Genomic DNA, 57671 nt, shown 5'->3' on the forward strand with positions numbered 1-57671 from the left:
TAGGGTATGTTAGTTCCCGGAATTAATTGATTGATATCTGCGTGTCTTTTTGCGGCGAATTTTATTGCTTTTTGATATAGCGTTTGTATGTCAGTCATAATAGTTGTTGAGAGATTTTAATTTTGGCTTGTACTAATGTTTAAAAATACAGAGAATATTTTCTCTTACACGAAAATACAAAAAAAATCCCGCTTCAATTGAAACGGAATTCCTTAAAATATAGCCAAACTTCAGCAATTCTCTTTTTATTTAAGTCTGTAATTTTGATAATATTTTTAAGGAATGAAGCTGTAATGCAAAACAGATATTCAGAAATAAAATCATAGACCTTACAATTTTTTTTTAATCAATCTGCATGCCGCTTTCGGCGTCAAATTGTTTTTTTTCGTCTTCAGACATTCTGTTTCGTAATACTTTTATAGTGTAACCGCCATACAGTTTTCCGTTGTCAATATACATCCAGTCGCTAATGTTTTTAGAATCAACATTTACTTTATCGCCAATTTTATATTCGGTAATATATTCAGGTTCATTGTCTAAAACTCCGGAATATTTTCCATCTTTAAACTCTACATCACTTAACCAAATATGCTCAGCATCAGTTTCATTTTGGAATTTAACTTTAAGTGATTTTACTTCAATTTCAGGATTAAGTAATGCAGCATTAAAATCAGTCAGGGTTTGATTGGCTTTTTCGATTGCCGCATTCATTTCGTTATCAGTACTTTTAACATCATAAATATCAGGCTGATTTTCTCTTTCGACTTTGTCAGAATTTTTACAGCTTATAAAACAAAATATAATTAAGGTAATCAGGATTTTACTTTTCATTTTGATATGGAATTAAGTTTTACTTTTTTCAGAATAGGAACAAATTTTAAGGCAAATATTGTTTAACCCTTAAACTTATTCCTGACAATAATATCTTTAAGTCTCGCCTTTAAATCTTCGCCGGTATCAAAAACCATTTGTTCATTGTTTGGGAAAGGCACGGCGCGTTTATTAAAATACGTCATATAATTATCCTCACAAGCACTTTTGTCGCCTTTGTAAGTTGAATAAATATTTTCGAAAATAAATTCACTTGTTACCGGAAACGATTGCAGTAATTGACTTGTTTTTGCATCAACGTAATCCACTTTTGCAGTAACCTGACATGATTTAAATTGTCTGAATTCATAAATGTTGGCACGAAGCGTTCTGTAATTGTCCACTTTTATTTCCTTGCCCAAAGTATCTTTTACAGGTCTTCCGCGACTGTCCAAAAGTGTTTTTACACCATCTTTAACCTGTCTTTCTTTGATGAATTCCTTTTCCTTAATTTGTTCCGGCGAAATAATAATTTGTCTGAAATTGATAATCAGACTATAATCATACGTAACATTTTTTTGTCTTACACTATGATAAACCGTCCATTTATCGTTTAATCCGTAGGTTTTAAAATCCAGTAAATCATCCTGAAGTTGTTTCGGGATCACCATATTGGTTTCATTTTTAGCATAAACATCCACAAAATCAGTTCCTTTAAACTGCGCATCGTCCATCAGTTTTTTGGTGTTTTTATATCCGGGATTGATACTTTCCAGATAGAAAAAATCATCGTATGCTTTTCTGAAATCCAGCTTATTTTTCGATTTTAAAAGTGCCGAAGCATTTTCATATAAGTATTTTGAAAGTGCATTTTTACTGCTCACAATCTGATCTGAATAATTATCAAATGCAAACGAAGCATTTTTGCCCAGTTTCAATAAAGGCAACGGTAATAAAGGTCTGATTTTTTCCTGACGGTTATTAAGCTGCAAATAAGTATTATAAATACGTTCAGAGTTAGCAGCGTTTGCTTCCTTTATCATCAAATCAAGATCGCGTAAATCCCTGTCTTTCGCTTTTGCAAATGCCTTTTCCAGCAAATACACATAATCTTGTTTTCCTTTAGAGTCTTTTTTAGTTTTCAGTGCATCAACAGCGCGATCTATGGCTCCGTCATAATTTCCGTCGCTTAACAACGACTGCGTAGTTTTTACACCACATGACGAAAAGGCTAAAAATAATATAGAAACCAATAAAGTAATTTTTTGCATAACTATTGCTTTTAAAGCTGTAAATATATCTGTTTTTATAGGAATTCAGATAACGTACAATTTAAATTTCCGGAGCAGTAATTTTTATATTTAAAAGAATCATTTGTCCCGCTTTCGCCTTTATCTTCATCGCATTAGGAGGATATCGACTCTTTATTTATATTCCTTTCCATTAAAAATTAATTTTGAAGTTTCTTTTTTGATAGTTTCCTTAGCGATGCAATCGTCTTTTGTAGGGACGTTTACAGTTTTAACAATTTTAGTTTTCACTATAATAGTACTAAAGTTGTGAATTTGCGTTTTATCCATATCAAAAGTCGAATTAGCATCTTCAAATTCTCCGGCACAATTAGTATCCCATTCTCCGCTGGATTTTGAAATTGTGTAATCCTTAAGCACTTTTTTTAGAGAATTTTTATCAATAATATACAATGACAAATTAGTTTCGCTGTAAGGATTTGGTCTGCTGCTTCCGGAATAATTCACCCTGATTCCAAACGCTCTCGTGGTTTTATTTAAAAGATATAATCCCGTATCAATTGAAATACTGGAAAGCACTACAGCATCAGATGTCCAGGCATTTGGTTCAATACCCTTATAAATGATTTTACCGCTCGCATTATCAATCACAATAATATAAGCATCTAAAACAAAATAATAATTGCCATATTCATCTTTTTCATTAACGTCATATTTCGGAATCACCAAAACGCTTTTCGATTTATCGTAAGGCAATATTTTCTCCGTAAAAAGTTCCTTATTTATTTGGCTTTCCTTAAACTTAAGTTGTTTTAAAACCGAGTTTAAATGATTCGCATTTTGGGCAAACGAAAGTTGAAAGCATAATAAAAATAGCAAAGCAAAAAGGCATTTTTTCATAAGATTATTGTTTTTTTAACTTTACTATTTTGTTATAATTTTCAGTTTAAGATATTTTGAAAACCTCTCCGCCATTTTTTATGTAAGTAATTGTTTTGCTTAAGCTTTCTAATTCCTCATCATCTTCGCTAATTTCCTTTATAAGTTCATCACGTTCCATATTTTGCTCTATAACTCCGTTTTCATCTTCAACAGCATTCGTCGAAAAAATATCTGTAGCAGTAATTATACCTTCTGCTATAATGCAATGACCGTAATCGAGGATTGTTTTGGTCACAATATTACCGCCAACATTTAAAACATAATCACAAAGAGAATCTCCTAAAATTACATTTGTAGCGTTTAAATCTCCTGTGAAAGACATGCTTGACAAAGTGATTAAATTTTTGCAATTCACATTCCCTAAAACAATCAGCAGCGACGAATCGACTTTGTCACAATCTTCAATTACATCAGCAACATTAAGATCGCCATTTACAAGCACGATATCATTTCCTACTATTAGGTTTTCTAGATTAGTTTCTCCGGAATATAAAACAATTTTACCCGCTACATCGTAAAAAGCTTTTAATTCGGGAATAATTTCATCATTCAAAACAGATTCTTTTTGGTTGATTAATGTGATCGCTTCTTTTAAACTAATTTCTTTAAAATTCTCCATTTACAATTTTACTTTTAAGATTTTTGAAGTTTCAAAGCCATTTTAATTACAATTTTTGGCTTTTAAATTTTATTAAAAATATAAAAAAATACTTATAAACGTTACAGACTTCGTTCTTTTTAAAGAACATAAAATAACCTTTTGATAATCAGAATTTTAAATTTTAGGAGCAGTAATTTATGTTTTCAAAGAACCATTTGTCCCGCTTTCACCTTTATCTCTCCATTCCATTACGAGGATATCGGCTCTATCGGGGCTGGATTAGTAATTTCGTTTTTATTAGTAGTTAAGGCAGAACGCATTACGGTCGATAACGACTATAATTGATCTCGTAAAAATTAAAAATCAAATTGATCTTGAAGTCATAAAGGGTTGACTTTTTCAGATAAGGCAAAAAAAAAATGTGCAATAGAAATTGCGCATTTTATAGATAAAAATCATCTTATCAGGAATATTATTTCCCTTTGATTATATTTTGTAAATAATCGACCTTTTCTCTTTCCACCTGAACTAAACGTTCATAAAGCTCAATAACTTTATCAAGCGCATTGAATGTACATTGACTATTAATTCCCTGAGCACCGGAATTAGCACTATTATCATAAAAATTATTAAAGAAATTAAAAACTGATTCTTCCCTAAAGTTTTCAATAACTTCAACAGTAACTCCCAGAATTTTTGCAATTTCTACAAGCCTTTTAAAATCAACTTCCTCGCTTCCTTCAATGCTGGAAATAGTTTGTTGACTTATGCCAATAGCTTCTGCAAGAGCTTGTTGTTTCATTCCGAAAAGTTCTCTTATTCGGCTAATATTTCTGCCAATGTGTTTAGTTTTAGTTGCTGTACTCATAATTCAAGGGCATTTAAAATTCTTTAAAAAAATAGTTATTGATAAAAAACACTTTTTTTTGTTGCGATACTATGTTTGGTTTTTATAGCTATAAGTGTATGTATTTTAGTGAAATTCGGCAAATTTTCATATATTCTAAACTTATGTAAATATAATAATTGTAAGTTTAAAATGATTTATTTTGATATTGAATAAAAAATAAATAAAGAAAAATATTACAATTAAGATTATTATATGTTTATTTGCGACAAATAGTATCGTAATTATCTATAAAAGAAAAATGAAAAAAGAATTGTTGATTATCGGAAGTGGTTTTGCAGGTTTTTGGAGTGCTTTAAGTGCTATTCGTCAAAGTCGTGAATTAAAAAAAGAAGAGGAATTACAAGTAACTGTAGTAAATAGGGATGAGTATTTAACGATTCGTCCGCGATTATACGAAGTTTCGTTAGAAGGCTTAAGAGTTGAACTAAATAAATATTTCAAACCATTACATATTAAACTTATCATTGGCAAAGCCGAAATCATAAACACGGAGCAAAATCAGGTAACGGTTGCAACCGAACACGGAACAAGATTGTTGTCCTACGATTATTTGATTTTATCATCAGGAAGTGTTTTAAAAGCCATAAATATTCCGGGAATTGAAAAAACTTTTAATGTAGATACTTTTAATGGCGCTCAAAAACTAGAAGATCATTTAGTACAATTAGCAAAGAAAAACTTTAGTGGCGATGGCGCTTCGACTTTTGTAATTGCAGGAAGCGGATTAACCGGACTTGAAGTGGCGACGGTAATTAGGGAAAAAGCAAATAAAATTTTAGCGGATCACCATCAAAAACCAATTGATTTTAAGGTTGTACTAATAGAAAAAGCCGAAAAAGTTGGGAATTATTATTCGGAAAAAGCACAGGATTATGTCATAGAAACCTTGAAAACAAAAGACATAACTGTAATCGCAGGCGTTACTTTAGACGGAGTTTCGCATAATGGCGCAAGGTTAAGTGATGGTCAATTTATAGCATCACAAACAGTAGTTTCAACAGTAGGATTAGTGGCGAGTTCGCTTTCGTCATTTTTTAAAGGTGAAAAAGACAAACAAGGACGTTTGCATGTAAATGAATATCTCCAGCTCGAGGAACATCATAATGTTTTGGCAGCCGGCGATGTGGCAAATGTTCCCGTTGATTCCCAGGGAAATAGTTCGGTAATGGCGTGTCAGTTCTCCATGTTTTTGGGGAAATGGGCGGGACATAACGCTGTAAACGGTTTATTTGGTCAAGCTTTAAAACCATACAATTACACAGATTATGTGACTTGTGTTGATCTTGGTCAGCAAGACGGAATGTTAACGACTGGTTGGGAACGTACTTTGCTTTCAAGCGGAATTGAGGGAAAAACAATAAAAATGGAAGTAACTACAAAACTAATTTATCCGGCAGAAGACGTTCAAACCGCACTTGAAGATTCCTATCCCGAAGTCCCAAATGTGAGCCAAAGTGCCGTTTAAAATCAGTTTGTTATTTATGGAATTCACAACATCATTGTTATGCCAACTTTAGGAAAAAATGTAGAATATGCGATACATTCTTTGGTTTATTTGATTGATAACCCAAAAGATAGTACGATTACGGTACGCGATTTGGCAAAGTTTCAAAATATATCCGAAACGTATCTGGCAAAGGCTTTTACCAAACTTAAAAAGGCAGGAATTGTGCGATCGAATATTGGTGTAAAAGGAGGTTATAAATTGGCAAAAACCGCCAATGAAATAACTTTTTTAGATATTGTACTTGCTGTTGAAGGTGAGATTTCGTTTTTTGAATGCAACAATATCCGGGACAATTGTATCCTGATGGATAAGGAAAATCTCCCGTGGAAAAAAGGCAATTATTGTGCAATTCACCTCGCGATGATCGAAACCGAAAATAAAATAAAACATTCATTGCAGGAAAAAAACCTACAATGGGTTTATGATACCATGAATAAACAATATGGGAAGGAAATGATTGATAATTCACGAAATTGGTTTGAAAGAAATGTTGTGAATACAAAATAGAATTTGCAATCCTGTTAATCTTCTTGCCAAACGGAAATGTGCTTGTTTATTATCAACAAAAAAATGCGCAAATGTCTGGAGACTTTTGCGCATTTTTTATAAGAAATTGTATTTCGTAAAATATTACTTTGCTTTTATTATATTTTCTAAATATTCTATTTTTTCTTTTTCAAGCTTAACTAAACGCTCGTAAAGTTCAACAACTTTATCAATAGGATTGAAGGTACAATAGTTATTAGGACCATTTATCTGATTATGATTTGAACTATGATCATAAAAGTTATTAAAATAACTAAAAACAGTTTGTTCTGAAAAAGTTTCAATTGCTTCTGGTGTAACTCCAAGAACTTTTGCTATTTCTCGCAGTTTTTTAGTTTCAACATCTTCACTTCCTTCAATATTAGAAACAGATTGCGGGCTTATTCCAATAGCTTCGGCAAGCGCTTCTTGTTTTATTCCTCGAAGTTCTCTGATTCGGCTTATGTTTCTGCCAATGTGTTTGGGTTTGGTTGCTGTGCTCATAATTCAAAGGTATTTAAAAAACCTCTTTCAAAATAAGGATCGGTAAAACACATGTTCTTTTTGGTACGATACTATTTTAAGTGGTTTTAAAAAGGTACAATACGCTTATTTCTGACACTATGGAATTATAAATTTCAATTAAATCTTAGAATTAATTTTCCATTTTATCTGATATACAATTTCCCAAAACAAAATAGAAAATACTGCATTTGCCATTATTGCAGTTTTAATACCATAAGGATCTAGGTTTGAAAACAAATGCAAATCGCCAAACTTCATTGCTAAAAACAACGCCAAAGCTGCAATTGCAATAGAACAAACTATATTTAATAAAACGTTCCATTTTAGTGCGAAAAAAGCATAGATAATATTTAATACAGCAAAACCGCAACCTAAAGTTTTAAAAGGATCGGTTGCTAATTTTTCCGCCAGTGTAAGTAAAAGCGAAGTCGAAGAAAGATATAGAAAAAATAGTATGGAATAAAAAAGGATTCGGATTTGAGGTTTCATTAGATTATTTTTTTGCAAAGTTACTTAAAAGAATGAAACGGAATTTTAGAATTGTTCTTTTGATTATTGTTGTTGCTCCAAAGTTTGAAATGAAAAAGGATAGTTTCTCTTATTGCAAAATTGCTTCTATTTTAGTTTCCGATTTTTCTTTGATCGTGCTGTCCGGACGAAAACTCCAGATTACTAGAAATTTTCCTTTTGCAAGATATTCTTCCGGATGTTCATCTGTTGGCTGACCGTCTTTTCCCCACAACAAACCTTGCAGAAATCTGTCACCTTTAAAGGTATGTTCAAATTCAAAATACATGATTGATCCACGATCTGTTTTACTCTTAAAACTTTGAATAGCTTTGTTTTTTACCGTTCCAACAATTGTACTATAGGTTTCAATATCAGTATAAAAATTGCAGGCCTGAACAGAAACACAAATATTACCGTCGTTTAAAGCGTAGGTTTTTGGAATTTCTTTTGGTTTTAGCTTTAAATCAGCGATAGTTTGGCTGAATATATTTGTACTCAGTAATAAAAATAACAGCGATAGGGGAATCGTAATTTTCATGAAGTTTTGGTTTAGTGGGAATTGAATTTACCGGGCTAAAATAATATTTTTATTTGAGTTGAGTGAAATTGATTTTTAAGAAAGGGTAAGATTAATTTAAGCGCAATTTCATTAAGTTAAGCTTTTAGAAAATAAAATTATTGCAAATCAAATCCGTTTTCATCCGCGTTTTTACGAAGTAAATCGTTCTTATCCGCGTCGAAATTAGACGCTGATTTTACTGATTCGCTAAGCGAAAACGCTGATAAAAACAGATTTTGCTAATTACTTTCTTGATTAAGGTTGCGTCGTTCCTTGCATCACAAGATGCTGGTGATTACTTTGCGTTTCAAGGGATTAAAATTCCCAGCTACAATATTTTCCGAACCTCTGGTTCTCTTAAAAAGTTCCATAGGAACGCATTATTTTGCAGGACTTCAGTGATTTTATTTGCAGAATTTTGTAAGGTTGCTTCGTTCTATGCAATGACAAAGATTATGGTTACTTTGCGCTTCAAGGGATTAAAATCCCTAGCTACAATATATCCCGAACCTCCGGTTCTCTTAAAAAGTTCCGTAGGAACGCATTATTTTGTAGGGCTGGACTTCAGTCCAGTCTAGGTTCAAAAAGAGGCATAGTAATTTAGCAAACGGGGCTTCGACTCCGCTCAGCCAGACAAACGTTTCATAATCTAAAACAAAAAATCCCGCCTCAATTAAGAAACGGGATTAGTAATATTCTCTTTTTTTATTTTAAACTGTTGCAGCAACTTCTTGTGGCAACGGAATTTGATTTTTAAGCAAATCTTCAAATGTTTCGTGTTGGCGAATTAAGATTCCTTTTCCGTCTTTCCATAAAACTTCGGCTGGTTTGTATCTTGAATTGTAGTTGGATGCCATTGAGAAACAATATGCTCCGGCGTTTCTGAAAGCAAGAATATCCCCTTCGGTAATTTCCGAAATTCTTCGGTTATTGGCGAAAGTATCTGTTTCACAAATATATCCTACAACAGAGTAAAAACGCTCTTTTCCTTTTGGGTTTGAGATGTTTTCGATATAATGTTGTGAACCGTAAAACATCGGGCGGATTAAGTGGTTGAAACCACTATCAACTCCTGCGAAAACTGTTGAGGTTGTTTGTTTTACTACGTTTACTTTTGCTAAGAAGAAACCTGCTTCGCTCACAAGGAATTTTCCAGGTTCGAAAATCAATGTCAAATCTCTGCCGTATTCTGCACAGAAAGAGTTGAATCTTTTTGATAATTTTTTACCTAATTCTTCAATATCAGTTTCGATATCGTCTTTTTTGTAAGGAACTTTAAATCCACTTCCGAAATCTAAAAACTCAAGATCTTTGAAGTGTTTTGCGGTATCAAACAAGATTTCGGCAGCATACAAGAATACTTCGATATCAAGGATATCAGATCCTGTGTGCATATGAATTCCTACGATGCTCATTTTTGTATTCTCGACAATTCGCAATATATGCGGAATTTGATGTACCGAAATTCCAAATTTACTATCGATATGTCCAACAGAAATATTTGCATTTCCTCCCGCCATTACGTGTGGATTGATACGAATACATACCGGTATTTGTGGATATTTTGTTCCGAATTGCTCCAGAATAGATAAGTTATCAATATTGATTTGTACACCCATTGCGGCAACTTCTTCGATTTCTTCAAGAGAAACTCCGTTTGGTGTAAAAAAGATTTTTTCAGGTTCATAGCCAGCATGAAGTCCCAATAAAACTTCTTGAATTGATACAGTATCTAAACCAGATCCCATGTTCTTTAATAACTGAAGAATCGCAACGTTTGACAATGCCTTCATGGCGTAATTAACTCTTAAGTTTTCTACCTTAGAGAAAGCTTTAGTTAACCTGTTGTACTGAGATTGGATTTTTTCGGCATCATAAACATATAATGGACTTCCAAATTGGTCTGCTAACTGCAGTAAATCTTTTGCTTGCATTTTTAAACTATTTTAAGCAAAGTTATTACACTTTTGAGTAACGACAAATTTTTTGTAGAAAAATAACAAATTGTAACAAAATGTTTGTTTTTAAACAAAAAGCAACTTATTTCGAATTTTTGTAAAACGTTTAGCCCACAGATTCTACGGATGAAACGGATGAGCACAGATTTTTAATTAAAGATAAAAAAAATCCGGTAAATCTGTTTTAATCTGTCAAATCCGTGGGCTAAATTTTTGCAAAAAAAAGCCGCTAAACTCCCAAGCATAAAAACTCAGAACCTTAGCGACTTAGTACCTTAGAAACTTAAAAACCTACAAACTCGGTAAATCTCCGTTTCCTTTGGTTGGCAAGTTGGTAGAACCCATTAAGAACAAATCGACTTCTCTTGCCGCTTCACGACCTTCAGAAATTGCCCAAACAATCAAAGATTGTCCACGGCGCATATCACCGGCGGTGAAAATATGAGGAACATTCGTTTGATAATTTTTTGCTTTATAATTGCTTCTCATATCAACTTCAAGACCTAATTGCTCGCTTAACGTTTTTTCCGGACCTGTAAATCCTAAAGCTAATAAAGCCAAATCGCACGGCCATATTTTCTCAGAACCTTCTTTTTCGATTAATTCAGGACGTTGACCCGGAGTCATTTTCCATTGTACTTCAACAGTTTTTAATCCTGTTAGTTCTCCTTTACTGTTAGATATAAATTCTTTAGTATTGATTAACCAGTTTCTGTCGCAGCCTTCTTCGTGAGAAGACGAAGTTTTTAACTGCAATGGCCAGAAAGGCCAAGGAGTTGATTCGCTTCTTCCAACCGGAGGTTTTGGTAAAATCTCAAAATTAGTAACCGATTTTGCTCCGTGACGGTTTGAAGTTCCAACACAGTCAGAACCTGTATCACCACCACCAATTACAATTACATCTTTTCCAGTTGCTTTAACCTGATCCGGAATTGATTCTCCGTATAAAACTTTAGTTTGTTGCGTAAGGAAATCCATTGCCTGAACAACGCCTTTGCTTTCGATTCCTTTCGTTGGCAAACTTCTTCTTTCTGTTGCTCCACCGCATAATACGATTGAATCGAAAGAATTTAATTCGGCTATGCTAAAGTTTACACCAACATTTACATTAGTTTTAAAAGTGATTCCTTCTGCTTCAAGGATTAATACACGTCTGTCGATAATTCCTTTTTCTAATTTGAAATTCGGAATTCCGTAACGTAATAAACCTCCAATAGCATTGTCTCTTTCAAAAACAGTAACCGTGTGACCGGCTCTGTTTAATTGTTGCGCAGCTGCTAAACCTGCAGGACCGGAACCAATAACGGCAACTGTTTTTCCTGTTCTTGATAATGGCGGTTGTGGTTTGATCCAGCCTTCGTCAAAACCTCTTTCGATAATATTTTTCTCGATGTTTTCGATTGCAACCGGTTCTTTTATGATTCCCAATACACATGATTTCTCACATGGAGCAGGGCATAAGCGACCTGTAAATTCCGGAAAGTTATTAGTAGATTGTAAAATCGCTAAGGCACTTTGCCATTCTTCCTGATGCACCATATCGTTGAAGTCAGGAATTAAATTTCCTAACGGACAAGCGCTGTGGCAAAAAGGAATCCCACAATCCATACATCTTGACCCTTGTTCTTTTTTCTTTTCTTCAGATAACGGAATAGTAAATTCGTTGTAGTTGGAAACACGTTCTGCTACTGCAAGATTACTTTCGTCGGCTCTGCTATATTCTTTAAATCCGCCTATTTTACCCATGACTTAAAATTTATCCTCCCCTCAGTCCCCTCCAAAGGAGGGGAAGCTAAATGGGAATGAAATTATTTATTTTTTTAATATTTTAGTTGTTAGCAAGTTCTTCCACAAGCTCTCCCTTTGGGAGTTGGAGGGATTTCTCTTCTGCAATTCGTTGTAATGCTTTTTTGTAATCTGTTGGCATTACTTTTACGAAATGGTTTTGTTCATTTTCCCAGTCTGCTAAAATTCTTTTTGCTAATGGACTGTTGGTGTACAAAGAGTGATTTTTGATTAGTTTTCTCAATTTAGTCACATCTTCCAATTCGATAGGATCAAAAGCAACCATTTCCATGTTGCATAATGTCGCATCAAATTGTTGCTTCGGGTCATAAACATATGCAACACCACCGCTCATACCAGCTGCGAAGTTTCTTCCTGTTTTTCCTAAAACAACCACTGTACCACCAGTCATGTATTCGCATCCGTGATCTCCAATTCCTTCAACAACCGCAGTTGCTCCGGAATTTCTCACACAAAAACGTTCACCGGCCATTCCATTAATATAAGCCTCTCCGGTAATAGCTCCGTAGAGGGCAACGTTACCAATAATGATATTTTCTTCAGGTTTGAAAGTTGCGGTAGGAGGGACTTTGATAATCAATTTTCCTCCGGATAAACCTTTTCCTAAATAATCATTACAGTTTCCGTGAATTTTAAACGACAATCCGTTTGTTGCAAAAGCACCAAAACTTTGTCCGGCAGAACCTTCAAAATCAACTAAAATAGTGTCTTCGGGTAAACCTTGTGCGCCATATATTTTTGAGATTTCATTACTCAAAATAGCACCTACAGAACGGTCTGTATTTTTAATTTTAAACGTAACTCTTGTTTTTTCTTTTCTGTAAATTGACGGAATCGCTTCTTTGATAATTTCAAAATCCAATACGTTTTCTAAGTTGTGATCTTGTTCAGTTGTATTGTGATTAGGAACCGTTTTCGCTTTTTCCGGTTTGTATAAAATCGATGATAAATCTAAACCATTTGCTTTGTAATGTTTGATGGCTTTGTTCACATTTAATTTTTGTGACTGACCCACCATTTCTTTTAAGGTTCTAAAACCTAATTGCGCCATAATTCCTCTTAATTCTTCGGCAATAAAATACATGAAGTTGATGACGTGCTCCGGAGTTCCTTTGAAATTTTTTCTCAATTCAGGATCCTGAGTTGCAATACCAACCGGACAAGTATTTAAGTGACAAGCTCTCATCATGATACAACCGGAAGCCACAAGTGGAGCAGTAGCAAAACCAAATTCTTCAGCTCCTAATAATGCAGCAATTGCTACGTCACGACCTGTTTTTAATTGTCCGTCACATTCCAGAACCACACGGCTTCTTAAATCATTTAAGATCAAAGTTTGTTGTGCTTCGGCTAAGCCAAGTTCCCACGGAATACCTGTGTGTTGCAAGGAAGTTAATGGTGCAGCACCGGTTCCTCCGTCATAACCTGAAATAAGGATCACATCAGCTTTTGCTTTGGCAACACCGGCAGCGATGGTTCCAACTCCAACTTCTGAAACTAATTTTACGTTTACACGCGCTTCACGATTGGCATTTTTTAAGTCAAAAATCAACTGCGATAAATCCTCAATGGAGTAAATATCGTGGTGTGGCGGAGGAGAAATCAAACCTACATAAGGCGTAGAGTTTCTGGTTTCGGCAATCCACGGCACAACTTTTTCGCCTGGTAACTGACCGCCTTCTCCAGGTTTTGCACCTTGCGCCATTTTGATCTGGATTTCTTTGGCGTTTGTTAAATAGTTGATCGAAACCCCAAAACGTCCTGACGCTACTTGTTTGATGGCACTGTTTCTCGAATCTCCGTTGATTTCTTTCTGGAAACGTTTAGGATCTTCTCCACCTTCTCCGGAATTACTTTTTCCGCCAATTCGGTTCATTGCAATCGCAAGATTCTCGTGCGCTTCTCTACTGATAGATCCGTAAGACATCGCACCCGTTTTGAATTTTTTTACAATCTCAGTCCACGGTTCTACTTCGTCAATAGAAATTGGGTCTAAATTGTTGAATTCGAATAAACCTCTAATAGTCATTAGGTTTGAGCTTTGCTCATTGACCATGTCCGAGTATTCTTTATAACTTTCAGGACTGTTCAAACGAACTGCCTGCTGTAATTTTGAAATAGTTGTCGGGTTAAACATGTGTTTTTCTCCACCACGTCTCCATCTGTAAATACCTCCAATTTCTAACGACAATAAACTTGCAATTTTAGAATTTGGAAATGCTTTTTGGAAACGTTTCTTAACCTCTTTTTCAACTTCCATTAAGCCAATTCCTTCAATTCTTGAAGGCGTAAATGGGAAGTATTTATTGGTGAAAGTTTTGTTTAAGCCTAAAATCTCGAAAATCTGAGCAGCTCGGTACGAATGTAATGTCGAGATACCAATTTTATTCATGATTTTAAGAATTCCTTTTGCGATTGCTTTGTTGTAATTTACAATTGCATAATCAGCTTTTATTCCTGTAATATGTCCTTGATTTACCTGATCGTGAATAATTTCGTTTACCATGTATGGATTGATCGCACTTGCGCCGTATCCAAACAATAAAGCAAAATGATGTGGTTCACGTGGTTCGGCAGATTCGATTATGATTCCGAATTTAGAACGAACCTGTAAAATGTTCAAAGAGTGGTGAATGTAAGAACACGCCAATAACATAGGAATTGGAGCTAATTCTTCACTTACGCCTCTGTCTGATAAAATAATGATATTACATCCTTCAGAAACGGCTTTAAAAGTTGCCTGAACACATTTTTCAAGCGCACGCTCTAAACCGTTAACTCCTTTTTCTATTTTATATAATGTAGAAATCGTAGCCGATTTAAAATCAGGGTGATCAATATTTCTGATTTTATCTAAATCCTCATTTGAAATAACCGGATTTTGGATTTTTAATTTTTTACATTGTTTAGATTCAATTTCAAAAATATTGAAATCTCCGCCAATCGCTAAACTGATATCAGTAATAATTTCTTCACGAATACCATCCAAAGGAGGATTGGTAACCTGAGCAAATAATTGCTTGAAATAGTTGTACAATAATTGAGGTTGCTCTGATAAAACGGCTAATGGCGTATCGTTACCCATGGAGCTAATAGCTTCAGCGCCCTGAGCTCCCATTGGGTTAATGATTGTTTTTAAATCCTCAATTGTATAACCAAATAATTTTTGTCTTGTCACAAAATCAAGTTTCTCAACAGGAGTTGGATTATTGGTATATGGAATTTTAGATAATGGCAGCAAGTTAGCGTCAATCCATTCCTTGTACGGACGTTTTGTTACAATTGCTTTTTTAATTTCATCATCTTCAATAATACGGCCTTCGTTCATATCCACAAGGAACATTTTTCCCGGCTCAAGACGACCGTGTTGTATTACATCTTCCGGTTCAATATCAAGTACACCAATTTCTGATGACATGATTACGAATCCGCTTTTTGTTAAGGTATAACGAGAAGGACGCAATCCGTTACGGTCTAAAAGCGCACCAATTACGTTACCATCTGTAAACGGAATCGAAGCCGGACCATCCCAAGGTTCCATGATACAAGCGTTAAACTCGTAGAATGCTTTCTTTTCCTCGCTCATCGTCTGGTGTTTTTCCCAAGCTTCAGGAACCACCATCATCATCGCTTCAGGCAATGAACGACCTGTCATTAATAAAAGTTCCACCACCATATCCATAGAAGCAGAATCTGATTTTCCTTCCAGGATAATTGGGAATAATTTTTTTATATCATTTCCGAAAACTTTACTTTCCATTAATTCTTCACGAGCACGCATACGGCTCACGTTTCCGCGAAGTGTATTGATTTCACCATTATGACACATGTATCTAAACGGCTGCGCTAACTCCCATGAGGGGAAAGTATTGGTTGAGAAACGCTGGTGCACTAACGCCAGACGAGTCACTAAATCGGGATCTTTTAAGTCAACATAATAACGGCTGATGTCTTCCGGCATCAATAGACCTTTATATATTATGGTAGTTGTCGATAAACTAGAGAAATAAAACATGTGACTTTCAGAGGTTTTAGATCCTCTTACCGCATGTTCAGCAATTTTTCTAGCTGCAAAAAGTTTTGCATTAAATTCTTGTTCAGTTAAATCCTGACCGTTCTTGCTAACAAAAACCTGTTTAACTGTTGGTTCTTTTTCTGCGGCAATCTGCCCTAAATTTTCGGCTTCAACAGGTACATCTCTCCAACCTAAGATCTTTAAATTCTGATCTTTAATTGTTGATTCGAAAGCGTTGATACAAAAAGAAACCTGGTTTTTGCTTTTTGGTAAAAAAACCATTCCTACTGCATACTCACGCGTTTCAGGGATTTCAAAATCACATACTTTTTTAAAAAAAGCATGCGGGATGTCAAATAAAATTCCAGCTCCGTCTCCAGTTCTTCCATCAGAACTAACGGCACCACGATGTTCCAATTTTATTAAGATATCCAATGCTTTATGAATAATATCGTTTGATTTAATACCATTCAAATTACAAATAAATCCTGCACCACAATTGTCGTGTTCAAATTCAGGCAAATAAAGCCCTTGTTCTTTAACTTTCATTCTTGATATTTTTTCTACAAAAATAGAGATTTCGTTAAACATAATGTATTGAAATTGTAATTTGGCTTTCATTTTTGTTGTAATATTAGAAAAACAGTTCTTAAATGATAATAATTTCGTAGAAAGCATTGCAAAATGATGAAATCACAATATGTTTTGAATTATATTCGCGAAAGTCCTTTCTGAGCTATTGAAATCATTGGGGTTTTTGTTAAATTTCAAACGAAATAGTGTTTTTTAGTTAACAATTTGCATGCAATAGTTTAACGATTACTTTTCTCTGAAATATAATAATACAGGAATATCTGAAGGACTTGTTTTTTAATTGAAAAACATTTTACTATTAAGTTGAATTTTGCTATTTTTGTCGCACTTTTATTCTGAACTAAATTCAGAACCAGACAAATTCTATATTATGAACATACACGAATATCAAGGAAAAGAGATTTTAGCAAGTTACGGAGTACGCATTCAACGCGGAATTGTAGCTAATAGTGCAGATGAAGCTGTGGAAGCTGCAAAACAATTAACTGCCGAAACTGGTACAGGATGGCATGTGATAAAAGCACAGGTTCATGCAGGTGGACGTGGAAAAGGTGGTGGAGTTAAATTGGCTAAAAACTTAGAACAAGTTAAAGAAATTGCAGGACAAATTATCGGAATGCAATTGATTACACCTCAAACTTCTGCTGAAGGTAAAAAAGTAAGCACAATTTTAGTAGCAGAAGATGTTTACTATCCTGGTGAAAGTGAAACTTCTGAATTTTATGTTTCTGTTTTATTAAATAGAGCTACTGGTCGTAACATGATTATGTATTCTACTGAAGGTGGAATGGATATTGAAGAAGTTGCTGAGCACACTCCTCATTTAATTTTTACTGAAGAAGTTGATCCTTCTGTTGGATTACAAGGTTTTCAGGCAAGAAGAATTGCTTTTAACTTAGGTCTTTCCGGAAATGCTTTCAAAGAAATGGTTAAATTCATCGATTCATTATACAATGCTTACATTGGTTCTGATGCTTCTATGTTTGAAATCAACCCGGTTTTGAAAACATCTGATAACAAAATTATGGCTGTTGATGCTAAAGTAAATATCGATGATAATGCTTTATACAGACAACCAAAATATGCTGAGATGAGAGATATCCGTGAGGAGAACCCTATCGAAGTTGAAGCTAAAGAAGTAGGATTGAACTATGTAGATCTTGACGGTACTGTAGGATGTATGGTAAACGGAGCAGGTCTTGCAATGGCAACTATGGATTTAATTAAATACGCTGGTTTTGAGCCTGCTAACTTTTTAGACGTTGGTGGAACTGCTGATGCTAAACGTGTTGAAACTGCTTTTAGAATTATCTTAAAAGATCCTAACGTAAAAGCTATTTTAATCAATATTTTTGGTGGAATCGTTCGTTGTGACCGTGTGGCGCAAGGAGTTGTTGATGCTTACAAAAATATGGGTGATGCTATTAATGTGCCAATTATCGTTCGTTTGCAAGGAACAAATGCTGAAATTGCAAAAGAATTAATTGACAATTCAGGTATGCCAATTTTATCAGCTACTCAATTTCAAGAAGCTGCTGATCAGGTTAAAGCTGCACTTTCTTAATCAAATAAGAAATCAATTATATAGAAAATCCTTCCAGTCATTGGAAGGATTTTTTTGTAATAATAATTTTTAACCGCAAAGACCGCAAAGGTTTACGCAAAGTTCGCAAAGTTTTATTGATAAAGCTTTGCGAACTTTGCGTTTGATGTAGATTCTTATAATTAAAAAATCCTTGCGGTCTTTGCGGTTAAATTCTTCGCGGTTAGAAAATTACTTTAGCACAGTAGCCAACTCTACAATTTCAAATTCAGGATTATGTTCAACAAATTCTCGAATCATTGCCGTATGTCCTGCTCCCAATAAAACCATTATTTTGTCGTCTTTGCTTTCAGTTAATTTCTGAATAAGAGCATACATATAAAGATTTCTTCTGTACCATTCTGAAACTAAATAAGCACCTACAAAATCATCCGTTTTTCCGCCTTTAATAGCAGTTTCAAGATACCACTTAACATTATCATCATTTGATGCTTTTGTATTAATGTCTAAAAGTAATTCAGTCAAAGAATATTTCGCAATTTTTGCATTTTGATCCGTTTCATAATGTTTCATCGTTTCCTCATTTCTTTTGATTAAATCAAACTGACCTGCTGCTTTCATACCTTTTACCAGACTATCATAAGGAAAATCGGTATTGTTATAATCAATTGCATATAATTGTTTATGACCTAATTTTTTTGCTGATCTTAAGGCTACCTGAACTATTTCATCAGCATCTTTATGCAATAAACTATCCGTATTTTTATTGTAGAATTGATCCAGTTTGGTTTGTTTTTGATAATTCCATTCTATGAAAATTTTATCCGGACCAAATTTTTTAATTTTATTCGTAATGTTTTCTAACTCTTTCTGACTCTTGTCTGACATAACGTTGAATGTATTTACTTTAGCAACATCAAGTCCGGGATTTTCAAAGTGGAAGGTTCCCAGTAATAAAATTTGTTTCTTTTTTGATTGAGCAGAAGCAGTGTTGAATGCGAGTGTGAAAACTAATAATAAAGCGATTTTTTTCATGATGATTTGTTTTAAATTCATGACAAATGTATAATAGCTTTTCAGCTGAATTTTTAATTTTTGATGAACATCCAATTCTAAATCACCAACATCAGGAATTCACCAATAAAAAATTTCGTGTACTGTTTTTGATAGTTCATCCCTGAAAAACGATGTTTTGTATAAACATGCTTTTCATGTTACGTCATAGTTGTATTTTTGAATTAACAATCACATTATTATGAAGCTAAAAATTCCTTTTTATTATCATATCGCGCTTTTTCTGGGACTATTTATAATTTTTTATCTTTGGGATATTGGGGTAAATAATCGCAAAATGGACTTTGTTTTTAGTACGATGTATTTCTCGTTTAATGTGACGTTTGTTCTCACTATATTTATCGTCTATATTCTTAATTTTTATACTTTTTGCGATTGGTTTTTTAATAGAAAGAAAATTGTACTGTATGTATTAAGTATTCCGCTTTCGTTATTAATTTTTGCGGGAATTCGTTATTTTTTACAGGAAGTTATGGTTTTTGAAATTACAGGAATTCATAATTATTCCGAAAGGTCAAGGGAGGTTACGTACTATATCCGTGATAATTTTTTCTTCGGATTACCAGCGATTATTTTAAGTGTTCTAAGCTATTTATTTTGGCAATTTCAAGATGCTTACAAGCAAAATCAGCAATTGATTTTAGAGAATAAAAAAGCCGAATTGCAAATGCTGAAATCACAGGTAAGTCCTCACTTTTTGTTCAATACACTTAATTCGTTTTATAGCCAATTGATTTTGAAAGAGGATAAAATGGCTTCGGATATTTTAGTACTTTCAGATTTGCTTCGTTACGTGATTACAGAAACAGATAAAGAAGAAGTTTTATTGGTTAAAGAAATTCAGTTTTTAGAAAATTATATTCATTTACAAAAGAAAAGATTTGAAGATCAGCTTTATCTGGATTTTGAAATTGAAGGAGATTATTCGAATGAAAAAATTATTCCTTCGGCTTTAATTCATTTTATCGAAAATGTTTTCAAGCACGGAAAATTAAATAATGCTGCTGAAAAAGCTACTATTTCTATTAAAATACAAGATGACTTTTTAGAACTGTCAACCTTTAATTATAATGTTGAAGGAGAGAATTATTCTTCAACCGGAATTGGTTTTGATAATCTTACCAGACGTTTAGAATATACGTATCAAAATCATTTTACACTCAAAAAAACCACAGAAAATAATACCTTTAAAACGTATTTGAAAATCCCTTTAAATAAATAGAGAATGAAGCTTAAATGTATCATTGTTGATGATGAACCGCCAGCAACCAGAATTTTAGAAAATTATATCGAAAAAGTTTCTTTTCTGGAAAAAGTGGGTGTTTTTAATGATTCCTTAAAAGCATTAGAATTTCTAAACACACAAAGTGTCGATGTTATTTTTTTGGACATTCAGATGCCCCAATTAACAGGTTTACAAATTTCCCGAATTATCTCTAAAGATATCAAAGTCATTTTTACAACGGCATATCCGGATTTTGCCTTAGAAGGTTTTGAGTTAAATGCGATTGATTATTTATTAAAACCAATTGCTTTTGAACGTTTTTATCAGGCAGTTTCTAAACTAAACTCCGAATCTAAAACAGAAATCTCAACAAACAATTCATCTGATTTTATTTTCATCAAAACAGATGGTAAGAATAAATTTCAGAAATTATTTTTAGAGGAGATTTTATATGTCGAAAGTCTCCAGAATTATGTTTGTATTCATACGCTGAAACAACAAATAATAACACATTCGTCTTTAAAAAATGTAATCGAATCATTGCCCGAAAATGATTTTATTCAAATTCATAAATCCTTTGTCGTAGCACTAAAACAAATAGAATCTACAGATAGTTTTTCGGTATTTATCAATGCAAAAGAATTGCCAATTGGAGCCACTTTTAAAGATGCATTTTTTGAAAGAATTGATCAGAATAAGATATAAATCTATTTTGTTTTGATGATGATTTAACCGCAAAGAGCGCAAATTTTTTTATGTAAGGTTTAAATAAAACGCAAAGTTCGCAAAGCTTTATCAAATATAGCTTTGCGAACTTTGCGTTTATAAAGATTCTTATAATTAAAAAATCCTTGCGCTCTTTGCGGTTAAAAAAAACTATTTCTTATTCTTCCCGTTTTTGTAAATCACTTTTTCTACAACCTGTACTTTAGGAGCAGTTTTAGTATTGTTTTTCTTGAAAGGTTTTTTAGCTGCAGGACCGGATTTAGAAGGAGCTTTATCGCCTCTTCCTTTTTCAGCATCTTTTTCACTTGCTTTAAATTCAGGTCTTTCTTTAGTGCTGTCTTTCTTAGGGATTTCAGCTTTATGCTTTGCTAAAACATCGTTTGGGTTTTTAGGATTTTCTTTCGTTCCTCTTAAATGAATTACCAATCCGTTTAAGAAATTACGCAAAACCTGATCACCACATTCCATGTAATTTTCATGATCTTCGGCTCTAAAAAAAGCTCCCAATTCTGATTTTGTAATTCTAAAATCTACTAATTCTAAAATTTCAACTATTTGGTCGTCACGGAGCATCAAAGCCACGCGAAGTTTTTTTAGGATATCGTTGTTTGTCATCGTTTAATTTTTTACAAAGGTACGTTTTAAAACTAATTTGATTGCAATTTATTAAATTGAGGAAAGTTTTTTTTGCCACGAATTTCAATAATTTTCACTAATTGCGTTGCGTTTAAATTTAATTCGTGAAAATTTGTGTAATTCGTGGCTAACTTTTTTATTTTTATTTAAAATTATAGCCGTTTATAACGCTTATTAATTTTTCTAAATCTTCCAGAAGATGATTTGCAGTAATCACGATTCGGTTTAAATTTTTTGAGTTGGACTGATATTTAAAACTTGCGATAATAATTTTGTTTTCTCTTAATATTTCAATTAGATTTTCATCTTCTAAATAAATTAAAGGATATGATTTGTTGAATTTGATAGTGTCTTTTTTAATTATATTTTGATCGATATAACTCAGGTTTTCAATCAATTTATGATGTTGTACTTTATATATTTCCGATGCATCTGCCAAAGTCTGAACAAACGCAGGATTCATTCCGGCAGCAGAAATAAAAATATCCTGTTCCTTTATTTGGTTAATAAACGAAACATCACTTGCAATAACGCCGCCATTTAAACCAAATGCTTTTCCCAGAGAAGAAATCATGATTTTTCTTTTGACGGGAATATCAATTTCCGAATAAATTCCGCAGCCATCTTTGCCTAAAATTCCAAACGAATGCGATTCATCAACAAGTAAAGTAATTTGTTTATGATTTGGAATTTCTTTTAATATAGATAAGTCAATTGCCGTGGTTTGAAATCCGGAAACACCATCGGTCAAAACCGTAATTTTTTCAGATTGAGAATCTAATAATCGTGGATTTATTTCATTATTTATAAATACCGGCAAACTCTCATTGGTTTGAATTGCGTTATGAGTATTTGGGAAATGGAAAAAAGAATCGGTTTGCTTTTTTAGCTGATCGATTACTAATTTTCCTGCCAGCATTCCGGACGAAACTGTAACGGCTCTTTCGGCTTTTATATATTGGGCTAGAAAATTCTCACCATTTTCATAAGCGGTTAATTTAATATTGGCGCTTCTGGAACTTCCGTAAGTAGTTCCCCATTGTTGAATATTTTTAATCGCCAATTCCTGAAAATCCTTATTTGTGGGCAATCCCAAATAGGCTGTTCCGCCAAAATACAAATAGTGTTCCTGGTCAATCTCAATAATTCTATCCGGAAACTGATTGACATTCATAACATTTAGGTTAAAGTAACTCCGGTTCCGTTCAAATCAGAATAATAAATAACGCCATTTTTAATGGTTACTCCAGTTGCGATATCTTCGGCTAAAAGTAACGCTCCATCCATATCAACATAATCTAGTTGAGGTAATAAGTGCGCTATTGCAGATATTCCAACTGTTGATTCCGTCATACAACCCACCATAGTTTTTAGACCGAGTTTCTTAGCTTCTTCAATCATGCGTTTTCCCGGAGTTAGTCCGCCGCATTTTACCAATTTTACATTTACGCCGTGAAAGTGGCCGAAACACTTAGCAACGTCTTCTTCGATAATACAGCTTTCATCGGCAATTATTGGCAAAACAGAATGTTTGAAAACTTCTTTATGCGCTTCCCAATTATCTGCTTTCATGGGTTGTTCCAGAAATTCTACACCTAATTTTTTTAATTCAACAGCATTATTAATAGTTTCTTCAACGTTCCAGCCACAATTTGCGTCGATTCTAAAAATAGCATTAGTATGTTTTCGAAGTTCTTTTATAATCGCGATATCTTCTTTTGTTCCAAGTTTAATTTTATAAATAGGCCAGGGAAGTTCCTGCATTTTAGAAACCATTTTTTCTATGGAAGCAATCCCAATTGTATAATCCGTAAGAGGATTATTTTGGATAGAATAATTCCATAATTGGTATAATTTTTTGCCTTTTTTGCGTGCATATAAATCATTATAAGCGAGATCTAAGGCACACAAAGCAAACATATCACCTTTTAAATAGGGATATATTTTTGCCCAGAATTCATCAGGACTTTCATTTTGTGTGGTTTCAATAACGGATCTGATTTTTTCTAAATCCTGCATCATTACAGGAACCGTAGTTTTGTAATACGGATTTGAAGTTGCTTCTCCAAAACCAGAAAAACCTTCGCTTTTAAGTTCGACAATAAGTGAAGGTTGAAAATCAATCGATTCTCTGGAAATAGTAAAAGTGTGTTTTAGTTTTAGATTGTATTCTCTTAAAATTAATTCCATAGTGATTTCGATTGTTTTTTATATTTCAGGTAAAATATTCGTCATCTAAAGCAATATAAAAAGGAAGAATCTCCCGCATAATGACTTCTGTTGCGTTTTAGATTTAAAAACAATATTTTAGCTAAAAATAATAAATTGATGAATACCGAAACAGAAAAGATAAGTTTACTTTTAGAAATGATTGCTTTTTCTACCGTTGATGGGCAATTGCATGAACGAGAGTACGATTTTTTGTGGCTGGTTGCGCAGGAATTAAGTATTGAGAGGAGTGTTTTTCGTGATTTATTTCATCAGGAAAACACAAATTCAATCATAAAATCTGAGTTTCAGCGTATTCAGCAATTTTACAGATTGGCTTTGATCATGTATTGCGATGGTATTTTGCATGAAAAAGAAGCCAAAGCCATTAAGCAAATTGCAATTGAAATGGGGTTAAACCCAAATGCCACCAGACGTGTTTTAGATTTGATGAAAGAAGCACCAAACGCTATAATTGAACCTAAAGTTTTATTGAAAGTTTTTCAGGAACAGCATAATTAAAATAACGAAGGACTGCATTGTTGCAGTCCTCGTTTTTATTTAGACATTATTTTTTTGAAAGTTGAAATTTTGGGTGTCCGGTATTCGCATACGCAAAACTAATTATGTCGCCTGAAATCTCTACGTTTTTTGTTTTACTGTTACCTAGTCCGTGTCCAGCTTCAAAATCAGTAAAAAAAAGTATTTGTTTATCAGACGAATTTGCATTTTGAAGTAATGCTGCAAATTTTGCGGGTTCCCATGCCGTAACACGAGGATCATTTATTCCAGCGGTGACTAATGTGGCTGGATATGAGGTTCCTTTTTTAATATGATGAAAAGCATCCATTTCTAATAAAGCTTTAAAATCTTTAGGATCTTTTACTGTGCCAAATTCAGGAATATTAGCTGGTCCATTTGCTTGAATCTCCTGACGAATAGGATTCAATGAACCTGCTTGAATTATTGCTGCAGCAAATAAATCAGGACGCTCAGTAATTGCCCTTCCAATTAGTATTCCGCCGGCACTTTCGCTTCGAATTGCAATTTTTTTTGCAGAGGTATATTTTTTATTAATCAGATATTCTGCAGTTGCGATAAGATCTTTCCAGGTATTAGGCTTTGTCTCTTTAAAACCTGCTTTATACCATTTATCACCCAGTTCTCCACCGCCCCTAACGTGAGCTACAACATAAATACCACCATAAAGGCAATAAGGTAAAAGGCGGCCAGGACTAAAATAAGGATCCATGGAGCTTCCATAAGATCCATATCCTCCTATAAGTACAGGATTATCACCATTTAATTTGATGTTTTTGTTGTAAATAAGTGAAACAGGAACCATAACACCATCGTATGAAGGTATCATGATTTCTTTAGAGATAATGTCTTCGAATTCTTGATATTCGATAGGTTTTGTTAAAGGCTGAAAAGTAAATGTATTGGTTGTAGGATTATAAAAATACCTTTTTGGCTGAGAAGTCCAGCCTTCAATTGTAATCCAAATATCACTTTTAGTTGTACTTATTGTTGAAAAGGATGCTGAACCTGCCGTAAAGGGTAATTTTAGTTCAATTGGATTAGTTTTGTTTTTTGCTAAAAAATATGCTTTTGCCTCAATGCCATTCTGTGTAATTGAATAATATACCCCATCTTTTGTAACAGTAAAATTAGTAATATTTCCGTTTTTCGGCTCTTTAACAACAGTTATTGCCTTTTCTATTTCAGGATTTGAAAGAGGCACCTTGATAATTTTAAAATTAGCGGCATTCTTAAAAGTTAAATAATAAATAAACTCGTTATCAGTTGTAAAGCGTGCAATTTCATCTTCTTGAGTGACCAAACTTTTCCAAGTCGTTGGCGAAGGATTATTATTAAAATTAGAGGTGTATAATCTAATTCTGGCATCTACAGTACGGAATAGGGCGTAGTTTTTCGAATTTTTTCGATAAATATTATATGGAGCTTCTTCAGGAAGAATGTTAAGTTCAGGATTGGTGACATTAGAAAGAAATTCAACGTCTTCTTTTTCAGTCTGACCTAATTTATGATAATAGACTTTAGTATTTAATGATCTGTTTACATCTTTAACATCAGAAGAGTTAAGTCTTGTAAATGTAAAAGAGTTTCCGTCAGGCAACCACGAAACATAGCTGCCCCAACATCTGTCAAATGTTTCGGGATACATTTTACCGTTAATATCAATTATAAAAAGTTCACCACTTTCAGAGCCATTTTGAGAAATTTCAACAGCAACTTTATCTCCTTCAATATTGGGGGTAATTGAGCCAATATTATAAGTTATACCATCAGCTTTTTTGTAGCCTACAGGATCAAAAAGCAATATTTCATCGCCCTCGAATCCTTGTTTATAATATAGTTTATGATTTTCGTCATTTACGTTTCTTTTTAGGTAGAAATATTTATTATTTTCTGTTATATCTAATTCAGAAATTGTACTACCTCTTCTGGAATTTAATTCTTTTATTTTTTTTACTAAATTTTCACGTTCCGGAATTTCGTTTAATTTTTCACGGGCATACGCTGCATTGGTCTTCATCCAGTCTATTACTTTTGGATCGTTGAGATTTTCCAGATAGCGATAAGGATCAGATATGATTTTTCCAAAATAATTGTCTGTAACAATTATTTCCGGGGCTGGTTGTGGTTTGTTTTGTGCAGAAATAGAATTTGTGAAACCTAAAAAGGATGCAGTAATTAAAATAAATTTTGTATTCATGTACATTTGGTTAAAAGCCAGGATTAAAATAGCAAGTGGATTTGTAAGTGTAAATTTATAAAAACATTTGAATTAACCAATAGCCAGAGAATTTTAAGCCAATTGTTCCTGTAATTTTTTGATATCATCACGCAATTTAGCCGCTTGTAAAAAGTCTAATTCTTTCGCTGCTTTCTCCATTGATTTTCTTTTTTCACGAATCATTTTCTCTAATTCTGTTTTAGATAAATAAGCTGTTTCCGGTTCGGCAGCTGCAGATAAAGTATGTCCTAATTCATACTCGACCAACGGATTTTTAGTAAAAGCACTTTCGATTTTTTTGTTTAGCGCCTGAGGTGTAAGACCATGTTCAGTATTATAATTTATCTGTTTCGTTCTGCGATAATCCGTTTCATCAATCGTTCTTTGCATACTCGCTGTGATTTTATCAGCATACAAAATCGCTTTTCCGTTTAAATTTCTTGCCGCACGACCAATAGTTTGCGTTAAAGATCTGTGATTACGAAGAAAACCTTCTTTATCGGCATCTAAAATGGCAACAAGCGAAACTTCGGGTAAATCAAGTCCTTCACGAAGTAGATTTACTCCAATTAAAACATCAAAAATACCTTTTCTCAAATCCTGCATAATTTCGATACGCTCTAAAGTATCTACTTCAGAATGGATATAGCGACAGCGAATATTTACTTTGGTTAAATATTTGGCTAATTCTTCCGCCATTCTTTTGGTCAGGGTAGTAACTAAAACTCTTTCATCCAGTTCACAACGAACGTGTATTTCTTCGATTAAATCATCAATCTGATTCAAACTTGGGCGAACCTCAATAATAGGATCTAATAATCCTGTGGGACGTATAATTTGCTCCACATAAACTCCATCCGTTTTTTGCAATTCATAATCTGCAGGAGTTGCAGAAACATAAATAACCTGATTTTGCAAAGCTTCAAACTCTTCAAATTTTAAAGGTCTGTTGTCCATTGCGGCAGGTAAACGGAAACCATATTCGACCAAATTTTCTTTACGGCTTCGGTCACCGCCATACATAGCATGAACTTGTGAAACGGTTACGTGACTTTCGTCAACCACCATTAAAAAGTCGTTAGGAAAATAATCTAATAAACAAAAGGGTCTTGTTCCGGGAAGTCTTCCGTCAAGGTATCTCGAATAGTTTTCGATTCCGGAGCAATATCCTAATTCACGAATCATTTCTAAATCAAAATTGGTACGTTCTTCCAGGCGTTTTGCTTCCAGATGTTTTCCTGTTTCTTTAAAATAATCCACTTGTTTGACTAAATCCTGCTGAATTTCCCAAATAGCACCTTGTAAAACTTCCGGCGAAGTCACAAACATGTTAGCGGGATAAATGGTCAGTTTTTTGAACTTTTCTATAACTTGTGAAGTCTTGGCATCAAAGGATTCGATTTCTTCAATTTCATCTCCAAAAAAATGAATCCTGTAAGCATCATCAGCATAACTTGGATAGACTTCAACCGTATCGCCTTTTATTCTAAAAGTTCCGGGAGTAAAATCGGCTTCGGTTCTGGCGTATAAACTCTGAACCAGGCTATGTAATAATTTGGTACGTGATATTACCTGATCTCTTGCGATTTCGATTACGTTTTTCTTAAATTCAACGGGATTTCCAATACCATACAAACACGAAACCGAGGCAACAACTAAAATGTCACGACGACCTGAAAGCAGCGAAGAAGTCGTGCTCAAACGCATTTTTTCCAGCTCTTCGTTGATAGATAAATCTTTCTCGATAAAAACTCCTGTAACCGGCATAAAAGCTTCCGGTTGGTAATAGTCATAGTACGAAACGAAATATTCTACTGCATTGTTCGGGAAAAATTGCTTGAACTCTGAATACAACTGTGCAGCCAATGTTTTGTTATGGGCCAAAACCAAAGTTGGTCTTTGAACTTCCTGAATCACATTAGCAACGGTAAATGTTTTTCCGGAACCTGTAACTCCTAATAGCGTCTGATATTTTTCACCATCAACAATACCTTGTGATAGTTTTTCGATTGCTTGCGGCTGATCGCCTTTTGGACTATATTCTGAGGATACCTGGAAATTCATTTTTGACTGATGAAAAGATTAGTTTTGTAAAGATACAAAGTTTGAATTCTATAAAAAAGGGTTGCCACGAATTAGACGAATTGCCCAGATTTTTTGTTATTATTGATTTGTTTCACCTAGATTTAAAAAGATTTTAGCAGATTTATTTTAATTAGAATCTGTGTCGATCTGCCTAAATCTTTTTAGATCTGCGTGAAAAATTTTTAACTTCATGATATTGCCGTAGGGGAGTACACTTTATCAATTATTCCAAAAAATCAATCATTGCATCATTTACAATTTTTGATTGATCAATTGATAGAAAATGTCCGGCGTCTTTGATTATTTTAGTTTTACTGTTTACTAGATATTTTTGTGCTCGTTCCAGACTTTCGTCAGAATTAATAACGTCATGATCGCCAATTAAAACCAAAACGGGATTTTTGATAGATTCTAATTCCTTATCTGAAAAAGGCGTCATTTTAAGCATACTCGAATTTGATTTTGCATATTTATTTGCCAGATAAAATTGTCGTTTATAAACAGGACTAATTTTTTCAGGATGTGTAGAAAATGTTTTTAGTGTTTTTCCGAATTTTTTTTCACTTGGGAAAAATTTCAGCATTAAAGCCGAAGTTGTTTTGCCAACTTTGTCTATAAATTTGAAAGTTTGCGCCGGACTTAATAAAACTATTTTATCAATAGAATTGACTCTTTTAGTTGCTAATAAAGTAGCAATCCAGCCACCACGAGAAGCCGCTACAATATCAAATCTCTTTAATTTATAATGATCGAAAACTTCGTTGTACAAAAGCATGATCTCTTCTGATGAAAGTGGTTTTGATGTTAAAGTAGATTTACCGGGTTCCATCATAAAATCAATAGCATATATGCGATGATTTTTGGCTAAAGGTTTGATGTTAGGAAACCACATTGTTGAACTGGCATCCATTCCGTGGAGTAAAACTAAATCCTTTCCGTTTTTTGGACCAGCCATTATAACGTGCGCAATTCCGTAAGTAGTTTTTACATTTTCTTCAGAATACGGAATGTCCCAAAGTTTCAGGGCTTTATCATATGAACTTATGTAAGCTTGTTTTTCGCTTTTTGTTTTAAAAACGTAATCGTCAAATTTTACTTTTTTAGTAGACGAACAGCCTGTCAGTAAAAGTAGTAATAGTATTCTAAAGTATAATTTTGGCATAGTTATAAAATTCAATTTACTTTTAAAGGTACGCAAATTGCATATCGATTAAGTATCAGAATTTTATTTTAAAGTATCATAATTATAATATTATTATTCAGACTCAAACTTCCATGCTTTTTGCTGGCTTTCACTTAAAAATGTCCAGGCTACGATTCGGCTTGTTTTTTGACCTTGCGCCATATCGATTGTTTTTACCACAGCTGCATTTACTTTATTGAGTGTTTTGTAAATGCTTGACAGGTTTTCTCGTTTTGAAACCAAAGTAGTGAACCACAAACATTGCATAGCAAATTTTGAACTTTCGTAAATCATTTGGGTGACAAAACCAATTTCTCCGCCATCACACCATAATTCGGCATTATGTCCGCCAAAATTCAGGACTGGATTTGTTTTTTTTCTTTCCTTCGTTAAGTTAGAAACTTTACGAACGGTGCTTTGATTCGCATCTTCGGCAGAAGAATGAAAAGGCGGATTACACATCGTGAATGTAAAACGATCTTCGGGCGTAATGATATTTTTAAAAATAAAACGAGATTCGGTTTGCTGCTGTAAACTTATTGCGTCAATTAATTTTGGATTTGCCTCAATGATTTTACTGCAATTTTCTATCGCATTTTCGTCGATATCCGTTCCAACAAAACTCCATCCATAAATGGCATTTCCTAATATAGGATAGATGCAATTGGCGCCTGTTCCAATATCCAAACCTAAAACAGAAGACCCTTGCGGAATAACTCCGTTATTGGTTTCGCCAAGTAAATCGGCTAAATAATGAATGTAATCTGTTCTTCCCGGAATTGGCGGACAAAGATAATTTTTAGGAATATCCCAGTTTTGTATGTCGTAATAAGTTTGTAATAATGCTTTGTTAAGCGCTTTTACTGCTAAGGGATTACTGAAATCAATCGTTTCAATTCCGTGAATGTTTATGGCAACATAGCCTTTTAATTCGGGACAATTTGCGATCAGAAGTTCGAAATCATAACGGGAACGATGAAGATTTCTAGGATGTAAATTGTTTTTTTCGGAATTGTCTGTTTCTTTCATTTTGTAAATTTCCGTGCAAAGATAGTCATTCTTTTTGCGGTAAATGATAATTATGAAAACGATTGACATTTGTACAAATTCGAATATTAAAATTCCAAATTCCAAATGTGGATTCAGACAATAGAAGCATAAATTTTGGTTTGTTTACAGATATAAAATTATGTTTCTCTGTTTTAATTTTTCTCGCAGATTTAAAAAGATTTAAGCTGATTTTTGCAGATGATTATTCCAAGTTTAACCTGCTGGAATCTCTTCCCGATATCTGTGGGGACTACATGAAACAGAACTTTTTTAATCCATGCATTCCATTAATAATAAATCACCATCTTTATGAGTGATGCTGACTAAACCATCTTGCGCTACAGCATTGCTGCTGCCGGTTCTATAGCCCATTGTTAGCGTATCATTTTGTAAAGGATATTCTAGATTATTTGAATAAATTCCGTTTACAACTCCAATAGGAATCAGAGAAATAGGAGTTTTTGCCGTGTACCATTTCTCGAATTTGTTGGGTAGCAAAAAGATCTTAGAGTGATCATCGAGGATTACAATTTTAAGCAAGTTGCGATAACGAACAATATTGGTAAGGTTTGTAATCGTATGATCAGCGCGTTTTCCGGTGGCCCAAACAACATTTACGGCGGGAATTTTACGGGCGATTAAATAGTCGAAAGCTTTCTCTAAATCGGTTTTATCCTGATCTGGTGTATGGACAATTTCGATAGGATATTGTGACGTTTTGTAGATTTCAGGATCAAAACCACGATCAAAATCTCCCAGAAGCACATCGACTTTTATGTCAAGTTTTATAACTCTTTCAATAGCAGAATCCAGTACAATAACTAGTGGCGACCATTCAAGCAATTGTCCTAATAATTCCGGATTACATGCTGCTCCGTTTGCAATAATTAATGCTGGTTCCTGGTCGTCGCGTACGATATGGTGTGAAGACATTTAGATTTTTGATTTGAAATGTGCTGTAAATGTACAATAAGATTTTAGAGGGCAGATTTTAGAGTTTAGATTTTTTTTCCATTAAGAAATAATTATTCAGTCTCAGTCTCAGTTACGGTTTTCAGTCTCAGTCACGGTATTCAGTCGCAGTTTGCGTTGCTGGTTAAATATAAACGGAGACTGAAAACTGAAAACTGTATACTGAGACTGAAAACTTTAAACTGCGACTGTAAACTTAAGAACTTTCTAAACCAATCTTCTATGATAATTGATTTGCCCCAGATGATAGGCTAAATGTGTAGAAAGATGCACCAGAAAGTAACCAGTTGTCATTTCTTTTTCGAATACAATTTGTGGATAAATCGCTTCTAAATCTTTTTCGGTTAAAGTATCAAGGGTATTATTTACGAGTAAAATTACATTGTCAATTTTACTTATTAATTCTGATCTTGGAATATCTTTTAATGAAAATTCTAAAGGACGATTTCTAATATATTCTATTTTTCCTAATTCGGAACCAATGTAAGTACTTATATTTCCAATTAAGTGAAGGCAAAGATTTCCTGCAGAATTGGATATGTTTTTATCAATTGCCCAAATTTGACTTTCGTTTTGATAGGATTCGATTTCAAGTTTTAGTTTGTTGAGATCTCTGTTAAAGAGGGATTTTAATGTTTCGGTTAGCATGATCTTAATTTTTATTTTTTATTGGGATCCAGATTTCTTCTTCAGATTCCGGATCTTCTTTTTTATATTGATCTCCCATTACTGCAAAATGGGGTCTGTCGTCTACGGTATATTCTGAATTGGGCAGCCACTCTGCAAAAATAGAATGATAGGTTTTATGACCTTCGCTTTGTGGACCTTTATGAATAAAAACAGCATATAATCCGTTTGGAATTAATAGAGTTTCCATTTCTGCCGGAATCTCATCGAAATTAGAAACTTCGACTGCCGCCCATTTCTGAAAGCTGTTACTGGGATCAAAATTATCAAAATGACCTTTAGGAAAAACTTCCAGGGAGTATAAATTAGAATCGATTATATTTTTGATTTCTTTTTTTACTGGCATAAAAGAACTCCATAATTGAAACGTTTTATTTTCGACAAACGACATCACAATGTGTTTGCCAATTAATTTTTTCTCAGATAAAATTTCAATTCTGGCTTCCATCTTAATTATTGAATTTTGTATTTTTTTATGTCTATTTCGCTAAGCGAAAAATAACCTAACGGATAATTTGCTTTATCACTGGTGTTCATAATATTTCCTTTTACCGTTGCCGGAGGAGATTGAAAAGGTCCGCCAACATTATTTCCTGCAATACTTACCAGAATATTCATATAATTGTAATATTGTTTTGAAATTCCGTAGTGTGTGATTTCAACTTCGTCGCCAATTTTTAGATCGTCATCATCTGATGAACTGAAATATTCATTTCCCTGAAAAAATTTATCTTCACTTACATAATACGTTGAGGTGATTTTATTGGAGTAAACATATTTATACAAATAAAAATTATCTACATCAGCAGGATCATTATAAAAAGCACGAATTTCGATTTCATCTCCCGTGATTCCGCCTTCATTATTTTGTTCTGTACGCGTTATTGGAGCGACAGGTTTCATTATTTCGGTTGCGTTATAAGTAACACCTTTAGTAATTACGGTTAAAGTATAAGTTTCATTCAGTACAGGTTTAAAGCTGGTACAGACATATCTGCCGGTTTTTGGAACTTCAGTAAAGTTAAAGTGCTCGTTTTGGCTGTTTTGTATAAAAACTGTTGCTCCTGAAACTGTTGGAATCACATTTTCAAAATAACCGGTAGTGGTGCTTAATTTGATAGTTTGCTGATTTCCTGTTGTTCCTTTTTGCCAGTTTATGGCAGCTTCGATTACTAATTTTGGAGGTGCGGTATCGAGATCAACATCAACGACTTCCTCACAACTTGCGACGAAAAGCGATATAAAAAACACGATTAATAAGGTTGCTTTTTTCATGATATATCTTTTGTTTTCTTTTACAGAAAGTAATTTTTAAAATTTAAAATTATAACTAACGGCAGGAACAATCCCAAAAATGGATGTTTGTACTGCTTCATTTGCACCCGTATCAACATTCTGGCGGAAATTGATTGAAGCTGCATTATGACGATTGTACAAGTTATAAATACTAAAAACCCATTCGCCTTTCCAATTCCTGTCCTTATTTGTTCTGGGCGTTAAAGTTGCCGAAACATCTAAGTGATGATAAGCCGGCAAACGGTTTTCATTTCTTTGTCCGTAATTAGGAACCGTGATTCCTAAATATTCATATTGACCGTTTGGATACGTCACCGGCTGACCGGATTGTAAAGCGAAATTAGCTCCAAAAGACCATTTTTCGTTTAGATTATAAGCTGATGTAACAGCTAAATTATGCGTTTTATCATAGGCAGAACTGTACCATTGACCATTGTTGATTCCTATTTCGTCTGCATTTCTTCCGGGCGTTTGTTGTTGTGATTTTGATAACGTGTATGAAATCCATCCGTTTAATTTGCCTTCATTTTTCTTCACCATAAATTCTACACCATACGCACGCATACGTCCGTTCAGGATTACTTGCTCAATTGCGTCATTTGCAATTAAATCAGCGCCATCGATATAATCCAATCTATTTTGAATTTTTTTGTAATAGGTTTCAACTTCTACAGAATAAGCGCCATTATTGATGTTTCTAAAATAACCCAAAGCAACCTGATCTGCAATTTGTGGTTTGACATAATTGTCACTTGGCATCCAGACATCCAGCGGAGTAGGAGATGAGGTATTCGAAATCAATTGAAGATATTGCGCCATTCGGTTATAACTTGCTTTAATTGACTGATCATCATTTAATTGATAAGCAACTGAAAAACGAGGTTCTAAATTATTATAATTCTGAATCTCTTTGTTTTTGCCGAAGTATTTTGTGGATGTTGGCGTCGCTTTTTCATAAATCTGCATATCGGTATTGAAAGTAACAGGTTCGTTATTTTCATAATAATTGATTGTAGATGAGCCTAAACGATAGAATAAGCTGTAGCGTAATCCGTAAGAAACCGTGATTTTTTTCGAAATCTGATTTTCTGCCTCTATATAAACAGACGGTTCAAAAGCATATTTTTTATCTAATTGATCCGGATTAATTCCAGAGGTATCGTTACTTGGTTTAATGGTTCCGGGATTGAATTCATAGTAAATTCCGTTTAAGCCGTAGTTTAGTTTGAATTTATCTGAAATGTAATTTTTGAAATCGTATTTGATATTATAATTTTTGATTCCTGAATCCCATTTGAAACCTACAAAATCAAGATCAAGACCATAATAATAGTCGCTATAAATCAAAGATAAATTAGCAAATAATTTATCAGAATATAAATGATTCCAACGCAAGTTTAAAGTGGAGTTTCCGTAGATATTCGTAAAACTTTTATTTAAGCTAAAAACATCACGACCAAAATAACCGGATAAATACAAGCTGTTATTATCATTTATTTTATAACTTAATTTTGTGTTTAAATCATAAAAATAAGCTGAGTTGTCTTTTTGGTCTTCTGACAGTTTCAGGAATAAATGTGCATACGAAGCCCTTCCACCAATAAGGAACGAACCTTTATCTTTTACGATAGGACCTTCGGCAAGAATTCGGCTTGAAATTAATCCAATTCCTCCATTTACATGAAATTCTTTACTGTTTCCGTCCTTCTGATAAATATCTAATACAGAAGATGCTCTTCCGCCATAACGAGCGGGAATTCCGCCTTTGTATAATTTTAAATCTTTAATAGCGTCTGGATTAAAAACAGAGAAAAATCCAAAAACGTGAGAGGAATTAAATATCGTGGCTTCATCTAATAATATTAAATTTTGATCAGCTCCGCCACCGCGTACATTAAACCCAGAAGCTCCTTCGCCGGCATTGGTAACTCCGGGAAGTAATAAAATCGATTTAAGAACATCGACTTCGCCCATAACTACGGGCATTTTTTTAATGGTGGCAATAGAAAGTTTATTGGCACTCATTTCTGGAGATTTGATATTGATTTTTCCTCGATTATCTTTAATTACAACTTCCTGAAGTTCTTCACCACTTTCGTTGATGCCGAAATTTGTTTTTGTATTTTGATTTAAATCAACTGTTTTTCGGATGGTTTGATAACCAACATAACTAATTTCGATTTCATGTTCACCTTTAGGAACGGTAAGGGAATAAAAACCATATTCGTTAGTTGTTGTTCCAATTTTTAAAGCAGGAATGTAAACATTTACACCAATTAAAGTTTCATTGTTTTTAAAGTCGGTAATTGTACCGCTTAAAGTAAATTTTTCCTGAGAAAATGAAGTTAAAGTCGTAAAAAGGAGTATAAAAAGAAGGCCGATTTTTTTTGCAATCATTGTCTTGTATTTGAAGCACATAGTTAATAATTCTTACTAAATATTGGTGTAGAACTATTGTTAAACATTAGTTAAGAATTTTTTTAAGGTGTAAAGGTTTAAAAGGTGCAAAGGTGCAGAGGTTCAAAGATGCAGAGGTTCAGAGTTTTGGTTTAAAACAAAAAAAGACAACTTTTAAAGTTGTCTTTTTTTATAATATCACAGATACGCACTGCTGTGCGTCTCATCCTTGTGTTTTTATTATTTTATTTCAGCAATAATCGCGTTGAATGTTGCACTAGGGCGCATTGCTTTGCTCACTAACTCAGGAGTTGGTTGGTAATAACCACCAAGAGTTTGAGGTTTTCCCTGCGCACCAATTAATTCAGCATCGATTTTAGTTTCATTCGCTTCAAGTTCAGCTGCAATTGGAGTAAAGATAGCTTTCAATTCTGCATCTTTATTTTGAGCTGCTAATGCTTGTGCCCAATATAGAGCAAGGTAAAAGTGAGATCCACGATTATCGATCTGACCTACTTTACGAGCAGGAGATTTATCGTTAGCCAGGAATTTATCATTTGCTTCGTCAAGAGTTTCAGATAAAACAATTGCTTTAGAGTTGTTTAAAGTTTGTCCTAAATGCTCTAAAGAAGCACCAAGAGCTAAAAATTCTCCTAATGAATCCCAACGTAAATATCCTTCTTCAGTAAATTGCTCCACGTGTTTTGGGGCAGAACCTCCAGCACCAGTTTCGAACAATCCGCCACCATTCATTAAAGGAACGATTGATAACATTTTAGCCGAAGTCCCTAATTCTAAAATTGGGAATAAGTCAGTTAAATAATCACGTAAAACGTTTCCTGTTACAGAGATAGTGTCTAAACCTTTAATGATTCTGTCTAAAGTAAATTCAGTAGCAGCAATAGGATTTAAGATACGAATATCTAAGTTTGTTGTATTGTGGTCTTTTAAATATTTTTGAACTTTTACGATCAATTCTTTGTCATGCGCTCTGTTTTCGTCTAACCAGAAAACAGCAGGAGTATCAGATAAACGAGCTCTGTTTACAGCAAGTTTAACCCAGTCCTGAATAGGAGCATCTTTTGCCTGACACATTCTGAAAATGTCATTAGCTTCAACGTTTTGCTCCATTAAAACAGTTCCTTTATTGTCTACAACACGAACAACCCCGTCAGCTTTTAATTGAAAAGTTTTGTCGTGAGATCCGTATTCTTCCGCTTTTTGAGCCATTAAACCTACGTTAGGAACACTTCCCATTGTTTTAGGATCAAAAGCACCGTGTTTTTTACAAAAATCGATTGTTGCAGTATAGATTCCAGAGTATGCACGATCCGGAATAACAGCAATTGTATCTTGTTGTTTTCCTTCTTTATTATACATCTGTCCAGAAGTACGAATCATTGCCGGCATAGAAGCATCAACAATAACATCAGATGGAACGTGTAAATTAGTGATTCCTTTATCAGAATTTACCATTGCAAGAGCCGGTCCGTTTTCGATCGCTTTAGTAATATCAGCTTCAACTTCGGCTTGCTCAGGTCTTCCTGCAATTTTTGCATAGATATCACCTAAACCATTTCTTGTGTCAATATTTAATTCAGCAAATAAAGTTGCATATTTTTTGAAAAGATCAGCAAAATATACTTCAACGATAGCGCCAAAGATAATTGGATCTGAAACCTTCATCATTGTAGCTTTTAAATGCACAGAAAGTAAAAGACCTTCTTTTTTAGCATCTGCAATTGCATCAGCAGCAAAATCTTTTAATTTTTTCACACTCAAAACAGAGCTGTCAATTATTTCGCCAGCTTTAAGCGGAGTACTTGCTTTAAGAACGGTTGTTGTACCATCTTTTGCAACGAATTCGATTTTTACATCGTCAGCCTCTGCAACAGTAAGTGATTTTTCACTTCCGTAGAAATCACCGTCTGGCATTGAAGCAACTTTAGTTTTTGAATCAGCAGACCAAGCACCCATTGAGTGTGGATTTGCTTTTGCAAAATTCTTCACTGCGCGGGGAGCTCTACGATCAGAGTTTCCTTCACGTAAAACCGGATTTACAGCAGAACCTAAAACTTTAGCATATTTTGCCTTAATTTCTTTTTCGGCATCGTTTTGAGGATCTTCAGGAAAATTAGGAATTTTGTAACCGTGAGATTGTAATTCAGCAATAGCCGCTTTTAATTGCGGTACAGATGCCGAAATGTTTGGTAATTTGATGATATTAGCTTCAGGTTGTGTAGCTAATTGCCCTAATTCAAGTAAAGCGTCACCAGTTTTTTGAGCATCAGTCAAAAGTTCAGTAAAATTTGATAAAATTCTACCTGCCAAAGAGATGTCTCTAGTTTCAATTGCAATACCGGCAGTAGCAGTAAATGCCTGCACAATTGGTAAAAAAGAATAAGTCGCTAATAATGGCGCCTCATCAGTTAAGGTGTAATAAATTTTTGAATTCTGTGTCATTTTTTTTTTTTTTATAATCGTATCGCCAAAGAATAGCGATGTAAAAGGTATAGTCGGCTCAGAATGAGCGGAGCAAATATAATAAAAACAGTCCGAAAACGGTGTAGTTTTCCTGAGAAATGCCGAAATTATCAGATTGTTATTTCGGCGTCGTTAAATTGTCAAATCGATTGTTTTGATATTAAAAAATTGCAGTTTTGATGAATCAGAAGTAAAACTGGAAGATTTAAAAAAGTGTAAACGCTAAAATTTGAATAATCCATTTAACCTTTAATAGTTTTTGTCTGAAAAGTTGTATTTTTGACTAAAATGCAATACACATCTAACAAATGTGAGATACATTGTTTAATATGTTTTTTACTAGTTGTTTAATATTGCCCTTAATCATTATCTTTGAATTATGAGCACACTTACAAAACCAAATCATATAGGGCGAAAAATAAGCCGTATTCGTGAACTTCGTGATATGAAACAGGAAGCTTTGGCACAAGCTTTAGGAACAAACCAACAAGCTATATCTGCTATTGAAAACAGTGAAACAATAGACGATCAAAAACTTGCCGAAGTTGCAAAAGCGCTTGGTGTAACTGTCGAGGCAATTAAAAGTTTTTCAGAAGATAATATGATTAATTATTTTAATAGTTTCCATGATAACAGTTTTACAAATGGAGCATTCAATGCAAATCATTGTACTTTCAATCCATTGGATAAATTAATCGAAACTTTTCATGAAAAAGAACAACTTTACGAACGCTTGCTACAATCAGAAAAAGATAAAATCGAATATTTAGAAAAACTATTCAAAAAGTAGAAATACCAATTTTCATTAAAATACAAACCGATGCTTTATAAGTGTCGGTTTTTTTATTTTGGGCGTGACCACAAGGGTCGGGCTATACGTTTCAAGTCCTCGCACTTCCTTCGTCAGGCTGTGGGCTTTCCACTTCTATCCCTCACGCAAACCGTAAAATGCGTTAAGCTATCTTTATAATTGTGAGAGTAATTCGATCTAAGAGTTAAATGTGCCTTTAGGCACTAAATATTGGTAGTTAATATAGATTATAAATACGTTGGCGTGCCGTAGGTACGCAACAAAATGATAACAATTGCGTACCTACGGCACGCTATATTTATTCCGATTCATTTTTCTACCAATATTTAGTGCCTAGCGGCACAAATTGTGGGCTTTCAAATTTTGATAGAATGAATAATATGATTGTCGGTTATAATTTGAGAGTAATTCGATCTAAAAGTTGAATGTGCCTAACGGCACATTTCAATTCTTGGTTCGCATTGTTCTAATTATCAAAACTAAAAAGCTTTTATGAAAACGATTGCCCTAGCCCCGATAGAAGTGGAAATCCTTTTGTGCCGGGGTTCGGCACAAAAGATTGAAACGAATAGCGGGATTAGCTCCTGAAAAAGATTAGACATTATCAAAAAAATCGAAGGTTATTCAATTTAGGATATTTAAAAAAACAGGCACAAAAAAAAACTCGTTTCAAATAAATGAAACGAGCTCTTTTATAACAAAGAGATAAATGATTATCTTCTTTTATCTTTAATCTTAGCTTTTTTACCAGTAAGTTCTCTGAAGTAGAAAATTCTAGCTCTACGTACAGCTCCTTTTTTGTTGATTTCAATTTTCTGTAAAGCTGGTAAGTTTACCGGGAAGATACGCTCAACTCCAATAGCACCTGACATTTTACGGATAGTAAAAGTTTCTGTGTTAGCAGAACCTCTTCTTTGAATAACAACTCCTTTAAAAAACTGAGTTCTTGTTTTTTCACCCTCTTTAATTTCGTAGTAAACTGTGATAGTATCTCCAGCTCCAAAAACAGGGAAATCTTTTTTAGCAACTAATTCGTCTTTAACGAATTTCATTAAATCTGCCATGATATCTTATAATTATGGTTTTTGTATAGAATAACATTCACGGATCTCGCCAGAGGTTAGTCTAATTCGGGTGCAAATGTAGAAAATAATTATGAATTATAAAATTGTAATTATAAATTATTTTAAGTATCTGATAAAAAGTTATTTATAGTGTTTTTTTGTTTCAAGTTTCAGGTTGGATTGCGCAAAGTTGGAACTTGAAACAAAAAACAACTTGAAACCTGAAACAAATTTTAATGTCCTTCCAGTAAATCCGGTCTCCTGTTCTTTGTATGTTCATACGCCATGTCCTCACGCCATTTGTCAATTTTGGCAAAATGACCGCTTGTTAAAACCTCAGGAACTTTCCATCCTTTATAATCTGCAGGTCTTGTATATATAGGTCCAGAAAGTAAATTATCCTGAAAACTATCCGTCAAAGCCGAAGTTTCATCACTTAAAACACCCGGAATTAATCGAATCAAAGCATCAGATAAAACCAAAGCTCCAAGTTCTCCGCCTGATAAAACATAATCGCCAATCGAAATTTCCTTCGTAATAAAATGATCCCGAACCCGCTGGTCTACACCTTTATAATGTCCGCATAAAATGATGATATTTTCATACATCGACATAGTATTCGCCATTTTTTGGTTTAAAGTTTCTCCATCAGGCGACATATAAATGATTTCGTCGTATTCACGTTCGCTTTTTAAATGTGTAATACAGGCATCAATTGGCTGAACAGTCATTACCATTCCGGCGCCTCCGCCAAACGGATAATCGTCGACACTTTTTTGTTTGTTTGTTGTATAATCACGCAAATTATGAAAATGTACTTCGACCAAACCTTTGTCTATGGCACGTTTCATAATCGAAGCCTCAAACGGACTTCTTAGTAATTCAGGTAAAATCGTTACAATGTCAATTCGCATTTTTTTTCTTCAATAGTTCTAAGCGACAAAGATACAAAGTTAATATTTGTGAATTTTTAAAGATTTTAGAAATGAAAAACGCATAAAAAAATTATAACATTCTTTGCTTAATATGTAGGATTTATTTTTATTGATACGAAAAAAATCCCAGGCTTAACAATTTGTTAACCAATTAAGAAAGTAGGAATTATGTAAGCTGAAATTGTTTTTATGTAAATTTAGAAAAGGTACTTACGTTTAATATTACATTTCATTATTTACATAAAAAATAATCCCTAAAATTGATTTGTCATGATAAAGAATATTCTGTTGCTAGTTACTATTTTAGTTTTGAACGCCTGTTCTTCAACTAAAAATTCAAGCGAAAACAATAAATGGATTGGACAGTCTAAAAAGAATATTATTAAGGCTTGGGGAACACCAATACGTACTTTAAGTAATTCTGATCAGGGTGAAATACTCATATACGGAGAACAAGTATATGCGAATGCAGATAATGAAGAAGGATCAAGAATTGCAGGTCCTAATTACTGGAATTACACTTATGTATATGTAGATAAGGATGAAAAAATATATTCTTATAAAACAGAAAAACAACAGCATACGCCTCAGGAACTTGCTGTAAAATAATTTGTTATAAAATTATTGATGTAGTTTGTAATCATTTTATTATTTTTAGGTCGCTTCATTACAGTAATCTAAAATAGTATTTTATGAAAAAAAATACAATAATTCTTGTTGTCACTTTGTTGATTATTTCGAAATATTTTAGCTATTAAATAAATTTTGGAGAACGGGAGAAATAATGAGGGCGAAAATGTGTAGTCCCTACGGGACAATTAACGTGGGGTCGATTTTTTTTCTATCAATATTTAGTTCCTAACGGAACATTTTCTTGATTTATATCCTTATGATATTTTATTAAAATCCAAATAAAATTTATTTCAATTTACTTATTGGACAATTGACTTGGGGGATTTTTTTCTAGCAATATTTAGTTCCTAACGGAACATTTTTTGATTTATCTCTTTATGATACGTTGTGAAAATCCAAATAAAATTTATTTCAATTTGCATATTGGACAACTGACTTCTGGGATTTTTTTCTACCAATATTTAGTTCCTAACGGAACATTTTCTTGATTTATATCCTTATGATATTTTATTAAAATCCAAATAAAATTTATTTCAATGTACTTATTGGACAATTGACTTGGGGGATTTTTTTCTACCAATATTTAGTTCCTAACGGAACATTTTTTGATTTATCTCTTTATGATATTTTTTTTAAATCCACATAAAATTTATGTCAATCTGCTTATGGAACAATTTATTTGGGGCGATTTTTTACCAACATATAATTCCTAACAAAATATTTTTTTAAAATTAAAATAATCCTATTCTTACAATTAAAAAGTATATTTGCTTGATAATAGAGTGACAGAATATTCCGTTAGGAATTATATGTTGGTAGAATCAATTAGAATTTCTTAATAAGAGATGTTCCGTTAGGAACTAAATATTGGTAGCAAAAAAAAATAATTACAAATAAAAAAATGTCCCGTAGGGACTAAACATTCATGGCAAATACGTATACTCAAATACATATTCATTTTGTTTTTGCTGTAAAATTCAGACAAGCCATAATTAATAAAAATTGGAAACCTGATCTTTATAAATATATCGCTGGAATTATTAAAAACAATAATCACAAACTTTTAGCTATAAATCGTGTCTCGGATCATATTCATATTTTGATTGGTATCAGACCTGTTCAATCCATATCTGATTTAATGAAAATCATTAAACAAGACTCTTCAAAATGGATTAACAGCAATAAGTTTTCACAATTTCATTTTGAATGGCAAGAAGGTTACGGCGCATTTTCATACAGTAAATCACAATTATCAACGGTAGTTAATTATATCGAGAATCAGGAATTGCACCATCAAAAGAAAACTTTTAGAGAAGAATATATTGATTTTCTTGAAAAGTTCGAAGTTGATTATGATGAAAAGTTTATTTTTAAGGAATTAATATAAAGATATTTCTACGAAAGAATGGTTTTCAAAAAAACAAAAATACTTGCCATTACCGGCAGTACCAGAAAGAATTCAAGTAATTACAAAATTTTAAATTTTATTTCTGAAAATATAAAATCTGAATTTGAGGTGATTATTTTCGAAGATTTAGCTGATATTCCGCATTTTAATCCTGATTTAGATACGGATAATCCACCAGAAATGGTTGAATTTTTCAGGAATAAAATCATGGAGGCAGACGGAGTTATAATTTGTACGCCTGAATATGTTTTTAGTTTACCCGGAAGTTTAAAAAATGCTTTAGAATGGTGTGTTTCGACTACGATTTTCTCAGATAAAACGGTGGGATTGATAACTGCTTCGGCTTCCGGAGAAATGGCGCATGAACAACTTTTATTAATAATGAAAACGATTGGAGCAAAATTCGATGAAAATAAACAGCTTTTAATACAAGGCATTCGCGGAAAAATTAATGAAGAGGGAAAAATTACCAATGAAGAAACAGAAATTGCTCTTCAGGATTTCATAAATCATTTCGAAAATCAATTTTAGCGTTTTTAGATTCAATTAAAAGTCTAGATTTACATTTCTATTTTAAAATAAAATGGTCACAAGAAGAAATTTTTTAATAAATGCAAGTCTTGCTACAACTGCAGTTTTGGCTTTGCCATCATTAGCGTTTACTATGGATAAAAAAGAAATAGGATTGCAACTCTATACTTTAAGACAAGAACTTCCGAAAAATGTAAAAGCTACTTTAGAAAAAGTTGCTGCCGCAGGATTTGCTACTGTAGAAACTTATGGCTTTTCAATAAAAGATAACTTTTGGGGACTTTCACCCCTAGAATTAAAAAGAATTTTAGATGCAAACGGACTTAAAGCCGTTAGCGGACATTATAATTTAGGAAGTTTTTTAGCTGATGGAGATATTACAGAACTTAAAGCTGCAATTGAAGCGGCTAAAATTCTAAAAAGTGAATATCTGACGATTCCGTGGGTCGATGAACCTTTTAGAAAAAACAGAAATGATTATAAAGTAATTGCAAAACGTTTAAACGACGCTGCAAAAATAGCTGCAGATTCAGGTCTGAAATTAGCGTATCATAATCATGATTTCGAATTTCAAAAACATGATGGTATTATGGGATATGAAATTTTATTGAATGAAACAGATAAGAATCTGGTTTATTTTGAACTGGATTTATATTGGGCTATTCACTCTGGAAATGATCCTGTTAAATTATTTACAGCAAATCCGGGTCGTTTTAAAATGTGGCATGTTAAGGATATGGATAAAATTAATTCAGCTTTAAATACCGAAGTTGGTTCAGGAATAATAGATTTTAAAACCATTTTTAAAGAAGCGAAGAAGTCAGGTATGAAACATTTTTTTGTTGAACAAGAGAATAATTATAATCCAAATTCTTTTGAGTCAATTAAAAAAAGTTGTGATTTTATTGCTGAAAATTTAGTTTAAAATAAAATCAGCTAAAAAGATTATTTTTGTAGAATTCAATTAAAATAACAGATATGCAAAGTTTTGGTACAAGCAAAGAATTTATAAAAGGAGATGAAATAGAGTGGGAAGTGGTAGGCGACGGAATTAAACGTAAAATCCTGGCTTATGATGATCGCGTAATGTTGGTGAATGTTCATTTTGAAGTGGGAGCGATTGGCGTTCTGCACGAACATTATCATACACAAGTTACCTATGTTTCAAGCGGTAAATTTGATGTTACAATTAGTGGAGTTACCCAAACTTTAAAAGAAGGTGACAGTTTTTATATTCCGCCTCACGCAATTCATGGCGTATTATGTTTAGAAAGTGGACTTTTAACGGATGTTTTTAGCCCAATTCGCGAAGATTTTATGAAATAATAAGGTTATAAAAACCAATACAATTGTTACAGGAAAGACCTGATTTGCTAGCAGATTTGAAAAAATTATAGATTTTTTTAAATTTTTGTACAAATTAGAATAGTATTTTTGCAAAATGAATTTATCCAAAACGAATGTCTTATTTATGGCAGCTTGCACTGGACTTATAGTTGCAAATCTGTATTACTGCCAACCTTTAATTGTTTTAATTGCCAACGAATTTAAAATTCCTGAAGCCAGCGCGGGAACAATAACCTATCTTACTCAGGCTGGTTATGCTATTGGATTGTTTTTTATGGTTCCGCTGGGAGATAAAATTGAGCGTAAAAAGCAAATTTTAATAACGACTTTTGCCTCTGTAATTGCTTTGATTCTGGCGGCTACGGCAAAAAGTTTTTTTCTTTTACAAATTGCTTCTTTATTAATAGGAATCACATCTATTGTACCACAACTTATTTTGCCTTTGGCAGCGTCATTAAGCGCGCCGGAACAACGAGGGAAAGTTGTTGGAACCATTATGAGCGGATTACTTGTAGGGATTTTGCTTTCCAGAACTTTAAGTGGATTTATTGGTGAGGTTTTGGGTTGGAGATCAATGTTTTATATTGCTTCCGGAATTTGTTTACTGATCTTTTTTGTGATTCAGAATAAATTTCCCGTGAACAAACCTCAGTTTCAGGGAACATATGGTCAGTTAATCACATCTCTTTTTATACTTATAAAAACACAACCGGTTCTGCGTGAAGCAACTATAATAAATGTATTTAGTTTTGCGCAATTTGGAGCTTTTTGGGTCACTATGGTTTTGTTACTTTCAGGAGCACCTTTTCATTACAGCAGCGCTACAATTGGTTTGTTCGGGATTGTTGGGGCTTCAGGAGCTTTAGCAGCACCTTTAGTTGGGAAATTGGGTGATAAAGGCGGTTCAAGAGTTGCGGTAGGTTACGGATGTTTATTGATTTTAATAAGCTTTTTAATTTTTTATTTTTCGATAGAAAGCGTTCTCGGGATTGCGATTGGAATTGTATTCATTGACGTAGGTATTCAAGGCGTTCACATCTCTAATCAAACCCGGGTATATTCACTGCTTCCGGAAGCCAGAAACAGATTAAATACTGTATTTATGTCCTTTAGCTTTTTAGGAACTGCAGCCGGATCTGCTTACGGATTATTATTATGGAAATTAGGAGGATGGCATGCCGTAACTATTGGTTGTGTGGGTTTATCAGCATTATCATTTATAGTTTACGGTCTTACTTATAAAAGAAAATCTAAAAAATAGAAACAACAAATTGATAAAAAATTAATTTGTAAATTTGCATTTAAATTAAAAATAACAAAGATGGAAAACGGAATATACGCTAAATTCAACACTAGCAAAGGTTCGATATTAGTAAAACTAACACACGATCTAACACCAGGAACCGTAGGGAATTTTGTAGCTCTTGCAGAAGGAAATATGGAAAATAAAGTAAGACCACAGGGACAAAAATTCTATGACGGATTAACGTTTCACAGAGTAATTCCTGATTTTATGATTCAGGGAGGTTGCCCAAAAGGAACAGGAACCGGAGATCCGGGTTATAAATTTGATGATGAATTTCACCCAAGTTTAAAACACGATCGTCCGGGAGTTTTAGCAATGGCAAACTCAGGACCTGCAAGTAACGGTTCTCAATTTTATATTACTCACGTTCCAACTTCTTGGTTAGACGGAAAACATACCGTTTTTGGTCATGTTGTAGAAGGTCAGGATATCGTTGATGCTGTTACTCAAGGTGATGCTCTTGAAAATGTAGAAATCATCAGAGTTGGTGAAGAAGCTGAAAAATTTAATGCTATTGAAGCTTTTGTAGGTTTAAAAGGTGCCCGTTTAAAAAGAGATGCTGCTTTAAAAGCAGAATCTGAAGCTAAAATGGAGCAATTAGCTGCCGGTTTTGAAAAAACTGAAAGCGGTTTACGTTACAAAATGATTCAAAAAGGAGAGGGTAAAAAAGCGGAATCTGGTAAAACAGTTGCAGTTCATTACGAAGGATCTTTAGAAAACGGAAAAGTTTTTGATTCTTCTTACCCACGTAAAAAACCAATCGAATTTAGATTAGGTCAAGGTCAGGTTATCGAAGGATGGGACGAAGGAGTTGCTTTATTACAAGTAGGTGACAAAGCTCGTTTTGTGATTCCATCTGATTTAGCTTACGGATCTGCAGGTGCAGGAGGAGTAATTCCACCAAACGCAACTTTGATTTTTGACGTTGAATTAATGGAAGTAAAATAATAAAATAAGAAGCAATTTAGTATTGTTTTAAATTATAATCCCATTCGTCCAACGAATGGGATTTTTTTATATTTACTTTCAAAATAATAGAAAACAATGAAATTAAAAATCCTAACTCTTACTGTTGCAACACTGCTTTTGGCTTCATGTGGTACTCAGAAAACTGCGTCTGTAACAACGGCAGAAACTACTTCACCAGTAAAAGAAACAGTTAAAAATGTTGCCTTAACGCCGGAACTGGCAGAAGGTAAAAACTTGTATGAAAACAGTTGTGCAAGATGTCATAAACTATATGACGCAAAGAAGTTTACTCAGGAAGAGTGGAAACCAATTTTAGCAAGAATGCAGAAAAAAGCGAAGTTAGATGATACTCAAATGGCTTCGATATCAAATTATATAACTTCTCAATTATAAGAAGTTGATTTTGTAGATTCATAAAAACTATTCAGTGATTTATTGGATAGTTTTTTTGTTTAAAACAGAAAATAAAAAAACACCTTCACGAATGAGGTGTTTAAAAGTATTAATTGCTTACAGAAATATTATTTACCGCAATTATTTTTAAAGTTTTTATTCCAGCCGGTAATTCCCAATCAACTTCGTCGTTTTCTTTAAAACCAATAATAGCAACGCTTAAAGGAGCAAGAATCGAAATTTTACTTTGTTTTACATCTGCAAATGATGGTAATACGATTTGAATTTTCATTTGTTTTTTTGCTTTTACATCTTCGATAGTAACAAAAGAGTTAATTCTGACAATCGAATTGTCTAATTCAATTTCTTTGCTGATTATGGCGCGATCTAGTTCTTGTGAAAGCTGATTGGCTTCTTTAGCATTTGTTGAATTTTTGCTTTTTAAGATCAATTCTCTTAAAAAATTATAATCTGTTTTACAGAAAGTGGGTGTTGGTTTCATATTATGTTATATTTATTATTGTTGTTAATTTATTTGAATGCCAGTGTTTTTATGTGATTTCTTTCAGATTGGTAAATGCATAATTTCTATTCCAGATTGCACTTGCAAATTGGAATTTTAATACTATACGTTTTGGAAATTTTGATTGAAAAAACCAAAAAATTATCTGAGAGAGAATTTACTCTTTCAAATAAAATAAATGATTAAATCGTGGTATAAATCCTCCGCCTGAAAGAAGAAATTGAAATAGACGGAGGCCTAATTAATAAAGGCCTTACTATGTGAAATAAATACGGCAGTAAGTCGTCTTCCTGAAAGAGAAAACAACGACATTAAAACTGTAAATAGATTTATAGTGCTCACAATGAGTATAATTGATTTGATCGGCAAAGATAGGCAAACTTTTTAGAATAGCAATATATCTTTATTTCCATTTAATATTACACCCAATACTTGGCTTTTGAGGCTCTTTTAAACTTCTGTTATAAATAAGTGCGTCGATTGCGCTGCGTAAATCAGTTCCGCTTAGCGGAATTCCGTTTGCGGGTCTGGAGTCGTCAAGCTGACCACGATAAAACAAGCGGTTTTGATCGTCAAACAAATAAAAATCCGGAGTACAGGCAGCATCAAAAGCTTTGGCAACGTCCTGGCTTTCATCGAATAAATAAGGGAAATCAATTTTATTCTGAAAAGCAAATTCGGTCATTAATTCAGGAGAATCCTGTGGAAATTTTTCAACATTATTACTTGAAATAGCAATTACGCCAATTCCCTGAACGCGGTAATCATTGGCAATCATTACAATTTCCTGAATAACATGAAGCACAAATGGACAATGATTGCAAATAAAAATAACTAACGTTCCTTTTGGTCCTTTCAAATCTTCAAACGAATAGTGATTATTAGAATTCGTGTCTTTTAGTTTGAAATGTGGAGCAATTGTTCCAAGCGGAAGCATATTTGAAGGAGTTCGTGCCATTTTACAAAGATAAGTTCTTCAAAAATAGCTCTAAAAATCTGTAAAAGAAAGTAGACATGAATTAAAAAAAATATCCGCTGGAATCTTTTAGAAATTAAAAGATTCCAGCGGATATGGAAAGAATGTATATAATGGGTTTACGAATTTAGAAAATTCAGTAAATCGTTATTTAATTTATCTTTATCTGTGTAGAATAATCCGTGTGGTGCGCCTTCATAGATAATATAAGTGTTTTCACGAATTGCTTGTGCAGCTTTTGCTGATGTCAGGTCGATAGGAACAATCTTGTCATCATCTCCATGAATAATTAAGGTTGGAACTTTTATAAAATCTAATTCCTCTCTAAAATCTGTAAATGAAAAAGCTTCGGCACATTTTAAAGTAGCACGTGGTGAAGCAAATGAACATAAAGTTCTGTAGTATTCTAATAAAGGTGTACTTAAAGGTTTATTGATAATATTAATTCCGAAAAATGTCTTTCCAAAATTATCCACAAATCCTATTCTGTCCTCTTTTATAGCAGCTGCTGTTGCTTCGCTTTTTTCTTTTGGATGCCCGTCAGGATTATCATTAGTTTGTAATAAAAACGGAACTACAGAAGAAATAAGAGCCGCTTTTGTAATTCCTTTTCCGCCATATCGGCTAAAATAACGAACTACTTCTCCGCCACCCATTGAAAATCCTACAAGAGTTGCGTCTTCTAATTGAAGCTGATCGATAATTTCTTTTAGATCATCTGTTAAAGTATCATAATCATATCCGTCATATGGTTGTGATGATTTACCAAATCCGCGACGGTCATAAGCAATTACTCTATAATTGTTTTGCACTAAAAAATCAATTTGATATTCCCACATTTCGTTAGAAAGAGGCCATCCATGAATTAAGATTACTGGTTTTCCTTTTCCATAATCTCTTACATAAAGCTTTACATTTTTAGAGGTTTTGATGTATTTATCTGTATTTTGTTCATGTAAATTGAAATCAAAATCTCTTAAAGTCTGATCGGGGTTAAGAATTGTATTCTCCATTTTTATATCTTTTTTAGTGTTAGCGTAAATATTTTATATGTAAATTTAGATGGAGAACTAAAAAAAACGGTTATAGAATTAGTAGTAATAATTACAAAATTTATAGGTTTGTAATAAGTATAAAAAAGGAACAAATGGATTTAACCTGGAATGAATTTGAAAGAACCGATATGCGTGTCGGAACTATTATAGAAGTAAACGATTTTCCTGAAGCAAGAAAACCTGCATACCAGCTCACAATTGATTTTGGTGCTGAAATTGGCATCAGAAAGTCATCTGCACAAATAACGGTGCATTATAAAAAAGAAGATTTAATAAATAGACAAATTATATCAGTAGTGAATTTTCCAAAAAAACAAATAGGGAAATTTATGAGCGAATGTTTGGTTCTTGGCGCAATAGGCAAGGAGGGAGACGTTATTTTATTAGCTCCGGATTTTAAGATTGAAAACGGGTTGAGGATTGGTTAGATTAGTTCTCAGTTCTCAGTCTCAGTTTTCATTCTCAGTTTGAGCAGAAATTAACCGCAAAGTTCGCAAAGTTTTTCATCATATGGCATTTTATAAAACCGCAAAGTTCGCAAAGCTTTGTATAAAGCTTTGCGAACTTTGCGGTTAATTCCGATTCAGACTGAAAACTGAGACCGAGACTGAAAACTAAGAAATCTTCTCAATCAACTGCTGTAATATCACTTGCCCTTCTTCCCAATATTTTAAATCAGAATCAGAGTTAATGTGTCCTTTTTGACCTACGTTTACAAAATCGCTTCCCCATTTTTCTGCAAAGTATTGCTTTCTTTCAAAAGTAGCATAAGGATCATTTTCGCTTGCGACCACTATTGACGGAAACGGTAATTTATTTAGAGGCATTGGCGAAAAGTTTCGGATACTTTCCGGAGTATGTTGAGGTGAATCTACATCGGCAGGAGCCACTAATAAAGCGCCTACAACATTTTTATTACTATTTGATGCTGCCCAATGTTGTACTAATGAAACTGCAAGACTATGCGCTACTAAAATAGTAGGTTTGTCAAGTTTTGCAACTTCTTCATTTAATCTTTCAATCCATTCTTCCCGAACAGGTTCGTCCCAATTGTCCTGAACAATGCGGGTTGAGTTTTTAAATTTTTTATTCCAAAAAGTCTGCCAGTGTTTAACCCCTGAATTTCCTAATCCGGGTAATATTAGTAAGTTAGTTTCCATTGCCGTGGATTATTTAGTGATTAGTTTTTATTCTCTTTTATAATTCGGTTAACTTCGTTTACAAGCAACGGAAAACCGGGTTCTGTCATTCCGTGTCCGTAACCGTCTAATTCATAAAGTTTAGTCTGTTTATGTCCTTTTAATTTCATCATTCTTGCTAAATAAGCGTTTTCTTCATAACGTCCCAGCATTTCTAATTCACGATCTCCGGTAATCAACAAAAGTGGCGGAGCATCAGCACGAACATAATATAAAGGTGCAAAAGTATCAATAGTTGGAGTAGTATCGGGAATTCCGTTTTCTTTTCTTATTTCAAAATGAGTAATGCATTGTCCGCTAAACGGAATTAATCCTGCAATTTTATTCGCATCAATTCCTTCTTTTTTTAGATATTCTTTATTTAAACCAATCATTAATCCCAGATATCCTCCGGCAGAATGTCCTGAAACAAAAATTAAGGAAGTATCTCCGCCATAGTTTGCAATATTATTAAATACCCAGGCAACTGCGGCGGCGGCATCCTCTATAGATTTTGCTGCTTTTGCTTTGGGAGATAGTCTGTAATTAACGCCAATAATAGCAAAACCTTTATTTTTTAAAGCTTCCGGAATTTCTTTGTTTCCGCCAGTTAATCCGCCCCCATGAAACCACACGATTGTGGCAAAACCTTTAGTGTTTTTTGGGTAATAAATATCCAGAATACATCTTTCGTTAATGTAACTATCAGATTTATTGGTTGCTGAATTGTAATATTGAATGTTTGATTTGGTATAGTATTCTGTTTTTTGTGCAAATGATGAAATTCCAATAAAGGAAAGAACAAGTAAAAAAAATATTTTTTTCATTTTTTGAAGTTAGAGGTTATGGGTTAGAAGTTATAAAGGAAAATATTTAGACTTTAATTAAGTTTTAAGATACTTAATATCTCGCATTTAACGCCTAACTCATAACTTTTAACACTTAACTAAATATATAAAAAAAGTCCAAAATGCAGGACATATTGGACTCGTACTTTTTAAAAAGTTATAATGGACTAAATATCGTCAAAATCAATATCAGTAAAGCTAGATCTTTGTACTTCAGGTTTATCAGAACCGTATTCTTTCTTAAAATCTTTTTGGTGTCTTTCAGAAATTACTTCTTCGCCCTTGTGGTTCAGGACATATGAAGTCATTTCTTCCAGTATTTCGGCAAAAGCACTAAAATCTTCTTTGTACAAGTAAATTTTGTGTTTTTTAAAATGAAACGAACCATCTTCTTCTGTGAATTTTTTGCTTTCGGTAATAGTGATATAATAATCATCAGCTTTAGTAGCTCTCACATCAAAGAAATAAGTTCTTCTTCCTGCTCGTAATACTTTAGAAAAAATCTCTTCTTTTTCTAACATGTCATTTTCTCTCATAATACGTTCTATCATTTTTTGGAATTAATAGTACTCAAAAATCATAAAAAAATATCTATTACACAACATTTAAAGTAATTCTTTTTCCGAAAGTTGTTTTAAATATAACGATGCATAATATCCCTCCTGATTTATTAATTGATTATGAGAGCCTTGTTGAATGATTCTGCCATCTTCTAAAATGATTATTTTGTCGGCATTTTTAGCAGACGATACTCGATGACTGACTATTATTGTAGTTTTATCCTTGCAGATTTCAAATAAATTATTCAAAATTGTTTCTTCGGTTTCTGTGTCAACTGCCGATAAACAATCGTCAAAAAGTAAGATCGCCGGATTTTTAATAATTGCACGCGCAATAGATACGCGCTGTTTTTGTCCGCCGGATAATGTGATTCCTCTTTCGCCTAAAATAGTATCGTATTGCTTGTTAAAAGCAATAATGTTATCATGAACAACTGCGTTTTTAGCAGCTTCAATTACTTCTTCATCAGTTGCGTTTTGATTCCCAAATTTGATGTTGTTTTTAATACTATCCGAGAATAAAAAAGCATCCTGAGGAACAATCCCGATGTTGTTTCTTAAATCATTTAAATTTAAGGAACTTATTTCGTTTTGATCAATTGTAATTTTTCCGTTTGTAACATCATATAAGCGGGAAATCAAAGATAAAATAGTTGATTTTCCGGATCCTGTTTTTCCTAAAATGGCTAATGTTTCTCCTTTTTTTACTGTAAAAGTTACGTTTTTCAACGCTTCAATATTTGTGTCTTCATACGTATAACTTACATTTTCAAAAGCAATCGAACCTTGAATATCTGAGGCATTTTCGTTTTTGTTTTCGATTTCAGGTTCAATTTTCAAAAATTCATTCAAACGTTTTTGTGAAGCTTCAGCTTCCTGAACCATTGAAGAAACCCAGCCTAATGAAGCTACTGGCCAGGTTAGCATGTTTACATATAAAATAAACTCTGCAATTGTACCAATGTTTGGGATCGTTCCGTTGATGTACATTAAACCTCCAAAATAAATCACAACTAAATTACTTATCCCAATTAAGGCAATCATCAAAGGACCAAATAACGATTGGACTTTAGCTAGATCCAAGCTCTTCTTTTTGCTTTCATCGGCAAGAGCCACCATATTATTCTGATGTTGATTTTCTAAAGAATATGCTTTTATAACGCGAATTCCTGAAAAAATCTCTTGTGAAAAGCTGGATACTTTTGATAAATATTGCTGAAAAGTGGTGCTTCGTTTATTGATTTCTGAACTTAATTTAAAAATACAATACGAAAGAATTGGCAATGGTAAAATGGTATATAATGTCAATAGTGGCGAAACATTATACATATATATGATAACAATTGCAAAACGTATAAAAGTATTGATGGTATACATTACAGCCGGACCAACATACATACGAACCTTTGAAACATCTTCACTGATGCGGTTCATTAAATCTCCGGTACGATTTTGTTTGTAAAAATTTTGAGAAAGGTTCTCATATTGTCTGAAAACTTCATTTTTTAAATCAAATTCTATATGTCTTGACATTACAATTAAAGTCTGGCGCATTAAAAAAGTTAAAAACCCCGCGACAATTGTAGTAGCTATGATTAGCAGTACATTATGAATTAAACCTTCACGATAAACGTCAATAATTGCTTGCGATGTCTGATCAGCTTTCGGGAGTTTATCAAACTTTTCAATAGCGTTTAGAGACTTGCTAATTAGCTTTGGAGTGAATAAAGAGAATATTTGTGCGATTATAGTGATTAAAATCCCTAAAGAGAAACTATATTTATATTTGATGAAATATTTGTTTAAATAGCTTAATTCTTTCATTTTTTTAAGAGATTCAATGATGAAATGTTTTGTTTTTGTAAATTATTATGAATTAAAATTAACGTATAATACAATTTAATCAAAACAAAACGATTGTTATATTGTTATTTTAAAGATAAATAATTAGCACATGTATATTTTTTATATAAATTTGAGAAGTCTTTTTGACAAATTCACAATTTATAACTAAATAAAAACTAGCGCTATGGATGCAACTTTCGCAACTGCAAAGGAACTTCAAAAAATGGATCCTGTTTTTGGTCAACTTTCATTTGATGATCACGAACAAATTGTTTTTTGCAATGACAAAGATACAGGTTTAAAAGCAATTATTGGTATTCATAATTCGGTTATGGGTCCAGCTTTAGGCGGAACAAGAATGTGGAACTACAATACTGAATGGGAAGCTCTAAACGATGTTTTGCGTCTTTCAAGAGGTATGACATATAAATCTGCTATTACCGGATTAAACATTGGTGGAGGTAAAGCGGTAATTATTGGTGATGCTAAAACGCAAAAGACACCTGAATTAATGCGCAAGTTTGGTGAATTCGTTCACTCTTTAGGAGGTAGATATATTACAGCAGAAGATGTTGGAATGGAAACTAAAGATATGGACACTGTAAGAGATGTAACGCCTTATGTTACAGGAATCTCTGAAGAAAGAGGTGGTTCAGGAAATCCGTCTCCAATAACAGCTTATGGTGTTTATTTAGGAATGAAAGCTGCTGCTAAAAGTCAGTTTGGTACTGATGTTTTAGATGGTAAAAAAGTTTTGGTTCAGGGAATTGGTCACGTTGGTGAAGCTTTAGTAGAGTATTTGACTAAAGAAGGAGCAATTGTTACTATTGCTGATATCAACGAAGAAAAATTATACGAAGTAGCTCAAAAATATAACGCAACAATATTTACAGGAGAAGATTTATATGCTGCTGATGTTGATATTTATGCGCCATGTGCAATGGGAGCAACTATTAATAATGATACCGTAAATAAAATCAAAGCTAAAGTTATTGCTGGTGCTGCCAACAATCAGTTAGCTGATGAAAATATTCACGGAGCAAGATTACAGGAAAGAGGTATTTTATATGCACCTGATTTCTTGATCAACGCTGGTGGAATCATCAATGTTTATGCTGAATTAGAGCACTACGGTAAAGCCGAAATCATGACAAAAACCGAAAATATCTATAACACTACTTTAGAAATTATCGATTATGCTGTGAAAAACGGAATGACAACGCATAAAGCTGCTCTTACAATAGCTCAAAATCGTATTGATTTGAGAAGAATTGAAAATGCTGCTAAGAAGTAATTTTTAGTTTACAGTCCCAGTATTCAGTCTCAGTTTGCAATGTAAACCGGACTGAATACTGGGACTTTTATGCGTTTTGAATAATACTGAAAACTGCGACTGAAAACTTTTACTTTTTTATAAGTAATAGGATATTGTAACTGATTTTTTACCGCAAAGTTCGCTAAGATTTTATTCACTAATTGCGGTTAGATAACACAAGTTCGCAAAGCTGGTTCAATACAAAGCTTTGCGAACTTGTGTTTTTATAAAATAGCTTAATTTAAAAAAAAACTTTGCGAACTTTGCGGTAAAAAAACTTTAGATTGGAAGTTTTTAAGCTGAAAATTATTCAATGCTTATCTACTGAAAACCGCTACTTTTTTGTGCGTTTTGAATAATACTGAAAACTGAGACTGAATACTGTGACTTTTTTACGAATTAATTTTAATATCAGGATTGAAATTCCTAATTTTGCAGACTAATTTTTAAATGTTCTTACAAGGTGGTAAATAGAAGACACATACGCGTTAAAGTAATGCAATCCATTTATGCAATGCATCAAAGCGGTTCTGATAATCTGGAAAAAGAAGAGAAGTTTCTTTTTTACAGTATCGATAATATTCAGGATTTATATCTTATAATGCTTTCTTCATTGATTGAAATTTGCAAAAAAGAATCTGTTTTTTTACATCTTTCAAGCAAAAAACATCTTGCAACTGCTGCAGAACGTAATCCGAACGAAAAGTTCATCAATAACAAAATTTTCCAGCTTCTTGCCGAAAGCAACTCTTTGAGTATTGCTTTAGAAAATCGTAAAATCAACAACTGGTCGTTGAATGATGATTATATCATTTTACTTTTAAATGATATTAAATCAAGTGATTTGTATGCAAAATACATGAGCACTACAGTTAATACTTTTGAAGAAGACAGACAATTTGTTATCGATTTATTTGCTGATGTAATTGTTCCTAACGAAAAATTATATGAGTATTTAGAAGATGATAAATTAACATGGGTTGATGATATTCCGGTTGTAAATACACATATCGTTAAACAATTAAAAGCAATTAAAACTCAGGATCCTGATGATTTTAGAGTGCCAAAATTGTATAAAGATGTTGAAGATAAAGACTTTGCTAAAGATTTGTTTAGAAGAACAGTTTTAAACGAA

The 57671-nt window shown here is 33.3% G+C and carries 53 protein-coding genes (2 of these 53 running past the window's edge); 18 read left to right on the top strand and 35 right to left on the bottom strand.

Annotated features, from left to right (window positions below; translation table 11 throughout):
- The 6 genes from ACHRVX_RS00540 to ACHRVX_RS00565 all read right to left on the bottom strand — a co-directional run.
- Nucleotides 1–98, bottom strand: partial view of an HD domain-containing protein gene (locus tag ACHRVX_RS00540; protein ID WP_395327746.1) — the beginning only. Its footprint begins 466 nt before the window's first position; the window shows 98 of its 564 coding nt (coding positions 1–98); the start codon lies at nucleotides 96–98; its stop codon lies beyond the left edge, outside the window.
- 244 nt (nucleotides 99–342) lie between these two features.
- Nucleotides 343–831, bottom strand: coding sequence for a DUF2314 domain-containing protein (locus tag ACHRVX_RS00545; RefSeq protein WP_395327749.1), 489 nt, complete (start codon nucleotides 829–831; stop codon nucleotides 343–345).
- A 62-nt stretch (nucleotides 832–893) separates the two neighbouring features.
- Nucleotides 894–2081 (bottom strand): hypothetical protein, encoded by a 1188-nt coding sequence (locus ACHRVX_RS00550; RefSeq protein ID WP_395327752.1) that lies wholly within the window; start codon nucleotides 2079–2081, stop codon nucleotides 894–896.
- 153 nt (nucleotides 2082–2234) lie between these two features.
- A complete protein-coding gene (locus ACHRVX_RS00555) occupies nucleotides 2235–2960 on the bottom strand; it encodes a hypothetical protein (protein WP_395327755.1) in 726 nt (241 codons plus the stop codon).
- Nucleotides 2961–3006: 46 nt separating this feature from the next.
- The gene (locus tag ACHRVX_RS00560) at nucleotides 3007–3621 is read right to left on the bottom strand and encodes a hypothetical protein (protein ID WP_395327757.1); all 615 of its coding nucleotides are present in this window, start codon (nucleotides 3619–3621) and stop codon (nucleotides 3007–3009) included.
- A gap of 454 nt (nucleotides 3622–4075) precedes the next feature.
- Entirely contained in the window at nucleotides 4076–4471 is a 396-nt protein-coding gene (locus ACHRVX_RS00565) for a helix-turn-helix transcriptional regulator (protein ID WP_395327760.1), read from the bottom strand.
- Between the two features lie 280 nt (nucleotides 4472–4751).
- Here ACHRVX_RS00565 and ACHRVX_RS00570 point away from each other — a divergent pair, with 280 nt between their 5' ends.
- Both ACHRVX_RS00570 and ACHRVX_RS00575 read left to right on the top strand, forming a co-directional pair.
- Nucleotides 4752–5978, top strand: a complete 1227-nt coding sequence (locus tag ACHRVX_RS00570; RefSeq protein ID WP_395327762.1) for an NAD(P)/FAD-dependent oxidoreductase — start codon at nucleotides 4752–4754, stop codon at nucleotides 5976–5978.
- Between the two features lie 39 nt (nucleotides 5979–6017).
- Complete coding sequence (locus ACHRVX_RS00575; RefSeq protein WP_395327764.1) at nucleotides 6018–6527, top strand: Rrf2 family transcriptional regulator; 510 nt, start codon at nucleotides 6018–6020, stop codon at nucleotides 6525–6527.
- A 123-nt stretch (nucleotides 6528–6650) separates the two neighbouring features.
- Here the strand turns inward: ACHRVX_RS00575 and ACHRVX_RS00580 are convergent, their stop codons facing one another.
- The 6 genes from ACHRVX_RS00580 to gltB all read right to left on the bottom strand — a co-directional run bounded on the left by ACHRVX_RS00580 (nucleotide 6651) and on the right by gltB (nucleotide 16467).
- Nucleotides 6651–7049, bottom strand: coding sequence for a helix-turn-helix domain-containing protein (locus tag ACHRVX_RS00580; protein ID WP_395327766.1), 399 nt, complete (start codon nucleotides 7047–7049; stop codon nucleotides 6651–6653).
- Between the two features lie 138 nt (nucleotides 7050–7187).
- Nucleotides 7188–7559, bottom strand: coding sequence for a hypothetical protein (locus tag ACHRVX_RS00585; RefSeq protein WP_395327769.1), 372 nt, complete (start codon nucleotides 7557–7559; stop codon nucleotides 7188–7190).
- Between the two features lie 109 nt (nucleotides 7560–7668).
- Nucleotides 7669–8118 carry a hypothetical protein gene (locus tag ACHRVX_RS00590; RefSeq protein WP_395327771.1) on the bottom strand — a complete coding sequence of 150 codons (450 nt, stop codon included), beginning with the start codon at nucleotides 8116–8118 and terminating at the stop codon, nucleotides 7669–7671.
- 731 nt (nucleotides 8119–8849) lie between these two features.
- Nucleotides 8850–10073, bottom strand: a complete 1224-nt coding sequence (lysA, locus tag ACHRVX_RS00595; RefSeq protein WP_395327774.1) for a diaminopimelate decarboxylase — start codon at nucleotides 10071–10073, stop codon at nucleotides 8850–8852.
- A gap of 315 nt (nucleotides 10074–10388) precedes the next feature.
- Complete coding sequence (locus ACHRVX_RS00600) at nucleotides 10389–11843, bottom strand: glutamate synthase subunit beta (RefSeq protein WP_395327777.1); 1455 nt, start codon at nucleotides 11841–11843, stop codon at nucleotides 10389–10391.
- A gap of 82 nt (nucleotides 11844–11925) precedes the next feature.
- The gene (gene gltB / locus ACHRVX_RS00605; protein ID WP_395330267.1) at nucleotides 11926–16467 is read right to left on the bottom strand and encodes a glutamate synthase large subunit; all 4542 of its coding nucleotides are present in this window, start codon (nucleotides 16465–16467) and stop codon (nucleotides 11926–11928) included.
- Nucleotides 16468–16882: 415 nt separating this feature from the next.
- Here gltB and sucC point away from each other — a divergent pair, with 415 nt between their 5' ends.
- Nucleotides 16883–18076, top strand: coding sequence for an ADP-forming succinate--CoA ligase subunit beta (gene sucC, locus ACHRVX_RS00610; protein WP_395327780.1), 1194 nt, complete (start codon nucleotides 16883–16885; stop codon nucleotides 18074–18076).
- Nucleotides 18077–18286: 210 nt separating this feature from the next.
- On the opposite strand, the gene ACHRVX_RS00615 is transcribed toward sucC, so the two are convergent.
- Nucleotides 18287–19090 carry a DUF5694 domain-containing protein gene (locus ACHRVX_RS00615; RefSeq protein WP_395327783.1) on the bottom strand — a complete coding sequence of 268 codons (804 nt, stop codon included), beginning with the start codon at nucleotides 19088–19090 and terminating at the stop codon, nucleotides 18287–18289.
- Between the two features lie 220 nt (nucleotides 19091–19310).
- Between ACHRVX_RS00615 and ACHRVX_RS00620 the strand changes: the two genes are divergently transcribed.
- Both ACHRVX_RS00620 and ACHRVX_RS00625 read left to right on the top strand, forming a co-directional pair.
- A complete protein-coding gene (locus ACHRVX_RS00620; protein ID WP_395327787.1) occupies nucleotides 19311–20351 on the top strand; it encodes a sensor histidine kinase in 1041 nt (346 codons plus the stop codon).
- A gap of 3 nt (nucleotides 20352–20354) precedes the next feature.
- The gene (locus ACHRVX_RS00625) at nucleotides 20355–21059 is read left to right on the top strand and encodes a LytR/AlgR family response regulator transcription factor (RefSeq protein ID WP_395327790.1); all 705 of its coding nucleotides are present in this window, start codon (nucleotides 20355–20357) and stop codon (nucleotides 21057–21059) included.
- 171 nt (nucleotides 21060–21230) lie between these two features.
- On the opposite strand, the gene ACHRVX_RS00630 is transcribed toward ACHRVX_RS00625, so the two are convergent.
- From ACHRVX_RS00630 to ACHRVX_RS00640, 3 genes are all read right to left on the bottom strand, one after another.
- A complete protein-coding gene (locus tag ACHRVX_RS00630; protein ID WP_395327793.1) occupies nucleotides 21231–21695 on the bottom strand; it encodes a DUF1456 family protein in 465 nt (154 codons plus the stop codon).
- A 163-nt stretch (nucleotides 21696–21858) separates the two neighbouring features.
- Nucleotides 21859–22890, bottom strand: a complete 1032-nt coding sequence (locus ACHRVX_RS00635) for an aminotransferase class I/II-fold pyridoxal phosphate-dependent enzyme (RefSeq protein ID WP_395327796.1) — start codon at nucleotides 22888–22890, stop codon at nucleotides 21859–21861.
- 5 nt (nucleotides 22891–22895) lie between these two features.
- Complete coding sequence (locus ACHRVX_RS00640) at nucleotides 22896–23906, bottom strand: dipeptide epimerase (RefSeq protein WP_395327799.1); 1011 nt, start codon at nucleotides 23904–23906, stop codon at nucleotides 22896–22898.
- Between the two features lie 138 nt (nucleotides 23907–24044).
- Between ACHRVX_RS00640 and ACHRVX_RS00645 the strand changes: the two genes are divergently transcribed.
- Nucleotides 24045–24446 carry an excinuclease ABC subunit B gene (locus ACHRVX_RS00645; RefSeq protein ID WP_395327802.1) on the top strand — a complete coding sequence of 134 codons (402 nt, stop codon included), beginning with the start codon at nucleotides 24045–24047 and terminating at the stop codon, nucleotides 24444–24446.
- Between the two features lie 46 nt (nucleotides 24447–24492).
- Here the strand turns inward: ACHRVX_RS00645 and ACHRVX_RS00650 are convergent, their stop codons facing one another.
- From ACHRVX_RS00650 to ACHRVX_RS00695, 10 genes are all read right to left on the bottom strand, one after another.
- On the bottom strand, nucleotides 24493–26664 hold the full coding sequence (locus tag ACHRVX_RS00650; protein WP_395327804.1) for a prolyl oligopeptidase family serine peptidase: 2172 nt from the start codon (nucleotides 26662–26664) through the stop codon (nucleotides 24493–24495).
- 93 nt (nucleotides 26665–26757) lie between these two features.
- Nucleotides 26758–28749, bottom strand: a complete 1992-nt coding sequence (uvrB, locus tag ACHRVX_RS00655; RefSeq protein ID WP_395327807.1) for an excinuclease ABC subunit UvrB — start codon at nucleotides 28747–28749, stop codon at nucleotides 26758–26760.
- A gap of 244 nt (nucleotides 28750–28993) precedes the next feature.
- On the bottom strand, nucleotides 28994–29932 hold the full coding sequence (locus ACHRVX_RS00660; RefSeq protein WP_395327810.1) for an alpha/beta fold hydrolase: 939 nt from the start codon (nucleotides 29930–29932) through the stop codon (nucleotides 28994–28996).
- Nucleotides 29933–30025: 93 nt separating this feature from the next.
- Nucleotides 30026–30982, bottom strand: coding sequence for a 23S rRNA (adenine(1618)-N(6))-methyltransferase RlmF (gene rlmF, locus ACHRVX_RS00665; protein WP_395327813.1), 957 nt, complete (start codon nucleotides 30980–30982; stop codon nucleotides 30026–30028).
- 291 nt (nucleotides 30983–31273) lie between these two features.
- Nucleotides 31274–31936: a thiamine diphosphokinase gene (locus ACHRVX_RS00670; RefSeq protein WP_395327816.1), complete on the bottom strand. Its 663-nt coding sequence runs from the start codon at nucleotides 31934–31936 to the stop codon at nucleotides 31274–31276.
- A gap of 246 nt (nucleotides 31937–32182) precedes the next feature.
- Nucleotides 32183–32623: a DinB family protein gene (locus ACHRVX_RS00675; protein WP_395327819.1), complete on the bottom strand. Its 441-nt coding sequence runs from the start codon at nucleotides 32621–32623 to the stop codon at nucleotides 32183–32185.
- A 4-nt stretch (nucleotides 32624–32627) separates the two neighbouring features.
- Nucleotides 32628–33110, bottom strand: a complete 483-nt coding sequence (locus ACHRVX_RS00680) for a GyrI-like domain-containing protein (RefSeq protein WP_395327822.1) — start codon at nucleotides 33108–33110, stop codon at nucleotides 32628–32630.
- Nucleotides 33111–33115: 5 nt separating this feature from the next.
- Complete coding sequence (locus ACHRVX_RS00685; RefSeq protein ID WP_395327825.1) at nucleotides 33116–33937, bottom strand: DUF4249 domain-containing protein; 822 nt, start codon at nucleotides 33935–33937, stop codon at nucleotides 33116–33118.
- 36 nt (nucleotides 33938–33973) lie between these two features.
- Entirely contained in the window at nucleotides 33974–36355 is a 2382-nt protein-coding gene (locus tag ACHRVX_RS00690; RefSeq protein ID WP_395327827.1) for a carboxypeptidase-like regulatory domain-containing protein, read from the bottom strand.
- A gap of 240 nt (nucleotides 36356–36595) precedes the next feature.
- Nucleotides 36596–38818 (bottom strand): NADP-dependent isocitrate dehydrogenase, encoded by a 2223-nt coding sequence (locus tag ACHRVX_RS00695; protein ID WP_395327830.1) that lies wholly within the window; start codon nucleotides 38816–38818, stop codon nucleotides 36596–36598.
- Nucleotides 38819–39218: 400 nt separating this feature from the next.
- Between ACHRVX_RS00695 and ACHRVX_RS00700 the strand changes: the two genes are divergently transcribed.
- Nucleotides 39219–39629: a helix-turn-helix domain-containing protein gene (locus ACHRVX_RS00700; protein WP_395327833.1), complete on the top strand. Its 411-nt coding sequence runs from the start codon at nucleotides 39219–39221 to the stop codon at nucleotides 39627–39629.
- 734 nt (nucleotides 39630–40363) lie between these two features.
- Here the strand turns inward: ACHRVX_RS00700 and rplS are convergent.
- Together rplS and trmD are read right to left on the bottom strand one after the other, a co-directional pair.
- Nucleotides 40364–40714, bottom strand: coding sequence for a 50S ribosomal protein L19 (rplS, locus tag ACHRVX_RS00705; RefSeq protein ID WP_394776809.1), 351 nt, complete (start codon nucleotides 40712–40714; stop codon nucleotides 40364–40366).
- Between the two features lie 233 nt (nucleotides 40715–40947).
- A complete protein-coding gene (gene trmD, locus ACHRVX_RS00710) occupies nucleotides 40948–41628 on the bottom strand; it encodes a tRNA (guanosine(37)-N1)-methyltransferase TrmD (RefSeq protein WP_395327837.1) in 681 nt (226 codons plus the stop codon).
- 291 nt (nucleotides 41629–41919) lie between these two features.
- On the opposite strand from trmD, the gene ACHRVX_RS00715 reads away from it, so the two are divergent.
- The 8 genes from ACHRVX_RS00715 to ACHRVX_RS00750 all read left to right on the top strand — a co-directional run bounded on the left by ACHRVX_RS00715 (nucleotide 41920) and on the right by ACHRVX_RS00750 (nucleotide 48236).
- The gene (locus ACHRVX_RS00715; protein ID WP_395327839.1) at nucleotides 41920–42258 is read left to right on the top strand and encodes a hypothetical protein; all 339 of its coding nucleotides are present in this window, start codon (nucleotides 41920–41922) and stop codon (nucleotides 42256–42258) included.
- Between the two features lie 949 nt (nucleotides 42259–43207).
- Nucleotides 43208–43669 carry an IS200/IS605 family transposase gene (tnpA, locus tag ACHRVX_RS00720; RefSeq protein ID WP_395327842.1) on the top strand — a complete coding sequence of 154 codons (462 nt, stop codon included), beginning with the start codon at nucleotides 43208–43210 and terminating at the stop codon, nucleotides 43667–43669.
- Nucleotides 43670–43687: 18 nt separating this feature from the next.
- A complete protein-coding gene (locus ACHRVX_RS00725) occupies nucleotides 43688–44221 on the top strand; it encodes an NADPH-dependent FMN reductase (protein ID WP_395327844.1) in 534 nt (177 codons plus the stop codon).
- Nucleotides 44222–44273: 52 nt separating this feature from the next.
- Nucleotides 44274–45146 (top strand): sugar phosphate isomerase/epimerase family protein, encoded by an 873-nt coding sequence (locus ACHRVX_RS00730; protein ID WP_395327847.1) that lies wholly within the window; start codon nucleotides 44274–44276, stop codon nucleotides 45144–45146.
- Between the two features lie 53 nt (nucleotides 45147–45199).
- The gene (locus ACHRVX_RS00735) at nucleotides 45200–45547 is read left to right on the top strand and encodes a cupin domain-containing protein (RefSeq protein WP_395327850.1); all 348 of its coding nucleotides are present in this window, start codon (nucleotides 45200–45202) and stop codon (nucleotides 45545–45547) included.
- A 145-nt stretch (nucleotides 45548–45692) separates the two neighbouring features.
- Nucleotides 45693–46829: an MFS transporter gene (locus tag ACHRVX_RS00740; protein WP_395327853.1), complete on the top strand. Its 1137-nt coding sequence runs from the start codon at nucleotides 45693–45695 to the stop codon at nucleotides 46827–46829.
- A gap of 60 nt (nucleotides 46830–46889) precedes the next feature.
- Complete coding sequence (locus ACHRVX_RS00745) at nucleotides 46890–47822, top strand: peptidylprolyl isomerase (protein ID WP_395327856.1); 933 nt, start codon at nucleotides 46890–46892, stop codon at nucleotides 47820–47822.
- Nucleotides 47823–47918: 96 nt separating this feature from the next.
- A complete protein-coding gene (locus ACHRVX_RS00750) occupies nucleotides 47919–48236 on the top strand; it encodes a cytochrome c (protein ID WP_395327859.1) in 318 nt (105 codons plus the stop codon).
- A 109-nt stretch (nucleotides 48237–48345) separates the two neighbouring features.
- Here the strand turns inward: ACHRVX_RS00750 and ACHRVX_RS00755 are convergent, their stop codons facing one another.
- From ACHRVX_RS00755 to ACHRVX_RS00765, 3 genes are all read right to left on the bottom strand, one after another.
- The gene (locus ACHRVX_RS00755) at nucleotides 48346–48738 is read right to left on the bottom strand and encodes a GreA/GreB family elongation factor (protein ID WP_395327862.1); all 393 of its coding nucleotides are present in this window, start codon (nucleotides 48736–48738) and stop codon (nucleotides 48346–48348) included.
- A gap of 424 nt (nucleotides 48739–49162) precedes the next feature.
- The gene (locus ACHRVX_RS00760) at nucleotides 49163–49717 is read right to left on the bottom strand and encodes a thioredoxin family protein (RefSeq protein WP_395327865.1); all 555 of its coding nucleotides are present in this window, start codon (nucleotides 49715–49717) and stop codon (nucleotides 49163–49165) included.
- Nucleotides 49718–49854: 137 nt separating this feature from the next.
- Nucleotides 49855–50748 carry an alpha/beta fold hydrolase gene (locus ACHRVX_RS00765; RefSeq protein ID WP_395327868.1) on the bottom strand — a complete coding sequence of 298 codons (894 nt, stop codon included), beginning with the start codon at nucleotides 50746–50748 and terminating at the stop codon, nucleotides 49855–49857.
- A 134-nt stretch (nucleotides 50749–50882) separates the two neighbouring features.
- Here ACHRVX_RS00765 and ACHRVX_RS00770 point away from each other — a divergent pair, with 134 nt between their 5' ends.
- The gene (locus ACHRVX_RS00770; protein ID WP_042566421.1) at nucleotides 50883–51218 is read left to right on the top strand and encodes a tRNA-binding protein; all 336 of its coding nucleotides are present in this window, start codon (nucleotides 50883–50885) and stop codon (nucleotides 51216–51218) included.
- A gap of 186 nt (nucleotides 51219–51404) precedes the next feature.
- Here ACHRVX_RS00770 and ACHRVX_RS00775 read toward each other — a convergent pair whose 3' ends face one another.
- From ACHRVX_RS00775 to ACHRVX_RS00790, 4 genes are all read right to left on the bottom strand, one after another.
- Nucleotides 51405–51950: an RBBP9/YdeN family alpha/beta hydrolase gene (locus tag ACHRVX_RS00775; RefSeq protein ID WP_395327870.1), complete on the bottom strand. Its 546-nt coding sequence runs from the start codon at nucleotides 51948–51950 to the stop codon at nucleotides 51405–51407.
- A gap of 20 nt (nucleotides 51951–51970) precedes the next feature.
- On the bottom strand, nucleotides 51971–52795 hold the full coding sequence (locus ACHRVX_RS00780) for an alpha/beta hydrolase (protein WP_395327873.1): 825 nt from the start codon (nucleotides 52793–52795) through the stop codon (nucleotides 51971–51973).
- Between the two features lie 188 nt (nucleotides 52796–52983).
- Nucleotides 52984–53352 carry a PUR family DNA/RNA-binding protein gene (locus ACHRVX_RS00785; RefSeq protein WP_395330269.1) on the bottom strand — a complete coding sequence of 123 codons (369 nt, stop codon included), beginning with the start codon at nucleotides 53350–53352 and terminating at the stop codon, nucleotides 52984–52986.
- Nucleotides 53353–53421: 69 nt separating this feature from the next.
- The gene (locus ACHRVX_RS00790) at nucleotides 53422–55200 is read right to left on the bottom strand and encodes an ABC transporter ATP-binding protein (protein ID WP_395327875.1); all 1779 of its coding nucleotides are present in this window, start codon (nucleotides 55198–55200) and stop codon (nucleotides 53422–53424) included.
- A gap of 205 nt (nucleotides 55201–55405) precedes the next feature.
- On the opposite strand from ACHRVX_RS00790, the gene ACHRVX_RS00795 reads away from it, so the two are divergent.
- Together ACHRVX_RS00795 and nusB are read left to right on the top strand one after the other, a co-directional pair.
- Nucleotides 55406–56515, top strand: coding sequence for a Glu/Leu/Phe/Val dehydrogenase (locus ACHRVX_RS00795; RefSeq protein ID WP_395327878.1), 1110 nt, complete (start codon nucleotides 55406–55408; stop codon nucleotides 56513–56515).
- Between the two features lie 517 nt (nucleotides 56516–57032).
- A protein-coding gene (nusB, locus tag ACHRVX_RS00800) for a transcription antitermination factor NusB (RefSeq protein WP_395327881.1) crosses the window boundary here: on the top strand, nucleotides 57033–57671 show its 5' portion. Its footprint extends 273 nt past the window's final position; the window shows 639 of its 912 coding nt (coding positions 1–639); it begins with the start codon at nucleotides 57033–57035; the stop codon falls past the right edge of the window.

The sequence above is a fragment of the Flavobacterium sp. FlaQc-47 genome (assembly GCF_044006475.1).
Classification (GTDB): domain Bacteria; phylum Bacteroidota; class Bacteroidia; order Flavobacteriales; family Flavobacteriaceae; genus Flavobacterium.

What these genes read in the sequence shown, in the direction of transcription:
- ACHRVX_RS00770 (WP_042566421.1), top strand. Translation starts at nt 50,883, where the DNA reads ATGGATTTAACCTGGAATGAATTTGAAAGAACCGATATGCGTGTCGGA.
- ACHRVX_RS00780 (WP_395327873.1), bottom strand. Translation starts at nt 52,795, where the DNA reads ATGAAAAAAATATTTTTTTTACTTGTTCTTTCCTTTATTGGAATTTCA.
- ACHRVX_RS00620 (WP_395327787.1), top strand. Translation starts at nt 19,311, where the DNA reads ATGAAGCTAAAAATTCCTTTTTATTATCATATCGCGCTTTTTCTGGGA.
- ACHRVX_RS00570 (WP_395327762.1), top strand. Translation starts at nt 4,752, where the DNA reads ATGAAAAAAGAATTGTTGATTATCGGAAGTGGTTTTGCAGGTTTTTGG.
- ACHRVX_RS00755 (WP_395327862.1), bottom strand. Translation starts at nt 48,738, where the DNA reads ATGAAACCAACACCCACTTTCTGTAAAACAGATTATAATTTTTTAAGA.
- ACHRVX_RS00790 (WP_395327875.1), bottom strand. Translation starts at nt 55,200, where the DNA reads ATGAAAGAATTAAGCTATTTAAACAAATATTTCATCAAATATAAATAT.
- ACHRVX_RS00695 (WP_395327830.1), bottom strand. Translation starts at nt 38,818, where the DNA reads ATGACACAGAATTCAAAAATTTATTACACCTTAACTGATGAGGCGCCA.
- ACHRVX_RS00775 (WP_395327870.1), bottom strand. Translation starts at nt 51,950, where the DNA reads ATGGAAACTAACTTACTAATATTACCCGGATTAGGAAATTCAGGGGTT.
- tnpA (WP_395327842.1), top strand. Translation starts at nt 43,208, where the DNA reads ATGGCAAATACGTATACTCAAATACATATTCATTTTGTTTTTGCTGTA.
- ACHRVX_RS00740 (WP_395327853.1), top strand. Translation starts at nt 45,693, where the DNA reads ATGGCAGCTTGCACTGGACTTATAGTTGCAAATCTGTATTACTGCCAA.
- ACHRVX_RS00600 (WP_395327777.1), bottom strand. Translation starts at nt 11,843, where the DNA reads ATGGGTAAAATAGGCGGATTTAAAGAATATAGCAGAGCCGACGAAAGT.
- ACHRVX_RS00625 (WP_395327790.1), top strand. Translation starts at nt 20,355, where the DNA reads ATGAAGCTTAAATGTATCATTGTTGATGATGAACCGCCAGCAACCAGA.
- ACHRVX_RS00670 (WP_395327816.1), bottom strand. Translation starts at nt 31,936, where the DNA reads ATGTCTTCACACCATATCGTACGCGACGACCAGGAACCAGCATTAATT.
- ACHRVX_RS00630 (WP_395327793.1), bottom strand. Translation starts at nt 21,695, where the DNA reads ATGACAAACAACGATATCCTAAAAAAACTTCGCGTGGCTTTGATGCTC.
- ACHRVX_RS00700 (WP_395327833.1), top strand. Translation starts at nt 39,219, where the DNA reads ATGAGCACACTTACAAAACCAAATCATATAGGGCGAAAAATAAGCCGT.
- ACHRVX_RS00765 (WP_395327868.1), bottom strand. Translation starts at nt 50,748, where the DNA reads ATGGAGAATACAATTCTTAACCCCGATCAGACTTTAAGAGATTTTGAT.
- gltB (WP_395330267.1), bottom strand. Translation starts at nt 16,467, where the DNA reads ATGAAAGTTAAAGAACAAGGGCTTTATTTGCCTGAATTTGAACACGAC.
- ACHRVX_RS00640 (WP_395327799.1), bottom strand. Translation starts at nt 23,906, where the DNA reads ATGGAATTAATTTTAAGAGAATACAATCTAAAACTAAAACACACTTTT.
- ACHRVX_RS00590 (WP_395327771.1), bottom strand. Translation starts at nt 8,118, where the DNA reads ATGAAAATTACGATTCCCCTATCGCTGTTATTTTTATTACTGAGTACA.
- trmD (WP_395327837.1), bottom strand. Translation starts at nt 41,628, where the DNA reads ATGCGAATTGACATTGTAACGATTTTACCTGAATTACTAAGAAGTCCG.
- ACHRVX_RS00680 (WP_395327822.1), bottom strand. Translation starts at nt 33,110, where the DNA reads ATGGAAGCCAGAATTGAAATTTTATCTGAGAAAAAATTAATTGGCAAA.
- ACHRVX_RS00585 (WP_395327769.1), bottom strand. Translation starts at nt 7,559, where the DNA reads ATGAAACCTCAAATCCGAATCCTTTTTTATTCCATACTATTTTTTCTA.
- ACHRVX_RS00785 (WP_395330269.1), bottom strand. Translation starts at nt 53,352, where the DNA reads ATGAGAGAAAATGACATGTTAGAAAAAGAAGAGATTTTTTCTAAAGTA.
- lysA (WP_395327774.1), bottom strand. Translation starts at nt 10,073, where the DNA reads ATGCAAGCAAAAGATTTACTGCAGTTAGCAGACCAATTTGGAAGTCCA.
- ACHRVX_RS00660 (WP_395327810.1), bottom strand. Translation starts at nt 29,932, where the DNA reads ATGCCAAAATTATACTTTAGAATACTATTACTACTTTTACTGACAGGC.
- ACHRVX_RS00545 (WP_395327749.1), bottom strand. Translation starts at nt 831, where the DNA reads ATGAAAAGTAAAATCCTGATTACCTTAATTATATTTTGTTTTATAAGC.
- ACHRVX_RS00615 (WP_395327783.1), bottom strand. Translation starts at nt 19,090, where the DNA reads ATGAAAAAAATCGCTTTATTATTAGTTTTCACACTCGCATTCAACACT.
- ACHRVX_RS00715 (WP_395327839.1), top strand. Translation starts at nt 41,920, where the DNA reads ATGATAAAGAATATTCTGTTGCTAGTTACTATTTTAGTTTTGAACGCC.
- ACHRVX_RS00565 (WP_395327760.1), bottom strand. Translation starts at nt 4,471, where the DNA reads ATGAGTACAGCAACTAAAACTAAACACATTGGCAGAAATATTAGCCGA.
- ACHRVX_RS00760 (WP_395327865.1), bottom strand. Translation starts at nt 49,717, where the DNA reads ATGGCACGAACTCCTTCAAATATGCTTCCGCTTGGAACAATTGCTCCA.
- ACHRVX_RS00550 (WP_395327752.1), bottom strand. Translation starts at nt 2,081, where the DNA reads ATGCAAAAAATTACTTTATTGGTTTCTATATTATTTTTAGCCTTTTCG.
- ACHRVX_RS00685 (WP_395327825.1), bottom strand. Translation starts at nt 33,937, where the DNA reads ATGAAAAAAGCAACCTTATTAATCGTGTTTTTTATATCGCTTTTCGTC.
- uvrB (WP_395327807.1), bottom strand. Translation starts at nt 28,749, where the DNA reads ATGAATTTCCAGGTATCCTCAGAATATAGTCCAAAAGGCGATCAGCCG.
- ACHRVX_RS00750 (WP_395327859.1), top strand. Translation starts at nt 47,919, where the DNA reads ATGAAATTAAAAATCCTAACTCTTACTGTTGCAACACTGCTTTTGGCT.
- ACHRVX_RS00555 (WP_395327755.1), bottom strand. Translation starts at nt 2,960, where the DNA reads ATGAAAAAATGCCTTTTTGCTTTGCTATTTTTATTATGCTTTCAACTT.
- ACHRVX_RS00635 (WP_395327796.1), bottom strand. Translation starts at nt 22,890, where the DNA reads ATGAATGTCAATCAGTTTCCGGATAGAATTATTGAGATTGACCAGGAA.
- ACHRVX_RS00645 (WP_395327802.1), top strand. Translation starts at nt 24,045, where the DNA reads ATGAATACCGAAACAGAAAAGATAAGTTTACTTTTAGAAATGATTGCT.
- ACHRVX_RS00650 (WP_395327804.1), bottom strand. Translation starts at nt 26,664, where the DNA reads ATGAATACAAAATTTATTTTAATTACTGCATCCTTTTTAGGTTTCACA.
- rplS (WP_394776809.1), bottom strand. Translation starts at nt 40,714, where the DNA reads ATGGCAGATTTAATGAAATTCGTTAAAGACGAATTAGTTGCTAAAAAA.
- ACHRVX_RS00745 (WP_395327856.1), top strand. Translation starts at nt 46,890, where the DNA reads ATGGAAAACGGAATATACGCTAAATTCAACACTAGCAAAGGTTCGATA.
- ACHRVX_RS00795 (WP_395327878.1), top strand. Translation starts at nt 55,406, where the DNA reads ATGGATGCAACTTTCGCAACTGCAAAGGAACTTCAAAAAATGGATCCT.
- ACHRVX_RS00690 (WP_395327827.1), bottom strand. Translation starts at nt 36,355, where the DNA reads ATGATTGCAAAAAAAATCGGCCTTCTTTTTATACTCCTTTTTACGACT.
- ACHRVX_RS00575 (WP_395327764.1), top strand. Translation starts at nt 6,018, where the DNA reads ATGCCAACTTTAGGAAAAAATGTAGAATATGCGATACATTCTTTGGTT.
- sucC (WP_395327780.1), top strand. Translation starts at nt 16,883, where the DNA reads ATGAACATACACGAATATCAAGGAAAAGAGATTTTAGCAAGTTACGGA.
- ACHRVX_RS00560 (WP_395327757.1), bottom strand. Translation starts at nt 3,621, where the DNA reads ATGGAGAATTTTAAAGAAATTAGTTTAAAAGAAGCGATCACATTAATC.
- ACHRVX_RS00675 (WP_395327819.1), bottom strand. Translation starts at nt 32,623, where the DNA reads ATGCTAACCGAAACATTAAAATCCCTCTTTAACAGAGATCTCAACAAA.
- rlmF (WP_395327813.1), bottom strand. Translation starts at nt 30,982, where the DNA reads ATGAAAGAAACAGACAATTCCGAAAAAAACAATTTACATCCTAGAAAT.
- ACHRVX_RS00735 (WP_395327850.1), top strand. Translation starts at nt 45,200, where the DNA reads ATGCAAAGTTTTGGTACAAGCAAAGAATTTATAAAAGGAGATGAAATA.
- ACHRVX_RS00580 (WP_395327766.1), bottom strand. Translation starts at nt 7,049, where the DNA reads ATGAGCACAGCAACCAAACCCAAACACATTGGCAGAAACATAAGCCGA.
- ACHRVX_RS00730 (WP_395327847.1), top strand. Translation starts at nt 44,274, where the DNA reads ATGGTCACAAGAAGAAATTTTTTAATAAATGCAAGTCTTGCTACAACT.
- ACHRVX_RS00725 (WP_395327844.1), top strand. Translation starts at nt 43,688, where the DNA reads ATGGTTTTCAAAAAAACAAAAATACTTGCCATTACCGGCAGTACCAGA.